At 59.4% G+C, this 57671-nt stretch carries 44 protein-coding genes, 1 tRNA gene, 9 pseudogenes and 1 riboswitch (2 of these 55 only partly in view); of the genes and pseudogenes, 26 read left to right on the top strand and 28 right to left on the bottom strand.

The genetic code is table 11. The features are described 5' to 3' along the window. From pstS to pstB, 4 genes are all read left to right on the top strand, one after another. On the top strand, nt 1-738 hold the 3' portion of the coding sequence (pstS, locus tag FFH21_RS16055) for a phosphate ABC transporter substrate-binding protein PstS (protein WP_011168924.1). Its footprint begins 282 nt before the window's first position; 738 of the gene's 1020 nt are visible here — the last part of the coding sequence; the start codon falls outside the window, past its left edge; the stop codon is at nt 736-738. Between the two features lie 81 nt (nt 739-819). Continuing rightward, nucleotides 820-1815 (top strand): phosphate ABC transporter permease subunit PstC, encoded by a 996-nt coding sequence (pstC, locus tag FFH21_RS16050; protein ID WP_003371940.1) that lies wholly within the window; start codon nt 820-822, stop codon nt 1813-1815. Further along, nucleotides 1812-2696, top strand: a complete 885-nt coding sequence (gene pstA / locus FFH21_RS16045; protein ID WP_002553919.1) for a phosphate ABC transporter permease PstA — start codon at nt 1812-1814, stop codon at nt 2694-2696. Before pstC ends, pstA begins: the two co-directional genes overlap by 4 nt. After that, nucleotides 2696-3475, top strand: coding sequence for a phosphate ABC transporter ATP-binding protein PstB (gene pstB / locus FFH21_RS16040; RefSeq protein ID WP_011168923.1), 780 nt, complete (start codon nt 2696-2698; stop codon nt 3473-3475). Before pstA ends, pstB begins: the two co-directional genes overlap by 1 nt. On the opposite strand, the gene FFH21_RS16035 is transcribed toward pstB, so the two are convergent. Then, entirely contained in the window at nt 3476-4405 is a 930-nt protein-coding gene (locus FFH21_RS16035; protein WP_011168922.1) for a LysR family transcriptional regulator, read from the bottom strand. 254 nt (nt 4406-4659) lie between these two features. On the opposite strand from FFH21_RS16035, the pseudogene FFH21_RS16030 reads away from it, so the two are divergent. Further along, a pseudogene (locus tag FFH21_RS16030) lies at nt 4660-5655 on the top strand (alpha/beta fold hydrolase). 71 nt (nt 5656-5726) lie between these two features. Here FFH21_RS16030 and nirD read toward each other — a convergent pair. Together nirD and nirB are read right to left on the bottom strand one after the other, a co-directional pair. Next, nucleotides 5727-6113: a nitrite reductase small subunit NirD gene (gene nirD / locus FFH21_RS16025; protein WP_002553915.1), complete on the bottom strand. Its 387-nt coding sequence runs from the start codon at nt 6111-6113 to the stop codon at nt 5727-5729. After that, nucleotides 6113-8672 (bottom strand): annotated as a pseudogene (nirB, locus tag FFH21_RS16020) (nitrite reductase large subunit NirB). The gene nirD and the pseudogene nirB overlap by 1 nt, the downstream one beginning before the upstream one ends. Nucleotides 8673-8878: 206 nt before the next feature. Between nirB and FFH21_RS30005 the strand changes: the two are divergent. After that, complete coding sequence (locus tag FFH21_RS30005; protein ID WP_155007600.1) at nt 8879-9043, top strand: hypothetical protein; 165 nt, start codon at nt 8879-8881, stop codon at nt 9041-9043. A 231-nt stretch (nt 9044-9274) separates the two neighbouring features. Continuing rightward, nucleotides 9275-9769 carry a GNAT family N-acetyltransferase gene (locus FFH21_RS16010; RefSeq protein ID WP_019741011.1) on the top strand — a complete coding sequence of 165 codons (495 nt, stop codon included), beginning with the start codon at nt 9275-9277 and terminating at the stop codon, nt 9767-9769. Between the two features lie 57 nt (nt 9770-9826). On the opposite strand, the gene FFH21_RS16005 is transcribed toward FFH21_RS16010, so the two are convergent. The 5 genes from FFH21_RS16005 to FFH21_RS15985 all read right to left on the bottom strand — a co-directional run bounded on the left by FFH21_RS16005 (nt 9827) and on the right by FFH21_RS15985 (nt 15825). Next, on the bottom strand, nt 9827-11833 hold the full coding sequence (locus tag FFH21_RS16005; protein ID WP_019741012.1) for a U32 family peptidase: 2007 nt from the start codon (nt 11831-11833) through the stop codon (nt 9827-9829). Between the two features lie 106 nt (nt 11834-11939). Further along, nucleotides 11940-12731: an ABC transporter ATP-binding protein gene (locus FFH21_RS16000; RefSeq protein ID WP_011168919.1), complete on the bottom strand. Its 792-nt coding sequence runs from the start codon at nt 12729-12731 to the stop codon at nt 11940-11942. After that, nucleotides 12728-13750, bottom strand: coding sequence for an iron ABC transporter permease (locus tag FFH21_RS15995; protein WP_011168918.1), 1023 nt, complete (start codon nt 13748-13750; stop codon nt 12728-12730). Before FFH21_RS15995 ends, FFH21_RS16000 begins: the two co-directional genes overlap by 4 nt. Continuing rightward, nucleotides 13747-14760, bottom strand: coding sequence for an ABC transporter substrate-binding protein (locus FFH21_RS15990; protein ID WP_041924583.1), 1014 nt, complete (start codon nt 14758-14760; stop codon nt 13747-13749). Before FFH21_RS15990 ends, FFH21_RS15995 begins: the two co-directional genes overlap by 4 nt. Nucleotides 14761-14889: 129 nt before the next feature. Then, a riboswitch (cobalamin riboswitch) is annotated at nt 14890-15090 on the bottom strand. An 18-nt stretch (nt 15091-15108) separates the two neighbouring features. Further along, nucleotides 15109-15825: a FadR/GntR family transcriptional regulator gene (locus tag FFH21_RS15985; protein WP_041924582.1), complete on the bottom strand. Its 717-nt coding sequence runs from the start codon at nt 15823-15825 to the stop codon at nt 15109-15111. A gap of 108 nt (nt 15826-15933) precedes the next feature. Between FFH21_RS15985 and FFH21_RS15980 the strand changes: the two genes are divergently transcribed. Further along, complete coding sequence (locus tag FFH21_RS15980; RefSeq protein ID WP_019741015.1) at nt 15934-16668, top strand: FadR/GntR family transcriptional regulator; 735 nt, start codon at nt 15934-15936, stop codon at nt 16666-16668. 104 nt (nt 16669-16772) lie between these two features. Here FFH21_RS15980 and FFH21_RS15975 read toward each other — a convergent pair whose 3' ends face one another. The 7 genes and pseudogenes from FFH21_RS15975 to FFH21_RS15945 form a co-directional block, all read right to left on the bottom strand. Further along, entirely contained in the window at nt 16773-17495 is a 723-nt protein-coding gene (locus FFH21_RS15975; protein ID WP_004658011.1) for an oligogalacturonate-specific porin KdgM family protein, read from the bottom strand. 135 nt (nt 17496-17630) lie between these two features. After that, on the bottom strand, nt 17631-18395 hold the full coding sequence (locus FFH21_RS15970) for an ABC transporter ATP-binding protein (protein ID WP_004665627.1): 765 nt from the start codon (nt 18393-18395) through the stop codon (nt 17631-17633). 10 nt (nt 18396-18405) lie between these two features. Continuing rightward, nucleotides 18406-19235: pseudogene (locus FFH21_RS15965) on the bottom strand (ABC transporter ATP-binding protein). A 49-nt stretch (nt 19236-19284) separates the two neighbouring features. Beyond that, nucleotides 19285-20190 (bottom strand): ABC transporter permease, encoded by a 906-nt coding sequence (locus tag FFH21_RS15960; RefSeq protein WP_041924581.1) that lies wholly within the window; start codon nt 20188-20190, stop codon nt 19285-19287. Next, a complete protein-coding gene (locus tag FFH21_RS15955; RefSeq protein WP_004667719.1) occupies nt 20190-21227 on the bottom strand; it encodes an ABC transporter permease in 1038 nt (345 codons plus the stop codon). Before FFH21_RS15955 ends, FFH21_RS15960 begins: the two co-directional genes overlap by 1 nt. Before the next feature lie 40 nt (nt 21228-21267). Continuing rightward, nucleotides 21268-22890, bottom strand: a complete 1623-nt coding sequence (locus tag FFH21_RS15950) for an ABC transporter substrate-binding protein (RefSeq protein ID WP_011168912.1) — start codon at nt 22888-22890, stop codon at nt 21268-21270. Nucleotides 22891-22976: 86 nt separating this feature from the next. Next, nucleotides 22977-24131, bottom strand: a complete 1155-nt coding sequence (locus FFH21_RS15945) for a mandelate racemase family protein (RefSeq protein ID WP_011168911.1) — start codon at nt 24129-24131, stop codon at nt 22977-22979. 520 nt (nt 24132-24651) lie between these two features. Here FFH21_RS15945 and FFH21_RS15940 point away from each other — a divergent pair. The 3 genes and pseudogenes from FFH21_RS15940 to FFH21_RS15930 all read left to right on the top strand — a co-directional run bounded on the left by FFH21_RS15940 (nt 24652) and on the right by FFH21_RS15930 (nt 26910). Beyond that, nucleotides 24652-25347, top strand: coding sequence for a histidine phosphatase family protein (locus FFH21_RS15940; RefSeq protein ID WP_004665623.1), 696 nt, complete (start codon nt 24652-24654; stop codon nt 25345-25347). Then, nucleotides 25347-26215, top strand: a pseudogene (locus FFH21_RS15935) (phosphatase PAP2 family protein). The gene FFH21_RS15940 and the pseudogene FFH21_RS15935 overlap by 1 nt, the downstream one beginning before the upstream one ends. Before the next feature lie 20 nt (nt 26216-26235). Then, on the top strand, nt 26236-26910 hold the full coding sequence (locus FFH21_RS15930; protein WP_004665622.1) for a response regulator transcription factor: 675 nt from the start codon (nt 26236-26238) through the stop codon (nt 26908-26910). 7 nt (nt 26911-26917) lie between these two features. On the opposite strand, the gene FFH21_RS15925 is transcribed toward FFH21_RS15930, so the two are convergent. Together FFH21_RS15925 and FFH21_RS15920 are read right to left on the bottom strand one after the other, a co-directional pair. Continuing rightward, nucleotides 26918-27955: an AraC family transcriptional regulator gene (locus FFH21_RS15925; RefSeq protein ID WP_011168908.1), complete on the bottom strand. Its 1038-nt coding sequence runs from the start codon at nt 27953-27955 to the stop codon at nt 26918-26920. A 9-nt stretch (nt 27956-27964) separates the two neighbouring features. Further along, nucleotides 27965-28879, bottom strand: a complete 915-nt coding sequence (locus tag FFH21_RS15920; protein WP_004665620.1) for a GGDEF domain-containing protein — start codon at nt 28877-28879, stop codon at nt 27965-27967. Between the two features lie 523 nt (nt 28880-29402). Between FFH21_RS15920 and FFH21_RS15915 the strand changes: the two genes are divergently transcribed. The 5 genes from FFH21_RS15915 to FFH21_RS15895 are packed head-to-tail and all read left to right on the top strand — an operon-like array spanning nt 29403 to nt 35946. Then, on the top strand, nt 29403-31919 hold the full coding sequence (locus FFH21_RS15915; protein ID WP_011168907.1) for a TonB-dependent receptor: 2517 nt from the start codon (nt 29403-29405) through the stop codon (nt 31917-31919). A 37-nt stretch (nt 31920-31956) separates the two neighbouring features. Then, nucleotides 31957-33885 carry a phytase gene (locus FFH21_RS15910; protein ID WP_004665618.1) on the top strand — a complete coding sequence of 643 codons (1929 nt, stop codon included), beginning with the start codon at nt 31957-31959 and terminating at the stop codon, nt 33883-33885. A 55-nt stretch (nt 33886-33940) separates the two neighbouring features. Next, nucleotides 33941-34651 carry a protein TolQ gene (gene tolQ / locus FFH21_RS15905; RefSeq protein ID WP_004658021.1) on the top strand — a complete coding sequence of 237 codons (711 nt, stop codon included), beginning with the start codon at nt 33941-33943 and terminating at the stop codon, nt 34649-34651. Between the two features lie 9 nt (nt 34652-34660). Then, nucleotides 34661-35107 (top strand): protein TolR, encoded by a 447-nt coding sequence (gene tolR / locus FFH21_RS15900; protein WP_004658022.1) that lies wholly within the window; start codon nt 34661-34663, stop codon nt 35105-35107. After that, nucleotides 35104-35946 carry an energy transducer TonB gene (locus tag FFH21_RS15895; RefSeq protein ID WP_004667717.1) on the top strand — a complete coding sequence of 281 codons (843 nt, stop codon included), beginning with the start codon at nt 35104-35106 and terminating at the stop codon, nt 35944-35946. The genes tolR and FFH21_RS15895 overlap by 4 nt, the downstream gene beginning before the upstream one ends. Before the next feature lie 41 nt (nt 35947-35987). Here the strand turns inward: FFH21_RS15895 and FFH21_RS31110 are convergent. Next, a pseudogene (locus tag FFH21_RS31110) lies at nt 35988-36509 on the bottom strand (methyl-accepting chemotaxis protein); the annotation flags it as partial. 339 nt (nt 36510-36848) lie between these two features. Then, nucleotides 36849-37718: pseudogene (locus tag FFH21_RS31105) on the bottom strand (cache and HAMP domain-containing protein); the annotation flags it as partial. Between the two features lie 650 nt (nt 37719-38368). Here FFH21_RS31105 and FFH21_RS15880 point away from each other — a divergent pair. Next, a tRNA-Asn gene (locus tag FFH21_RS15880) sits at nt 38369-38444 on the top strand. A gap of 191 nt (nt 38445-38635) precedes the next feature. Here FFH21_RS15880 and FFH21_RS31100 read toward each other — a convergent pair. The 3 genes from FFH21_RS31100 to mapR all read right to left on the bottom strand — a co-directional run bounded on the left by FFH21_RS31100 (nt 38636) and on the right by mapR (nt 40850). Next, a complete protein-coding gene (locus FFH21_RS31100; protein WP_230383647.1) occupies nt 38636-38875 on the bottom strand; it encodes an AraC family transcriptional regulator in 240 nt (79 codons plus the stop codon). Between the two features lie 311 nt (nt 38876-39186). After that, nucleotides 39187-39372, bottom strand: coding sequence for a hypothetical protein (locus tag FFH21_RS31095; protein ID WP_371217819.1), 186 nt, complete (start codon nt 39370-39372; stop codon nt 39187-39189). 68 nt (nt 39373-39440) lie between these two features. Further along, nucleotides 39441-40850, bottom strand: a complete 1410-nt coding sequence (gene mapR, locus FFH21_RS15865; RefSeq protein WP_011168904.1) for a GntR family transcriptional regulator MpaR — start codon at nt 40848-40850, stop codon at nt 39441-39443. 401 nt (nt 40851-41251) lie between these two features. On the opposite strand from mapR, the gene FFH21_RS15860 reads away from it, so the two are divergent. Beyond that, nucleotides 41252-42727, top strand: a complete 1476-nt coding sequence (locus FFH21_RS15860) for a SulP family inorganic anion transporter (protein WP_041924579.1) — start codon at nt 41252-41254, stop codon at nt 42725-42727. 23 nt (nt 42728-42750) lie between these two features. Here the strand turns inward: FFH21_RS15860 and FFH21_RS15855 are convergent. After that, nucleotides 42751-43671: pseudogene (locus FFH21_RS15855) on the bottom strand (sensor histidine kinase); the annotation flags it as partial. 54 nt (nt 43672-43725) lie between these two features. On the opposite strand from FFH21_RS15855, the gene FFH21_RS15850 reads away from it, so the two are divergent. From FFH21_RS15850 to FFH21_RS15825, 4 genes are all read left to right on the top strand, one after another. Beyond that, nucleotides 43726-44985, top strand: a complete 1260-nt coding sequence (locus FFH21_RS15850) for an IS256-like element ISPsy17 family transposase (protein ID WP_004666928.1) — start codon at nt 43726-43728, stop codon at nt 44983-44985. A 397-nt stretch (nt 44986-45382) separates the two neighbouring features. Beyond that, nucleotides 45383-46531, top strand: coding sequence for a transporter substrate-binding domain-containing protein (locus FFH21_RS15835; RefSeq protein WP_011168900.1), 1149 nt, complete (start codon nt 45383-45385; stop codon nt 46529-46531). Further along, nucleotides 46528-47160, top strand: a complete 633-nt coding sequence (locus tag FFH21_RS15830) for an ANTAR domain-containing response regulator (protein WP_005746856.1) — start codon at nt 46528-46530, stop codon at nt 47158-47160. Before FFH21_RS15835 ends, FFH21_RS15830 begins: the two co-directional genes overlap by 4 nt. Nucleotides 47161-47248: 88 nt before the next feature. Beyond that, on the top strand, nt 47249-48919 hold the full coding sequence (locus FFH21_RS15825; protein ID WP_178114225.1) for an amidase: 1671 nt from the start codon (nt 47249-47251) through the stop codon (nt 48917-48919). A gap of 60 nt (nt 48920-48979) precedes the next feature. Here the strand turns inward: FFH21_RS15825 and FFH21_RS15820 are convergent, their stop codons facing one another. From FFH21_RS15820 to FFH21_RS30000, 4 genes and pseudogenes are all read right to left on the bottom strand, one after another. Next, the gene (locus tag FFH21_RS15820) at nt 48980-49954 is read right to left on the bottom strand and encodes an aliphatic sulfonate ABC transporter substrate-binding protein (protein ID WP_011168898.1); all 975 of its coding nucleotides are present in this window, start codon (nt 49952-49954) and stop codon (nt 48980-48982) included. Between the two features lie 76 nt (nt 49955-50030). Beyond that, complete coding sequence (locus FFH21_RS15815; RefSeq protein WP_011168897.1) at nt 50031-50990, bottom strand: D-isomer specific 2-hydroxyacid dehydrogenase family protein; 960 nt, start codon at nt 50988-50990, stop codon at nt 50031-50033. Continuing rightward, a complete protein-coding gene (locus FFH21_RS15810; RefSeq protein WP_011168896.1) occupies nt 50987-52333 on the bottom strand; it encodes an LLM class flavin-dependent oxidoreductase in 1347 nt (448 codons plus the stop codon). Before FFH21_RS15810 ends, FFH21_RS15815 begins: the two co-directional genes overlap by 4 nt. A gap of 180 nt (nt 52334-52513) precedes the next feature. Next, a pseudogene (locus FFH21_RS30000) lies at nt 52514-52660 on the bottom strand (arginase family protein); the annotation flags it as partial. 798 nt (nt 52661-53458) lie between these two features. Between FFH21_RS30000 and FFH21_RS15805 the strand changes: the two are divergent. The 4 genes and pseudogenes from FFH21_RS15805 to FFH21_RS30615 all read left to right on the top strand — a co-directional run. Continuing rightward, nucleotides 53459-54988 (top strand): annotated as a pseudogene (locus tag FFH21_RS15805) (PAS domain-containing protein); the annotation flags it as partial. Next, complete coding sequence (locus FFH21_RS31090) at nt 54989-55615, top strand: methyl-accepting chemotaxis protein (RefSeq protein ID WP_371217817.1); 627 nt, start codon at nt 54989-54991, stop codon at nt 55613-55615. It begins immediately after the preceding pseudogene. Then, the gene (locus FFH21_RS15800; protein ID WP_041924577.1) at nt 55612-57093 is read left to right on the top strand and encodes a chemotaxis protein CheW; all 1482 of its coding nucleotides are present in this window, start codon (nt 55612-55614) and stop codon (nt 57091-57093) included. The genes FFH21_RS31090 and FFH21_RS15800 overlap by 4 nt, the downstream gene beginning before the upstream one ends. Nucleotides 57094-57158: 65 nt before the next feature. Then, a complete protein-coding gene (locus FFH21_RS30615) occupies nt 57159-57284 on the top strand; it encodes a hypothetical protein (protein ID WP_080164905.1) in 126 nt (41 codons plus the stop codon). Between the two features lie 87 nt (nt 57285-57371). Here the strand turns inward: FFH21_RS30615 and FFH21_RS15790 are convergent, their stop codons facing one another. After that, a protein-coding gene (locus tag FFH21_RS15790) for a hypothetical protein (RefSeq protein ID WP_011168893.1) crosses the window boundary here: on the bottom strand, nt 57372-57671 show its 3' portion. It continues 99 nt past the right edge of the window; 300 of the gene's 399 nt are visible here — the last part of the coding sequence; the start codon falls outside the window, past its right edge; it ends in the stop codon at nt 57372-57374.

The raw sequence follows: 57671 nt of genomic DNA, 5'->3' as shown, positions 1-57671 counted from the left end.
TTCCCGAGCGTCATCGGCGGTATCGTGCCGATCGTCAACGTCGAAGGCGTTGAAAGTGGCGAGCTGAAGCTGGACGGCCCAACCATCGCCAAGATCTTCATGGGCGACATCAAGAAGTGGAACGACCCGGCAATCACTGCCCTGAACTCGGGCGTGAAGCTGCCTGATACTGCGATCACCGTTGTTCACCGCTCGGACGGTTCGGGTACCACTTACAACTTCACCAACTACCTGAGCAAAGTCAGCCCGGAGTGGAACGAGAAGCTGAAGTTCGGTTCGACCGTGCAGTGGCCAGCCGGTGTGGGCGGCAAGGGTAACGAAGGTGTTTCTGCCTACGTGAAACAGATCAAGGGTTCGATCGGTTACGTTGAGTACTCCTACGCGACGACCAACAAGTTGTCTTACACCCAGTTGAAAAACGCTGCCGGCAAATTCATCAAGCCAGACGCCAAGGCTTTTGCTGCCGCTGCTGACACTGCCGACTGGGCGAGCGCCAAAGACTTCAACCTGATCATGACCAACGCGCCGGGTGAGGCTGCATGGCCGATCACCGCGACCACCTGGATCATCATGTACAAGAAAGCCAAGAACGAAGAGAAAAGCGCAGCCGCTTTCGACTTCTTCAAATGGTCGCTGGAAAACGGCCAGAAACAGGCCGAGAAACTGGAATATGTAGCATTGCCGAAATCGCTGGTTGAACGCGTGGAAAGCTACTGGAAAACGGAATTCACCAAGTAAGTGATTCAACCCGTACCACCCCTGTCATCAGCCGCGATATCGGCTCGGTGACAGGGGCTTTTCCTTGCGAGTGGCCTCAACATGACTGAAAACACCCAATACCTGTCCGCTAACGTCTCCGCTGGTGAGTCCGAGGGCGAGAAGCGCGCCAAACGGGATCATCGTCATGACCTGTGGTTCAAGCGTTCATTGCAGGCCGCAGCGATGCTGGTGCTTGCTTTGCTGGGTTGTATTGCCTTGTCGACCCTGTGGGGCGGCAGTCTGGCATTCCAGACTTTCGGGTTTGGCTTTCTGACCAGCACCGAGTGGGACGTAAACGCCGGCAAGTTCGGCGCGCTGGTTCCGATCTACGGCACCCTGGTTACCTCTTTTCTGGCTTTGCTGATCGCCGTCCCGGTGAGTTTCGGCATTGCAATCTTTCTGACCGAAGTAGCTCCGCCTTGGCTGCGCATGCCGATTGCCTCGGCCATCGAGCTGCTGGCAGGTATCCCGTCGATCATCTACGGCATGTGGGGGCTGTTTGTCTTTGGCCCGTTCATGGCTGAACACCTGTCACCCTGGATCACCGAAAACCTCGGCGCACTGCCGCTGATCGGTCCGATGTTTCAGGGCCCGCCGCTGGGTATCGGCATGCTGACCGCCGGTATCGTGCTGGCGATCATGATCACGCCGTTCATTACCTCGGTTATGCAGGAAGTCTTCCGTACCGTACCCGTAGCCCTCAAAGAGTCGGCCTACGCACTGGGCGGCACGACCTGGGAAGTGGTCTGGGACATCGTGCTGCCTTACACCCGTTCGGCAGTGGTCGGCGGTGTGTTCCTCGGCTTGGGACGCGCGCTGGGCGAAACCATGGCGGTCACCTTTGTACTGGGTAACGCTCACCAGTTCTCTGCATCGCTGATGATGCCAAGCAGTTCCATCGCCTCGGTAATCGCCAACGAGTTCAACGAGGCTTATACCGACTTGCACCGTTCGGCACTGATCGCCCTTGGCTTCCTGTTGTTTGTGGTCACCTTCATCGTGCTGGCCCTTGCACGTCTGATGCTGTCGCGCCTTTCGCGTAAGGAGGGGTTATGAGTAAGGATGTGACTGGCAGCGAGAGCCTGTATCGGGTTCGCAGCATCAAGAACAAGATTGCGATGGTGCTCAGCTGTGGTGCCACTGCCTTCGGCCTGCTGTGGCTGGTGTGGATTCTGCTGACCACCATCATCAAGGGTATCGACGCGCTCAACCTGCAGTTGTTCACCGGTATGACCCCGCCACCTGGCACCGAGGGTGGTCTGGCCAACGCGTTCTACGGCAGCGTGCTGATGTCGGGCATAGGCCTGTTGATCGGTACACCAATCGGCCTGATGGCCGGTATCTGGCTGGCCGAGTTTGCTCGCTACACCAAGCTGGGTAACGCAGTACGCTTCATCAACGACATCCTGCTGTCGGCACCTTCCATCGTGCTCGGCCTGTTCGTTTATACCGTTGTGGTACTGCCACTCAACGCAGTCACAGGCCATCAGGTGGGCTTTTCGGCGATTGCCGGTGCGCTGGCTCTGGCATTGCTGGTCATCCCGGTGGTGGTGCGTACCACTGACGAAATGATGCAACTGCAACCCTCGACCATGCGTGAAGCCGCACTGGCGCTGGGTGTGCCGCAATGGAAGCTGACTCTGCAAATCGTCCTGCGCGCTGCCAAGGCGGGTGTGGTTACCGGCGTATTGCTCGCATTGGCACGTATCACCGGCGAAACCGCGCCGCTGCTGTTCACCGCTTTCGGCAACCAGTTCTGGAGCAGTGATCTGCTCAAACCAATCGCCAGTGTTCCGGTGGTGGTTTTCCAGTACGCCATGAGCCCGTTCGATGACTGGCACTCCCTGGCATGGGCCGGTGCGCTGGTCATGACGTTGTTCGTACTGATACTGAGTCTGCTGTCTCGCTTAATTCTTCTGCGCAATAGGGCGTCCTGATGAACAACCTTTCCCTGGCCAACGAAAAGACCAAGATCCAAGTGCGCGGTTTGGAGTTTTTCTACAACAACCAGAAGTCGTTGAAGTCCATCGACATGACCATCCCCGAGAAGCGCATCACTGCGATCATCGGCCCGTCGGGTTGCGGTAAATCGACCCTGCTGCGCGTTTTCAACCGTATCTATGCGATGTACCCGAAACAGGAAGCGCGCGGCGAAGTGCTGCTCAATGGCGAAAACATCTTGGCGCCAGGCTACTCGATGAACCGCCTGCGCAGTCATGTGGGCATGGTGTTCCAGAAGCCGGTGCCGTTCCCGATGTCGATCTTCGACAACATTTCCTATGCCATCAAGCACCACGAAAAGCTTTCGCGTCGGGAAATGGAAGATCGCGTCGAGCAGGCACTGCGTGGTGCGGCGTTGTGGGATGAGGTCAAGGACAAGCTCAAGCAGAGCGCAACCGGTCTGTCCGGTGGTCAGCAGCAGCGTCTGTGCATCGCCCGCACCATCGCGCTGCGCCCTCAGGTGTTGCTGCTCGATGAGCCCACTTCGGCACTTGACCCGATTTCGACCGGGCGTATCGAACAGCTGATCACTGAACTCAAGGAGCAGTTCACCGTGATCATCGTGACCCACAACATGCAGCAGGCGGCGCGTTGCTCCGACTACACCGCCTTCATGTTCATGGGTGAACTGATCGAGCACGGCGACACCGACACCATCTTCACCAAGCCCTCCAAGACCCAGACCGAAGACTACATTACCGGTCGTTTCGGCTGATCAGCCTGCCAGGGCGGGCGCTTCCTGGCGCCCGCCCATGAATTCCTCGATCCTGCTGCGCAGCCAACGCTCGGCAGGGTCGCTGTCCATCACACTCAGCCACGTCATCGACAGGTCCAGCCCCGCCGTGGGGAAGGGCAACGGCTCGTCATACAGCAAACCCAATGCGCTCATGGCCTTGGCCGCGTAGTCGGACAGGCCCGAAATCATGTCGGTGCCAGCCATCAGTGCGAGCAATGTGGCGAACTGCGGCACTGACAACACGACCTGACGCTTGCGACCCAGTGCGGTCAGCCACTCATCGGCAAAGCTGCTGATGCTGGCCACGTGCGACACCACCACATGAGGTCGTGAACAATACTCGTCGATGCTCATCGGACTGCGCGGTTTGTCGGCGCGTACCAGCCGTGGCTGCACGTTGCGCAGCGTCTTGCGTTTGGCATTGGCCGGCAGCTCACGGGTCAGGCAGACGCCGACGGTGATGTCGCCGGACATCAGCACTTCGGAGATATTCAGGTAGTCGACGTGCTTGACCACGATCACCACGCCAGGCGCCTCCTCGCGGATGGCCTTGAGCATGGCGGGAAACAGGCCGAATTCGACGTCGTCGGTCAGGCCGATGCGAAACGTCATCTTGCTGACCGAAGGATCGAAATCGGTGGTCAGGCTCAGCGCGGTAGACATGGCATCCAGCGCTGGCGTCAGGTGCTTGAGAATCTCATGGGCGCGCGCGGTCGGCTCCATACGATGCCCGACGCGGATGAACAACGGGTCATTGAGCAGGTTGCGCAGGCGATTCAGTGCGGCGCTTATCGTGGGTTGGCCGAGAAACAGCTTTTCGGCTGCCCGGGTGACGTTACGCTCCTGCATTAATGTCTCGAAGACCACCATCAGGTTGATGTCGGCCTTGCGCAGTTCATTTCGATTCATTGCTGTTCCTTGGCATCAGACCTGGCTGACCACGACGGCCTGCAACCGACGGCTCAGTCTAGGCAAGCGTGGCAGGGGGCGTCCAGCGTTTTGCCGCCGTCGGGCTGGCATGATGAAACGTCTGCTTACGGTTCTGCAGGCAGGAAAGGGGCGAATCTGTAGTGGGAAACAAGGTCTACTTGCTGGTCTGCGGTTTAACGTGGAAGCGGCTGCAGATTTCGACCCCTATCCACAGGCTACAGGAGGTGCCCCTTATGCGGGCTGCAAAGATTGCCGGCATGTTGATGTCGTTGACGCTGTCAGGCGCAGCACTGGCTGAAACGCCCGGTTATGGCCAGCAACTGGAAGGTTTCACTTACCCCCACGCGCTGCACAAATTCAGTTTTCAGTCCCAGGGCCAGACGCTGGAAATGGGTTACATGGATGTCGCACCCACCGGCAAGGCCAATGGCCGCACCGCGGTGCTGATGCATGGCAAGAATTTCTGCGCCGCGACCTGGGAAGACACTATCGAGGGGCTGAGTGCTGCGGGCTATCGCGTTGTTGCGCCTGACCAGATCGGTTTTTGCACCTCGACCAAACCTGCGCACTATCAATACAGCTTCCAGCAGTTGTCGATGAACACCCACGCGTTGCTCGAAAAGCTGGGTATCGACAAGGCGTCGGTGGTCGGCCATTCCACCGGCGGCATGCTGGCCACGCGTTACGCGCTGATGTACCCGAAACAGACCGAGAAACTGGTGATGGTCAACCCAATAGGACTGGAAGACTGGAAGGCCCTTGGCGTTCCTTACCGCAGCGTCGATTAGTGGTATGAGCGCGAACTGAAAACCACCGCCGAAGGCATTCGCGCCTACGAGCAGAAGACCTACTACGACGGGCGCTGGAAGCCTGAATACGACAAATGGGTCGACATGCTGGCGGGCCTGAACAAGGGGCCGGGCCATAAGATCGTTGCCTGGAACTCGGCGCTGATCTACGACATGATTTTTACCCAGCCAGTGTTCTACGAGTTTCCCAGGCTGCAGGTGCCGACCGTGTTGATGATCGGCGATGCCGATACCACCGCCATCGGCAGCGACATCGCGCCGCCCGAGGTCAAGGCGAAGATCGGCAATTACAAGGTACTGGGCAAGCAGGTGGCGCAGATGATCCCTGGCGCCAGACTGGTGGAGTTCAAGGGCAAGGGGCATGCCCCGCAGATGGAAGATCCGCAGGGCTTCAATAAAGCGCTGTTGTCCGAGCTGTAATAGTCGGTCATTCATCCCACGCAACAGCCTGGTCGGCCAGCGACCAGGTTGTCTGGCCCTATTGTTATCAGCTAGACGGCAATCTCTACCTGATCTCCGTTAAGCCGTACCGGCCAGACCTCCAGACGTTGCTCCGGGTACTCGATGCAACTACCGTCGTGCAGGCGAAAATGCTGCTTGTACAACGGCGAGGCAATCACCAGCTCGCCAGCGATATGGCCAATCAGTCCGCGACCGATCACATTGGCGCCGGACTTGGGGTCGCGGTTGTCGATGGCAAAGAGCTGTTCGCCCTCAGGGGTTTCAGGCAGGTAGAACAGCGCTACCTGCGCGCCGTCCAGCCACGCTACCACGCCGGAGTTGGCGACCAGATCCTTGCGTCCGCACAGGGCATGCCAGTGCAGTTGCAGTGCAGAATGGGCGTTTTCGCCCGCCAATACGGTGTTGGACGAATTCATTACACCACCTCCTTGAACAGCGGGATAAGGGCCAGCTCTTCGGGTTTTGCCGGACGACGCTGGGCGCGCTCCTTGACGAAATGCACGTCCGGGTCGCCACGTCCGTCGTTGACGAAGGTGCGGAAGCGCTTGAGCTTCTCCGGGTCCTTGAGGGCATTGGCCCATTCGCATTCATAGCGGTCGACCACCAGCTGCATCTGCGACTCCAGCTCTGCGGCCAAGCCCAGGCTGTCGTCGATGATGACCGCCTTGAGATAGTCGAGGCCGCCTTCCAGCGATTCACGCCAGACCGAGGTACGTTGCAGCTTGTCGGCAGTGCGGATGTAGAGCATCAGGAAACGGTCGATGTAGCGAATCAGGGTTTCGTCATCCAGGTCGGTGGCGAACAGCTCTGCGTGGCGTGGACGCATGCCGCCGTTGCCGCACAGGTACAGGTTCCAGCCGTTCTCGGTGGCAATTACACCCACATCCTTGCTCTGCGCTTCGGCGCACTCGCGGGTGCAGCCGGATACGGCGAACTTGAGTTTGTGCGGTGAGCGCAGCCCCTTGTAACGGTCCTCAATGCGCAGTGCCATGGCGACGCTGTCCTGCACGCCATAGCGGCACCAGGTACTGCCGGCGCAGGACTTCACCGTCCGGGTCGATTTGCCGTAGGCATGCCCGGTCTCGAAACCCGCCTCAATCAACTCGCTCCAGATGTCCGGCAGTTCATGCAGTTGCGCGCCGAACAGGTCGATGCGCTGGCCGCCGGTGATCTTGGTGTACAAGTCGTACTTCTTGGCCACGGCACCAATCGCGATCAGCCCGTCGGGGGTGATTTCGCCGCCCGGAATACGCGGTACGACCGAGTAGGTGCCGTTTTTCTGCATGTTGGCCATGAAGGTGTCGTTGGTGTCCTGCAGTGGCACCAGCGAAGGTTCGGTGATGGGGCGGTTCCAGCACGAAGCGAGAATCGAGCCGACCGCAGGCTTGCAGATGTCGCAGCCATGCGCGCCTTTGCCATGGCGAGTCAGCAGTTCGTCAAAGGTCTCGATACCTTCGACGCGGACCATCGAGTACAACTCCTGGCGGGTGTAGGCGAAGTGCTCGCAGAGGCTTTTGTCGACCGCCACACCGCGCGCCATCAACTCATGCTCGAACACCTGCTTGAGCAGCGCAGTGCAGCCACCACAACCGGTGGCTGCCTTGGTGCCGGCCTTGACTCCGGCGAGGTCGGTGCAGCCATTGTCGATTGCCGAACAGATAGAACCCTTGCTGACGTTATGGCAGGAACAGATGGTCGCGGTGGCGGGCAGGGCATCGGCACCCAGCGTCGGCGCGCCTTCCCCACGCGGCAGGATCAGGCTGGACGGGTCGGCGGGCAGGGTGATGCCGTTCTGGGCGTATTGCAGCAGGGTGTCGTAGTAACTGTTGTCGCCGACCAGCACCGCGCCGAGCACTTGCTTGCCATCTGCCGACACCACCAGCCGGCGATAGCTGGCGGTGGCTTCGTCAATGAAACGATAACTGACAGCCCCGGCCAGCGCACCGTGCGCGTCACCAATGGAGCCGACATCCACGCCCAGCAGCTTGAGCTTGGTGGACATGTTGGCACCGAAGAACGGCTCAGTGTCCTTTTCGCACAACTGTGCAGCGACGCCACGGGCCATCTGAAAACCGGGTGCCACCAGGCCGAATACACTGCCGTTCCAGGCCGCGCACTCGCCGATTGCATAGATATCGGCGTCACTGGTGCGACAGTGCTCGTCGATTGCAATACCGCCACGCGGGCCGAGTTCCAGTTCACACTGGCGAGCCAGAGCGTCCTGCGGGCGGATACCGGCAGAGAACACGATCAGATCGGTTTCCAGAAATTCATCGTTGGCGAAGTTCATGCGATAGCGGTATTGCTTGCCGTCGCTGATCGATTGTGTAGCGCGACAGGTGTACGCCAACGCCCAGCGCTTCGATACGCGCTTTCAAGGCGGCCCCGCCGTGCTCGTCCAGTTGCACCGGCATCAAGCGCGGGGCGAACTCGACAACATGAGCTTCCAGGCCAAGCGACTTCAGTGCGTTGGCCGCTTCAAGCCCGAGCAGACCACCGCCGACTACCACGCCACGGCGAGCTTTCGAGGCGGCGTAGCGAATGGTGTCCAGGTCCTCAAGCGTGCGATAGACCAGCCGCGAGTTGCCCTGTGCGCCCTCGATCGGCGGTACGAACGGGAAGGAGCCGGTGGCCAGGATCAGCTTGTCGTAGCTGAAGCAGCCTTCGGCAGTGATGATTTCATGACGATCACGATCAATCTCCAGCACCGGTACGCCCAGGTGCAGCGTCAGGCCAGGTTGTTCGTAGACAGACATTTCACTCATGGCCAGCGACTCGGCATCGCGGCCGGTAAAGTATTCGGACAAATGCACGCGGTCGTAGGCACGCTGTGCTTCTTCGCCAAATACATGGATGCGATAACGCTCCAGTGCGCCGCCTGCGATCAACTGCTCGACGCAATGGTGCCCGACCATGCCATTACCGACGACGATCAGGGTTTTTACATCGTTCATGGGGAAGACTGTGGTGTTCATAGCAAGTCCCGGCCGAGGCCAATCAGGTTTTTTGAAGCAAAAAAAAAAGCGCCCGGAACCTTTCGGTTCCAGGCGCCTTTGCCTGTTCTCTTATTGGGTATTCGGGGATGCCATCAAGCCACGTTGCCGGATGCACCCATGTGGCCCTCAGGTCTCTGCGAGACTGGCGATCAACGTCGATCAACCGGGGCGGCCCGACCACATTCATGGTGGGGTTGTTCAAGATTATGCAGGGGCTGTGCCAGCTTGCGTCGGCAGTGCTCCAAGCCCGAATTGGCAATGCCCGCAAGGTTGCGCAGCGTTTACAACGGCGTCCGGCGCATGATTTTTCCTGCCTTGCATTGGTGCGCATCGAAGGGTTTGCGCTGTAAAGCTGTGCGCCGCATTGCCCGCTCACGATAATCGGCGTTTTTACCTCCGGGCGCCCCAGTCGCTCCAGGCACATATCGTTCCTCACGCACCGGGTGGAAATGCCTGTCGTGACGCTCCGCGTCACAATTCTGTGCCGCGCCGCCTGCTCTATAGTTAAGCCGTGCGTCCAAAAGCCCATCTCTGGCGTAACATTTGTATCACCCTGCAATTCCCCCAATAAGTCCGTGCTCATGAACATCACTATTACTGAGGTACACCCCTCCGAGATCCCGCACACCGTCGATTTCGTCATGCGTGCGCGTGCCGGAATCTTTCCCTTGCTCGACACCGTCACCGTTCCGCCCGATCTGGCCGGTTTCGAGCAGGTGTATCTGGACGGGGAGGACGGCAAGTTTCTGATCGCCCGCAGTGAAGGGCAGATCATCGCGGCTGTGGGCTACCTGCCGTTCGATCATCGTTTCCCGCAGCTCGATTATCGCGGGCGCAGAACCGTTGAGATCGTGCGCCTGTTCGTCACGCCGGAGTTTCGCGGCGACGGGCTGGCCAGCCGTTTATGTCAGGCGCTCTGGGCGCATGCCGAGGCAGGTGGAATAGAGGTGCTTTACCTGCACACCCATCCGTTTTTGCCGGGTGCAATACGCTTCTGGGAAAAACAGGGTTTTGCTGTGACCGATGTGGAAAACGACCCGGTGTGGAATACCACCCATATGGAGCGCGTTCTTTAAGATTGCTTTGTCAGAAGACGCAAGGGGCTGGCAGGGCGCCAACCCCCCTCATACCGATCAGCGAGTGGAACGCTGACGCGCAGTCTTGAGCAGGTCTTCCGGGGTAATGTGGCCGACCACTGATTTAGCCGCAGCGCTGCCGGGCAACGGCAGGTCGAGAATGTGACCTTTCATCTTGCCGATTACGTGCATTTCGCAAGGTTTGCAATCGAATTTCAGGGTCAGCACTTCATCCCCCTGCACCAATTGCATAGGCGCGACCTTGGTGCGCACGCCGGTGACACCCTTGGCCTGTTTCGGGCACAGATTGAACGAGAAACGCAGGCAGTGCTTGGTGATCATCACTGGCACTTCACCGGTTTCTTCGTGGGCCTCGTAGGCCGCGTCGATCAGTTGCACGCCGTGGCGATGGTAGAAATCGCGGGCCTTCTGGTTGTAGACGTTGGCCAGAAAGGACAAATGCGACTCCGGGTACACCGGCGGCGGGGTAGTCTCAGCCTTGCGGCCACCGCGTGGATGCGCCTCGATGCGCGCTTCGGTCAGCGCCTCGATGGCATCGCGACGCAGCGTCTTGAGCTGCGAGTTGGGCACGAAGAACGCCTGTGGCGCGTCGAGCCTGACATCCTGAGCATGGTAGATCGTGGTGCCCAGCTGAGTGAGCAGGTCACGCAGTTGATCCAGCGCCTGCTCGGGCTTGTTGGCTGCGCCGAACGGGCCGTCAAGGTTTACCGCGACGCTCACACCTTCTTCACTGATGGCTTCCAGGCGCAGGTGGTCTTCACGAAGGGTAACCTGCCACTGAATGCCGATGCGGCGCTCGGCCGAGGTCTTGAGCAGCGCTTGCTGCCAGTTGTGGTCCAGGTTGCGATTCAACGGATGGTTGGGACGCACACGGGAAAGGGCCGCAGGCATCTCGTTGGGTTCTACACGGTAGCGCCAGCGCTTCTGGCCGTCTTCTTCGAACTCGCCTTTGAGCTCGGCGATATTGGCACGGAAGCCCACCACTTCACGCTTGATCTGCACGTTAAGACCGTCACCGTTGGACAGCGGCTCATGGGTCACGGCGATCAGGTCACGCTTGCCGAGTTTTTCGACGGTGCCGACTGCCAGACCGGTAAACGTCGGCGTATCGAACGCACCGATGTCGATCTTGCGGTCACTGACGAAATAATCGGTGCTGCCGCGGTGAAAGGTCTTCTCCGGGTCGGGCACGAAGAAGTGCGCGGTACGGCCGCTGGAAGCGCGTGCCAGGTCCGGACGGTCTTCGAGAATCTCGTCCAGACGCTGGCGGTAATAGGCGGTGATATTTTTGACGTAGCCTGCGTCCTTGTAGCGACCTTCGATTTTGAACGAGCGCACGCCTGCGTCCACCAGATCGCGCAGGTTGGCGCTCTGGTTGTTGTCTTTCATCGACAACAAATGCTTTTCGAAGGCAACGACGCGGCCCTGATCATCCTTGAGCGTGTAGGGCAGGCGGCAAGCCTGCGAGCAGTCGCCGCGGTTGGCACTGCGGCCGTTTTGCGCGTGGGAAATATTGCACTGCCCGGAGAACGCCACGCACAGCGCGCCATGAATGAAAAACTCGATAGCGGCATCGGTTTCACGGGCGATGTCACGAATTTCCTGCAGGTTCAGCTCGCGGGCCAGCACCAGTTGCGAGAAACCGGCCTGATCGAGGAACTTCGCCCGGCCCAGGGTGCGGATGTCTGTCTGGGTGCTGGCATGCAGCTCGATGGGCGGAATCTCCAGCTCCATCACCCCGAGGTCCTGCACGATCAATGCGTCCACGCCTGCGTCGTAGAGCTGGTGAATCAGCTTGCGGGCTGGTTCCAGTTCGTCGTCATGCAGGATGGTGTTGATCGTGGTGAAGATCCGCGCGTGATAGCGATGAGCGAATTTGACCAGCTCGGCAATGTCGCTGACCTCGTTGCAGGCGTTGTGTCGCGCACCAAAGCTCGGCCCGCCGATGTACACCGCATCGGCACCATGCAGGATGGCTTCACGGGCGATGGTTACGTCCCGTGCAGGGCTGAGCAACTCCAGGTGGTGCTTGGGTAACGACATGGCAACGGGATCCTGCGGCGGGCAAAGCGCGCATTGTAGTGCTACAGGCCGCGCGGCGCACCTGTTGAAGCGTGCGTCAGGCGACCGGCTGACCATCGGCGAGTCTTCAGTGTGAGCGCAAACGCAGGATTTTCGCGCCGTCGAAAGGGTCGGTCAGCCAGTGCGCCACGACGCCGAAGGTGCTCAGCAGGCGTTCCGGGGGCAGCACCTCGACCGGCGCACCCAGTGCGACCAGCCGGCCTTTCTCCATGACCGCCACGCGGTCGCAATCCAGCGCCTGATTCAGATCGTGCAGGGCTATCACAGTGGTTACCGGCAAAGCCCTGACCAGACCGAGGATGGTCAGTTGGTGCTGGATATCCAGGTGATTGGTCGGTTCGTCCAGCAGAAGGATCCTGGGTCGTTGCGCCAGCGCCCTGGCGATGTGCACGCGCTGCCGCTCGCCACCGGACAAGGTGTGCCAGGCACGTTTCTGCATGTGCAGCATGTCCACATCCTGCAACGCCTGGCGAACGATTGCGTCATCGTTCGCACTCCACGGCTCGAGTGCCGACAGCCACGGCGTGCGGCCCAGCTCGACGGCATCCAGAACCGTCACGGCATCGCTGGTTTCCGCTTGTTGTTCGACCACCGCCAGCAAGCGCGCCACGTCTCTGCGGCTCATTGCCTCAAGTGGTTGCCCGCCCAGTCTGACCGTGCCGCAGACCGGTTTCTGAATACCGGCCAATAGTTTCAGCAGGGTGGATTTTCCCGAACCGTTAGGGCCGACCACGGCCAGTGTCTCGCCGGCTGCGATGCTCAAGTCGACGTCGCGCAGCAACGCAGTGCCACGCACCGAATAACCCAGCCCGGAGCAGCCCAGCACCGGTGCGTTGACCAGATGAGGAAAGGCGTTCATCGCGTGCTATTTCCCCGGATAAGAATCAAAGCGAAGACCGGTGCGCCGATCAGTGCGGTAATGACGCCAATCGGCAGCGCCTGGCCCTTGATCAGCGTGCGCGAGAGGATGTCGGCAGCGATCAGAAACAGCGCGCCGCTCAATGCACTCAACGGCACCAGCCGTGCGTGGCGCACACCGACCAGCATACGCACCGCGTGCGGGATAACCAGCCCGACAAAACCGATGGAGCCGACGATCGACACCATCACTGCGGTGACCAGGGCTGCGGTCGCGATCAGGATGATCTGCACGCGCCGCACGGCAATCCCCAGTGACGCCGCCGAGTCGCTGCCGAAGGTGAACGCGTCCAGCGCTCGCCGGTGCCAGAGGCACACCAGCAGACCGACCAGCACCGTCGGCACTGCCAGCCAGACCGAGTGCCAGCGTACGCCGCTGAGGTTGCCCAGCAGCCAGAACATGATGCCGCGTGCCTGTTCGGAGCTGGCGGATTTGGTGATCAGAAACGACGTCAGGGCATTGAACAGCTGTGAACCGGCGACTCCGGCCAGAATGATCTGCCCGGCTGCTGTGGTGCCTCGCGACGAGTGCGCCAGCAGGGCGACCAGCGAAAACGCCGCCACGGCCCCGGCAAAAGCGCCTGCCGACATCGAAATAGCCCCCGCGCCGAAGCCCATAATGGCGACCAGCACCGCGCCGGTCGAGGCCCCGGCGGAAATTCCCAGCAGATATGGGTCTGCCAGCGGGTTGCGCAACAAGGATTGCAACACCACGCCACAGATCGACAGCCCGGCCCCGCAGGCTGCCGCGACAATCGCGCGGGTCAGCCGGTAGTTCCAGACGATGCCTTCGTCGATAGGGTCGAGCACATAGCCGGCAGCCCAGAGTTTGTTGGCCAGCACCTGAAAAACCACCTTCAGGCTGATCGAGGTTTCGCCAATCGCCGCACCGACCATGATCGCCAGCACCAGCACTGCCGAGACCCAGAGCACATGGCCCAGCGCTACCTGTAATCTCATTGTGCAGCGTTGAAACGGTTGGCGGCGTCAGCCAGTTCCTCGAACCCGGTAAACAGGCGCAGGCCAGCCTGCATGCCTTCGGCGTCGATGATCACGATCCGGTCATGCTTGACTGCGTCCATGTTGCGCGTCACCGGGTCGTTCTTGAGGAATTCGATCTTCTTCAGGTAGTCGTCGGCCGGGAAGCGCCGGCGATCCATGCGCGCAATCACTAGAATGCTTGGATTGGCCTTGGCAATGGTTTCCCAGCCCACTGTCGGCCATTCTTCGTCGGACTTGACGATATTACGCATGCACAGGCTGTTGAGCATGAAGTCCGGGATGCCTTTGCGGCCTGCCACGAACGGGTCGCTGGCGAGGTCGGAACTGGAAAACCAGAACAGCGCCGAGACGTCGTTCGCCTTGTTCTGTTTGACGTTGGCAATCGCGGCGCTCAGGCGGGCCTTGAGGTCGGCGACCAGCGTGTCACCGCGGTCCTGTACATCGAAAATCTGCGCCAGTTGCTCGATGCTCTTGTAGATGGTCTCGATGCGGAATGGCTCCAGGCGTGTGCCGTCGGCACCGACCAGATTGTCTTTGCCTTCGCAATCGGACGGCAGAATGTAAGTGGGTATTTTCAGGTCATGGAACTGCTCGCGTGTGCCGACCACGCCCTGTTTGCCGACCATCCACTCCAGCTGCACCGCCACCAGTTCCGGACGTTTGCCAATCACCGCCTCAAAGCTTGGGTCGTTGTCGGCCAGACGTTCTACCTTGTCGTTCTGCGCCTTGAAGCGTGGCAAAACGTTGTTGAACCACAGCGAAGTGCCCACCAGCCGGTCGCCCAAGCCCAGTTCGTAGAGCATTTCAGTACCGGCCTGGCCAATGGTCACTGCCTTGGTCGGCGCATGTGCGAACGTCAGGGTCGAACCACAGTTTTCGAGGGTCAGCGGATACTGAGTAGGCGCGGCGAGGGTCAGGGTGGACAGCGTCAGGCTGGCGGCAAGTACGGCAAGGCGGGGCAGCGACATGAAATGCGGTCTCCGTTGGAGCAGGTGCCAAGGCGCAATGCACACCAGGAAACACATCCCCGGCAAATGACCGGGCACGACGGGAAATGCCGCCGCGTGCGGATGTCCTTCCCGGACACCCCGCCGGTTAGTGGGTTGAAGCAGGTCGGCAGGTCTCCTGACTGGCATGTCATCGCCAGGCTCCGGCCTTCCCGGAGCTTAATCCAGTGGCAGTCATGGAGCAGGCTCGATGCCTACAGTTGCGGGGGCAGTTTCGTTTTGGCCTTGTGCAGACAAAGCGTGCGAATTCCCTGTTAGTTCCTCTCGGAAACCGACGGGCGGCATGGTAAACGATAAGCGTTTTAGTGGCTAATCCTTTGCGCGCAGGCGCAGCAGACTGTTGATCAGATGCAGACGCATCGCGGCTCGGGCGGCATCCCGATCCTGATGGCCGATGGCGTCGAAGATGGTCTCCTGTTCGCGTTGCTGGATGCCTGGGTCGTCCTCTGCGTGCAACGACGTGATATTGCCGAAGCCGCTGCGGATGCGGGGCAGGATGCTGCTGCCGAGCTGGCTCATCACGTCGGTAAAGAAGCTATTGGCTGTGCACAGTGATATCTGCCGGTGAAACTCGAAATCGGCCTTCATGGTGTCGTGTCCCAGGCGCGCACAGCGATGCAGCTCATCGAGTGCCTGACGGATGGCATCCAGTTGTTCGGGCGTGCGGCGTTGAGCCGCGAGCGCGGCGGATTCCGGCTCGATGCTCAGGCGCATTTCGATGATGGATGCCGCGTCGCCGGGTGTACCGATTGGCGATTCAATCTGCTGGAAATGCCCTGGCTGCGCGGCATCGACCACGAAGGTGCCGATGCCATGCCGGGTTTCGACCAGACCTTCGGCTTGCAGGCGCGACATCGCTTCACGAACCACGGTGCGGCTGACCCCGGTTTCACGGATGATCACCTGTTCGGTAGGAAGCTTTTCACCGCTCTGGATCTCGCCTTCGCGAATTCTGCGCGAAAACTCGGCGACCAGTTGCTGAGTCAGGCTGGAGCGACGGCCTTTTGATGTGGAAGGTTGTTCCATGGCGGGTGACCGGGTCCGTGTCGGGTGGCTGAGTATAACCGTACTCAAGGCGTGTTTTGTGTGGGGATCGCAGCCTATACTCGCGTATCGGACAGAACTGAGGCTGCAATGTCGGACAACGCGCTTTCCTCGCAAAAGAACCATCGACGCCTGGCAGAAACCCTGGTCGACCGCTTCGCCCAGCGCATGCGTGACGGTGTGCTGGTGCGCGGCGAGAAACTGCCTTCCGAGATCCACATCATGGAAGCCGAGGGTGTCAGCCGCACGGTGGTGCGCGATGCGCTGTCGCGGATGCAGGCCGCCGGGCTGGTGGAAACCCGGCATGGTGTCGGCACCTTTGTTCTAGACATGCCACCGCCTGAAGGTTTTTCGGTGGGGCCTGCGACCATCGCCACCTTGTCCGATGTGCTGAACCTGCTGGAGTTTCGCTTGAGCCTGGAAGTCGAGGCAGCAGGGATGGCTGCGCAGCGACGCAGCCCTGAAGCTTTGCTTGAGCTCAAGCGGGCGTTCGATGCGCTGCTCGAAGGCCCGCAGAAATCCGGAACCACCATCAATGCCGATTTTCAATTTCACCTCAAGATCGCCAAGGCGTCAGGTAATGCGTACCTGATCGATATCATGAAACATCTGGGCACCAAGCTGATTCCCCGCACGCGGATGAACTCGGCCTATACAGGGCAGAGCGATCGCAACGCCTATCTGGCCGGAATCAACACCGAACACCGGCAAATCTACAACGCCATCGCCGAAGGCAACGTCGACGCAGCGCGCTCGGCGATGTACCTGCACCTCAACGGCAGCCGCATGCGCCTGCGTCGCACTCAGGCGCTGTACAGCGACTGAGCGATTCAGGGCCGGACGCGGAGTTTCTGCCAGACAAAGAGGACGCAGAGCGTCCAGAACTGCATGCGACGCGGAGCGTCGCACGATGGTGAGATTATCGCGCGCTACAGGAAGTTGTACTGCACGCCTACGCGCAATCTCAGCTGGCGTTTGTCATCTTCGGAATCGACCTTGATGTCGCCGACTTCAAAGAATGGCACCCAGTGCTTGTCCCATTTGTATTTGAAGGCCGCATTCTGTTCGTAGTCGGTCTTGCCGTTGTCATAGCGAATGTAGTCGGCGTCGAAGTAGGTGAACTGATACTCGTACGCCCAGGGGCCTTTGCTGGCGTAGTTGACCCAGACGTCGTAACGATTGATCGACTGATCGTCCATCTGGTTGTCAGGCATTTCGTGGTTGACCTTGTCCCTGTCCAGCTTGATCGAGTCGTAGCGATAGCGGCCTGACACGCTCAACTGATCGTTTACTTTGTAGCCCAGCTTGAGGCCCATTTTATAGGCCGTCGATTTCTCGATGCTTTCCAGTGCAAACGAAGGCGTCAGCAGCCATTTTTCGTCAAGCCGGTATTGATAGCTGACCGTCAATTCGTGGCCGTTGCCGACGGTGTTGTCGAACGCTACGTCCTGGCGGTCGCCTGCGGTCTTGTATTTGAGTTCACCTTCGAAGCCCCAGCCGCTGTACAGCCGGCTGCCGAATTTGACCCGGTCGGCATGCATACGGGTGCTTTCTGCATATTGGTGACGGTAGTTGATGTACGCGCTATCGGCATGCGCCCAGGCGCCGGGGAACAGAGCAGTCAGAGAGATCAGTGCGAGTGGTTTTTTCATTTTTTTATTCTTGTTTGATGGCTGTTTTGGGTGTGTTCAGGTAAATCGCAGGCAGCCGGATCCCTTGGCCGAGAGGGCCGGGGATCACAGTGTCGGCAGGGTTACGGGTTCAGCGCTCGTGAGCCCGGCGGCGGGTCATCCCGTCGGGCGCAGGTCCATGTCGCGGCTGGCCTGAATCAGCAGTCGCGAATACTCGTGCCGAGCCTGGTTGTTGATCAACTGGCTGCTATCGAGGGTTTCCACCACCTGGCCTTGCTGCATGACCGCAACCCGGTCACACAAGTGCGCCACTACGCCGAGATCGTGGGTCACCATGAGGTAGGTCAGGCCTTGCTGACGACGCAAGTCGGCCAGCAGGTTGAGAATTTCGGCCTGCACCGAAACGTCCAGTGCCGAGGTGGGTTCGTCGAGCAGTAGTACGCGCGGTTCGAGGATCAGCGCCCTTGCAATAGCGACGCGCTGGCGCTGGCCGCCGGACAGCTGATGCGGGTAACGGAAGCGAAAGCTCTCGTTGAGACCGACCTTGTTCAGCACTTCACAGACGCGACGGTCACGGTCACCGATCCGGTGGATGCTCAAGGGCTCCTTGAGCGCTGCGTCGATGGTATGGCGCGGATGCAGCGAGGCATAGGGGTCCTGAAAGACCATCTGCACGGTGCGGTAGTGACTGGCATCGAGCTTGCGCTGCACGGTCTGGCTGGCCACGCTCAGTGCGCCGCTCCAGTGATGATATTGTCCTGCCAGGCAGCGCAGCACGGTGGTCTTGCCCGAGCCGGATTCGCCGACCAGGCCGAACGACTGGCCTTGCTCGACCTGCAGGTTGACGTCACGCAGCACCTGATTCAGCGCTGGGCCAGTGCCGAAGCTCAGGTTCAGTGAATCGACTGTGATCATTGCCATGGGAGCATTCTCAGTGAGTGAGCCAAAGGGGATCGCGTTGCAGAACCGGCAGGCTGGCACGCGGGTGGTCCAGGCTGGGCAGGGCGGCTTAGTGTAGGGATGACGCGCCTGATCCAGCTCGCTGGCGTTCAGCGACTCCACGACCCGTCCGGCGTACATCACCAGCACCCGGTCGCAGAAGTGACGGACCATATTCAGGTCGTGGCTGATGAAGATCAGGCCCAGATCGCGCTCGCTGACCAGCTCTTCCAGCACATTGAGCACCTGACGACGCACTGATACATCCAGTGCGGAAGTCGGCTCGTCGGCAATGATCACCTGCGGGTCGGTGATCACCATCATCGCGATCATGATCCGCTGGCCCATACCGCCCGAAACTTCATGGGGATACAGTTCGTAGACCCGCGCCGGTTCGCGGATGTGCACCTTGGCGAGCATGTCCAGCGTGCGTTCGCGGGCTTCCTTTTTCGAAACCCTGTGATGCGCCAGATAGGCCTCGGCGATCTGTTCGCCTACCTTGATCACCGGGTTCAGCGAGTATTTCGGGTCCTGCATGATCATCGACATGCGCCGCCCGCGAATGCTCTGCATCTGTTTTTCGTTGCATTCAAGCAAGTCGATATCGCCGAAACGCAGGGTTTTCGCCGTGACCCTGGCCGTTGCCGGATGCAGGCGCAGCAGGCTGCGACCGACCGTGGACTTGCCCGATCCCGATTCGCCAACAATCGCCAGCTTTTCCCGGCCAAGGCTGAATGACACGTCGCGAACGGCTGCCGTGACCTTGCCCGCATGACTGAACTCGACGCGTAAATCTTCTACTGCAAGCTTTATCTGTGGCATGGCTGTGTGTGACATGGTGTTAGCCCCTTTTATTATTGTTCGATGCGTGTCATTCGCTGCGTGGGTCAAGTACATCGCGTAATCCATCGCCCAACAGGTTGAACGCCAGACTGACCAGCATGATGGTGGCGCCGGGTGCCGCCACCAGCCACCAGCTTTCCAGCATGTAACGACGGCCGCTGGAGATCATCGCACCCCATTCCGGCAACGGCGCCTGTGCGCCGAGGCCGAGAAAGCCCAGTGCAGCAGCGGTGAGAATGATGCTGGCCATGTTCATGGTCAGGCGAATGATCACCGAAGACAGGCACATCGGAATGATGTGACGGCCGATCACGCGCACTGCCGAGGCACCTTGCAGCTTCACCGCGACAACGAAGTCGGCGTTGCGCAGCGACAGGGTTTCGGCCCGCGCCAGGCGGGCGATCGGTGGCCAGGCCGTCAGGGCGATGGCGATGACTGCGTGTTCCAGGCCAGGGCCCAGGGCGGCGATGAAGGCCAGTGCCAGCACCAGGCTGGGAAACGAGATGAAGATGTCGGTGATGCGCATGAACAGGCTGTCGACCCAGCCGCCGAAATAACCGGACACAGTGCCGATCAGCAGGCCGATCGGGCCGACGATCACCGTCACCAGCATCACGATGTACAGCGTGATGCGCGAGCCGTAGACCAATCGGCTGAACACGTCGCGGCCGTATTCATCGGTGCCGAACCAGTTCTGTGCACCGGGCATGCGCAGCGCGGCCGACAGGTCCTGAGCCAGCGGGTCATGAGTTGCGATCCATGGCGCGAACAGCGCGACGATCATCAGCGTGCCGATGACGATCAGCCCCGCCAGCGTCATCGGGTTGCGCAACAGAAAACGCATCAGGCGCGCACTGCTGGCGGCCAATGCTGCGAGGCTGGAGGTTGGCGCCTGAACCATGGGCTTGGCGCTGCTTGCAATGGAAGTCGTCATCAGCGGGTTCTCGGGTCGAAGACTTTATAAAGGGTGTCACTGATCTGGTTGAGGATCACGAAGATCAACCCGATCAGCAGGACGCAGGCCATTACGGCATTCATGTCGCCCAGCAGCAGGCTGCTGGTCAGGTACTGGCCAAAACCGGGCCAGGCGAACACGGTTTCTATGAGCACCGCGCCCTCCAGCAGGCCGCCGTAGGCAAGGGCGACGATGGTCAGCAGTTGCACGCGAATGTTGCGGAACGCGTGGCCCCAGACGATGCGTCGCTGCGACAGGCCCTTGACCCGGGCGGTGATGATGTATTCCTGCGAGAGCTGTTCGAGCATGAAGCTGCGGGTCATGCGGCTGATATACGCCACCGAATTGAAACTGAGGATTACCGCAGGCAGGAGGATGTGGCGCAGTGCGCTGCGAAAGGCCTCCCAGTCGCCGGACAGCGCGGTATCGATCAGCAACAGGCCGGTGCGGGTTTCGATCAGGCCGTCATAAGCCAGACCGATGCGTCCAACCCCTCCGGCCCAGCCCAGCCAGGCGTAGAACACCAGAAAAGCCATCATGCCCAGCCAGAAGATCGGTGTGGAATAGCCAAACAGGGTAATGACCCGGGCAATATGGTCGCCGCTGCGGCCCTGATGGGTGGCGGCATATACCCCCAATGGCAAGCCTAGCAATACGCCGAACAGGATTGCCAGGGTGGCCAGCTCCAGCGTGGCCGGGAAGACCCGCGCGATGTCGTCTATCACCGGGTGGCCGGTCAGCAGGGCTTTGCCCAGATCACCGTGCAGCAGGTCACTGAGGTACATGACGAACTGGGTGGTCAGCGGCTTGTCCAGGCCCAGTTCCTGATACGCCTGAGCGTAGGCGGCCGCATCTGCGTCAGGGCCGACGATGGCCAGTACCGGGTCCAGCGGCATGACCCGGCCAATGAAGAAAGTGAGCAACAGCAGGCCGAACAGGGTCGCCGCCACTGATCCGCTGCGACGGGTACCGTGGGCAACCCGACTGCTCCAAATTGAAATTGATGCACTCGACATGGTTATTCCTGCCTTGGCTTGAGCGATTGAACGCGTGGGTTCAGCGTTGCTTGTAGACGTCACGCAGGCGCGTGGTCGCAGCGCTGTGACCCAGGTAATTCCGGACATCGGCGTGAATGACCACTTCATCGGTCATCTGCGAAATCGGCATGATCGGCCCGGCTTTCTGGTCATACAGGGTCTGGATGCGTTGGTAATCGGCCAGTTGCTTACTGGCGTCACGCTCGCGTTCAGCCTGCTCGATCAGCTGGTTGATCTCGGCGTTGTAGAACGAGGTACGCCAGCCCTGAAAGTTGCTCAACCTGGCTTCTTCGCGGTTGTCCGAGTTGTAAATGAGCGCTCGCAGGCTGGAGTGCGGATGGCGCTCGGCACCGCCACCGCCACGCCCGACCAGAATGTCGAAGCGCCGGTCGCGCATTGCGCCGTAGATCTGATTGCCGGTGCCGGTAATGATCGACGCCTGAATACCTGCCTGGGCGAGGGTCGATTGCAGGCTGGTGGCGATGTTGATGAAGGGCGAATCGGTCAGCGAACGAATGGTGATCTTGAAGCCATTCGGGTGCCCGGCTTCGGCGAGCAGGCGCTTGGCCTCGGCGACGTTGAGTGCATAGCCCGGATCATCCAGTCTGGCCGCCAGCCCCAGTTGCAGCGGGCGCTGGTTGATCAGCCCGTAATGCGGCATAACCACGGAGTTGATGCCTTGATAGTCGATCAGCGCACGAATCGCCTTGCGCACCCGGATATCCTGAAACAGTGGCTGCTCCATGCTCTGTGCGATGTAGTACAGAGTGCCGCGCGGGATGGTCTGCACATTGACGTCTTTCGAGCGGGTCAGTGCCTTTATATCTGTGGCCGCCATACCGCGCGCCACGTCCAGGTCTCCGCGCTCCACCATCAGGCGCAGCGCCTGGGATTCGGTCATGTTGCGCATGATCACCCGGCGCAGTCTGGCCGGGCCGCGCCAGTATTGCTCGAAGCGGCTCATCAGAATCACGTCGTTGGCACGCCAGATGTCCAGCTTGAATGCGCCGGAGCCCGCTGTGTTGGTGGTCAGCCAGGCGGCGCCTAGATCATCACCCTTGGCATGTTGCAACGCGGTCAGCCGATCAATGACGAAGGCGCTGGGCGAGGTTGCCAGCGTGTTGAGCACCAGCATGGGGTCGGTGGCTTTGGGCAGGTCAAGCACGAAGGTCGATGGTCCTTCGGCGCGCATCAGTTTGCTGACGTTGTCAGCGGTGTAACCGTAGGCTTTCCAGGTGGAAGCCAGGGCCTTGTTGAGTGTGACCACACGTTGCAGCGACCAGGCAACGTCCTGGGCAGTAAGCGGGTTGCCGGAGTGAAATGTCACGCCCGGGCGTAGGTGGAATGTAAGGCGCATGCGGTCGGGGCTGATTTCCCAGCGCTCGGCCAGTGCCGGAATCAGCTGGTCGGGGCGGGCAGCGTCCTGTTCCAGCAGCATGTCATAGACATTGGCGTTGACCTCGGACACCTCAAGGCCGGTGGCACCTGCCGGGTCCAGGGACAGCAGGTTGATCATGCTCATGCCGACCACAAGTTGATCGACCGGTGTTTCACCGCGCGCCAGAGCGGGCGGGGTGTGCACGAGTGTCGCCGTCAGGGCGAGGCATAGCAGCCAGGGCAGGCGCTTGAGCCAGAGCTTCATGGGGGCAGTCCTTTTTTATATTTATAAGACGCTGTGTCGGGATGTCGAGCGAAGGGCGCTCGGCGTGCCCTTCGCGATGCTGCCAGTCAGTAACGCTGTTCGGTGTGTGTCTCGATATAGCTGAAGTTGATGTCTTCGCCCAGTCCCGGTTGCCCGGAAAGGTGCACGAAACCGTCGCTGTCCATTGGGTCGACCAGCGTATTGAGGTAGGCCGGTACATCGTCGTATTCAAGAAACGGGTGCAGCAGGCCGCGTTCGTACCAGCGGCAGTTGCTGATAGCGCCGACCACGGCGAGGTTGGCAGCGCCGTTGCCATGCACTTCGCAGTCCATGCCGAACGACTCGGCCAGATGCGCGACTTTCAGGCACGGCCCGATGCCGCCGACGCCAGCCACGCCAGCACGGAGGATGTCGCAGGCCTTGTTGGCCACCCAGCTGGCGCGGCTGTGGTACTTGCCGGCAATGCTTTCCGGGCCAAGCACCGGAATGTCCAGGTTGGCCGCCAGCCAGGCGTAGGATTCGGCAGAGTCTTCCATCATCGGCTCTTCGAACCAGGCAAAGTCGAGCTTTTGCAGTTCATGCCCGATGTATAGCGCGTCGGTGCGGCTATACCAGTGATACCCGTCGAGCATCAGGGCAACGTCCGGGCCGACCGCTTCACGAACCGCAGCGCAGGCTTGTACATCCATACGCGGGTCAGGCGCGAACGAGATCGGCGGCATCCAGGTGTGCAGTTTGATGCCTTTGTAACCGCGCTTTACCAGCTTTTCGGCAAACTGGCCGTATTCGTCCGGAGTGGACAGGCCGCCGGGCAAGTCGTCACCGCACATGGTCGAGCCGTAGGCCAGTACCTTGTCGCGATAGCCGCCCAACAGTTTGTGCACGGGCAGTTTCAAGGCGCGTCCGGCAAGGTCCCACAGCGCCTGCTCTACCAGTGCCAGCGCACGGTCGGTGAACTGGCTGGCGCTGCCGCGTTGCCAGTGGGCCAGTTCCTGCCAGATTTTTTCACGATTCATCGGGTTCTGGCCGATAAGCACCTTTTTCACGAACGACTCGATGATGTGCGGGCGGATCAGTTCGGGCGAGCCAAAGGAAAATCCTTCGCTGCCCTCGTCACAGGCGATACGCAGCATGGCCATTTTGACCGGTTTTTCTTCGCCTGGATGGGCATGACCTGCGCTGTCCACAGCGCGGCGTGAAGGGAAGGAAAAAACGTCGACACTGACCGAAGTGATTTTCATGAGGGCCTTCATGGATATTGTTGTTATCAGGTTATTAGTATGTCGTCATACAACGTTGGGGTGATTATTTGCAGCCTTGTAGGACGATGTCAATAGTCGTATGACGACTATTTCCTGTATTGACGGGCGTTATAGGCAGGTATGAGCGAGTAGCGGTGGCTGCTGTGGGATGTTTGAGCGGCATGACCGCGCTTAAGTCGTTATACCTTTAGCCCCTTAATAGCATTGAGGCCTGCACGGAACCTGTCGTCGCGCCAGGAATGCCGCGTGCAGGGCAGGGCGACGCGCTGAATTTTTCGCAAAACGCTTAAATTATCTTCATGTTCAAATCAGAAAAGCTGCAAACACCCGTTTTCAGGGCACTTGCAGAAAAACATGGCGCTGGGCCACAACACGTTTTTCACATCTTCTTCACTGCGTCAGCACGATGCTGAACCTATCTTGCCTGCACGGGAGCGGTGAAGACATCGGGCACCTCCCGAGTCAACACCACACATAGGTTCATGGCAGGAGTGGTCACTTGGCTGACACGACAATAAACAAGAATGTGCTTGCCGATTCGGGCATTCAGCAGCGCCACAAAGTGCATCAGCACATCGTCTCGATAACGGTGACTGTCGTATTACTGGCGATCTGCGCCTGGTTTTATACGGCGTTCTCAAGCGTGCATGTAGTGGATCTGGGCGTTGGCAGCAACCTGAAGGTTTCCGGTCTTCGCGAGCATTGGCGGCAAGGTGATGTGGTGGTGATGGTTCGGCACGCCGAACGCTGCGACCGCTCGACCAACCCTTGCATGGGTGATGCTGACGGCATTACTTCCAACGGGCGGGATGCGGCGCTGGCAGTGGGCGCCGGTTTGCAAAAAATGGGCATGGACCATGTGCGCATGATCGCCAGCACCAAGACCCGTACTCAACAGACTGCACAACTTCTGGCAGGCCATTCCGTGGCCGCTCAGGACTGGATCAACGACTGCGACGGCGGTTTCATGAAGGTCGTGGAAGACCACAAGGTCAGTGGCGAGAACCTGGTGCTGGTAACGCACAGTGGCTGTATCGACCAGTTTGAACGCAAGGTCGGCGTGATCGGCGGCGAGCGTTCAAGTGAATACGCTCAGGCATTTTTCGTGCAGATGGATGGTACCCACCGGCCTAAAATTCTCGGCTCCCTGACCTCCGGGCAATGGGCCAACCTCAGCAGCGAGCAATTCAATTGATGACATCCTCCAGCCCCAGGCTGCGGTTTTACGCCGTCAATCTGGGTGTACCCGTTTTTTCGCTCTACTGGTCTTCGTGACATTCGACCTGACCAGTATTGACCTACAGTTGAGTAACCTGTTTTTTGATTCGGCAGCCGGTGTATTTCCCATCGGGCAGATGCATCTGTTCGAGACCATCACGCACAAGTGGGCGCGAATCATCCCGGACTTGACCGGCGAGTTGGCGATCATTGGTGCAATGCTGTCGTTTGTCTGGCCTTTACTGGAAAAAAAGGCCGGTTCGCGCTTCGTGAGGCTCCTGTCGGGGTCCTGGACAGAGGCGCTTCTGCGCTTTACGCGCAGGCATCGGCTGGACTTCTTTTTCGTGATCGTTGCCTTTGCGTTAAGCACCGGCATGATCCATTACCTGAAAAGCCACACCAGTGTGTACTGCCCCGTTGAAACCACCTTGTATGGTGGCAGCGAGGCGCACATCGAGTGGTTCCGAAACTTCAATTTTCTGCATGAGGCCGGTGCCGGGCGTTGCTGGCCGGGTGGTCATGCGTCAAGCGCATTCAGTCTGCTGGCCTTGTACTTCGTGGCTCGGCGCTACTGCTGGAAACATTCCAACGCCCTGCTGGCGGGCATTCTTGTGCTCGGCATGATCTACGGCACTACGCGGGTGCTGCAAGGCTGGCACTTTATGTCGCACACGTTCTGGGCGGGTATCGTGGTGTGGCTGAGCACGCTGCTGGTCGCACTGTGCTTCTATGGACGATCCAGGTTGCAACAGCCAATTCGTAACGCAGCGGTTTCCGGTCGGCGTGATGAATTTTTTACTCAACCTGCCGATTCAATGGCAACAGGGTCCCGCTCGGCCGGGTAGAAAAACAAGAAGGCGCTGCAATGAACATTCTGGTTATTGAAGATCACCGTGACATTCACGATAACCTGCTGGAATTCTTCGAACTCAGGGGGCACGCGGTCGAAGGTGCGCTGGACGGCCTGAGCGGGCTGCACCTGGCCGCCTCGAAGCGCTTCGATGCAATCATCCTTGACATCATGCTGCCGGGCATCGACGGCAACCAGATCTGCCGCAGTCTGCGCCAGTATTCGAAGTCGGAAGTCGCCATTGTGATGCTCAGTGCGCGGGATGAGCTGGATGACCGTCTCACCGGCTTCAAGGTGGGTGCCGATGATTACATCACCAAGCCGTTTGCAATGTCCGAGGTGCTCGCCCGGGTCGAAGCGGTGGTGGGCCGACGCCAGCGCAAGGATAACCGGGTGATGGTGGTCGCTGACCTGCACTTCGATCTGGATACCCTTGAGATAACCCGCAACGGTGTGCCTTTGAAGCTCAACCCGACTAACATGAAGCTGTTGGAATTGTTGATGCGCAAAAGTCCCCATATCGTGAAGCGATCCGAGCTGGAAGAAGTGCTTTGGGGGCGTGATGCCCCGAACAGCAGTAGCCTGCGCAGCAACATTCATATCCTTAGGCGGGTGCTGGACGGCGACCACGAGACGCCGTTGCTGCATACCGCTCATGGCCTGGGTTACAAGTTGTGTGTCCAGCGCTGAAGCCTGCTCAGTCGAAATTGAACAGGCGCTGGATCAAGGTCGGTGTACTGCCGGTCCAGCGTTTGAACGAGCGGCGGAAGTTGGCCGGATCGTTGAAGTTCAGGTAGTCCGCCACAGCCTCGTTGCTCAGCCCCTTGATTTGATACAGGTACAGCGCGATATGCTTGCGCGCCAGGTCGTGCTGGGCCTGAAAGCTGGTGCCGTGTTTGTGTAACTTGCGTTTCAGCGTAGCCGGGCTCATGGCGAAGGCATTTGCAACCTGTTCCAGGCTGGTAGCCTGGCGCACGTTATCACGCAGGTGCTGGTGCAACCGGTCCAGCAGGCTGAATGGCATACCCAGCGCAGCGAGTTGCCCGGCGGCTTCCTGTTGTGCGACCTGCACTGCGATGGGTGATGCGCCTGGCCACGCGCGGGTGAGGTAATTCCGGGGCAGGCGCATCATGTCCAGCGGGCGGCCAAATGCCGTGTTCTCGCCCAGATGCACCCAGTATTGTTCGATGTAGCGCGGTTCCTCGTGACAGAAACTGCATTCCCACGGCAGCCGTTCCCCGCTGAGCAACTGACTCATCGCGACCAGTGCAGTCATACCGGCCTCCAGCAGGAAGCGTTGCTGTTCGCCAGCGCCGCAACTGTCCAGCCAGTAAAGGTAGGCAAAATGCTCATCCAGCTCCAGACGCGGCGTCAGCAGCGGGCTGAGCAGCGCATGCTGGTGGATCAGGATTTCCAGCGCCTGATGCAGGTTTTGCGCATGACGCAGCGCATGGCTTGCGGCGCCGTAATGGCCGGGAAACAGTCGCTGGCCGAACAGGAAACTGGTGTCGTCGGCTTCCATCTGGCGTTGCGCGTTACCGATCAGAACGAAGAATTGCTGCGCACTGAGCCGCGTCTTGCCCGCAACGATGTCTTCGTAGAACAGGCCTGTGCCTTTGAGCAGGCGATGGCTGTCGATCCCGCGCGACAAGGCCAGATCAATCAGCGTAGCCGGCTGGTAATGGCCGGGGATGAAGCGGCTGTCGGCTTCGTACCAGTCACTTTTGAGAGTCACGGCAGTCGCTCAGGCAGTACGGGTCAGGGGACGTCGGGCGCGGGCCAGCGACAGGTTGAGGCGACGCAGCAGGTTGTCCGGCGTTTCATTGAGGGCCATGACCACCGCCACGCTGGCCGACAGTTGAATGCGTTCACCTTGTTGCCGAGTCTTGTGCGCCAGGCTGGCAACCGCCTGTTGCAGCTCCAGCGCCAGCAGTTTCGCCTGACTCTCTCCGGTATTGGGCAACAACACCACAAACCGGTCGCCCGCCAGACGGCAGAGCAGGTCCTGGCGGCGCAAATTGAGTACCAGCAGATGGCTGAGCGCCGATAGAACCTCATCGCCCTCGGCATGACCGAATGCGTTATTGATCGCGCTGAAGTCATCCACATCCAGTACCAGCAGCGACAACGGTTGCTGCTGGCAGAGGCTTTCTTCAAGGCTGACGACCAGTTGGCGTTTCAGATAGTCGGCGCTGCCCAGCGGTGTGAGCTTGTCGTAAAGCCGATGCTCACGAAAGCCACGCTCGCGCTTTTCCATCTGCGCGCTGATCGCCAGTTGCTCGCGATGCCAGTGATAGATACCGAGGGTCAGCAGGATAAGGCCGATTGGCATAGGTCCGGATTCCAGCCAGTGACCCCACTGGATGTGGCTGGGCAGGCGAATGAACTCGTCCAGCGCGTCGATCCACCAGGAAAAGAACACACAGCTGAGGCCTGTCGACAGGTAATTGGTGACTCGACCGGCTGGTCGGCTCTTGAACACCAGAAACAGCCAGACCAGCGACAGCAGCGCGGAGCCGCCTTCGCCGACGATGTCCAGCCATTGCCATTCGCTGACCTGTTTGACGTTGCCAAATGCCAGAAAGGCCAGCAGGCCCAGGTTGGAAGCGACCATCAGCGCAGCGAGTTTCCAGTGATGGGGTTGGATGATCCTGAACATGAAAAGACGGCTCCCGAGCTGCTGGTTATCGGCCAGCAGAACAGATGTACATGACACTTCGGTGACGGGTAACGCGGACCGCGAAAGGTCGAATCAGCTCACGTGTGTTGCAGGTTTTTTCTACGCGCCTGACCGCCACCCGGCTGGTTCGCCTGCCAAACGCATGCGGTTCGTGACGCTTTGCGTCACAAGTCTCTGGAGCAGCACAATGTCATGATGCGTCTGCAGGAGGTCGCCATACGTGCTTCTCGATCACGGCGGCACTGGCGACGCGGAGCGTCACGAACTGCATTCCAACGCAGAGCGTTGGAAAGAGAGTCATACGCACATCGGCTTTTGATTCCGGCCAGCCCCGCCTGAAAGTCAAATCAGCTCATTTGCCTGCCAAATCACCCTCAAACCCGCTGTTTCCAGCCCCTGCGCCCGTTACCTGTCACAGAACCGTCACTGCACGACTCTAGCTTGCGCCTCCAGTTGCCGGGTCATTTGCCTGGCCTGTCGGGATTATGGGGGAGGACTTAACATGCACAGGCGTCGCAGCAGGGCTCAACTGGTCGGCTTCACACTCAGCGCGCTGGCATTTGCCATTGCCAGCGAACGCTTACAGGCGGCCGAAGCCGATACCACCGAGCACGTGCAAGTGGTCGGGCAGGCGGCGAGTATCGACAACGCGCTCAAGGAGCAACGCAGCTCCGACAGCATCAAGAGCGTCGTGCATGCCGACGGTGTTGCGCAGCTACCGGACCAGAACGTCGCCGAAGCAGTGCAACGCATGCCGGGCGTCAGCGTCGAGCGCGATCAGGGCGAGGGGCGCTTTGTCACCGTCAGGGGACTGGCGCCTGACCTCAACAGCGTGACCATCAACGGCACGCTGGTGCCTGCCCCGGAAAGTGGCCGACGCGCCGTGGCGCTGGATGTGCTGCCTGCCGAACTGGTGCAGTCACTGTCAGTGATCAAAACCCTGACCCCGGACATGGACGCCAACTCGCTGGGCGGTACAGTCGATGTCGAAAGCCTCTCTGCCTTCGACCACAAAGGGCTGTTCTATACCGGCAGCAGCGAAGCCAGCTACGACAAGAACACCCATCAGACCAGCCCCAAGTTTTCCGGCGCGGCGAGCAATCGTTTCAGCCTTGGCGACGGCATCGACAACTTCGGTGTGGCGGCAGCACTGAGCTGGCAGAAGCGTGATTTCGGCTCCGACAACGTCGAGACCGGCGGAGACTGGGACGGCTCGCGACTGCAATCGTTTGAACAACGCGACTACGACATCAGCCGCGAGCGCACCGGGGGTGGTCTTAACTTCGATTACAAACCCGATGACCTCAGCAAATACTACCTGCGCACCCTGTACAGCCGTTTCAAGGATGATGAGGTGCGCACCACCAACGGTTTCGAATTTGCCAATGCCCAGAGCGCAGGGCAGACCGGCGATGCCGAGGGCACGCGCAAGCTCAAGGCGCGCACCGAAACTCAGGAAATCCAGTCCTACGTGTTCGGTGGCGAACGTATGGTCGGCCTGTGGACGCTCAGCGGCCAGGCCGGTTACAGCGAGTCCAGTGAAGACAGCCCTAGCCATATTGCCGGAGCCACATTCGTGGGTAACGATGATTTTGCCGACACCGGTTTCTACGACCGCGACAAGCCAAGGCCCATCGTCGATCCCTCGTTCTACGACAATTCGAACTTTACTCTGGACAAGGTCGACCGGGAAAAGCAGTACACCAAAGACACCGAGAAGAACGTGCGCCTCGACCTGGCCCGCGATTACGACTTCAAGGGCTATGCCTCGCAGTTCAAGTTTGGCGGCAAGGTCAGCCGACGCGACAAAAGCAACGATCTGGAAGTCTGGAAATACGACGATTTCGATGACCAGGGTTTCAGCGATCAGCAACTCAACCTGACACAGTTCCAGAAAGGCACCATCGACTATCGACTGGGCAATTTCGGCAGCGGTATCAGTCCCACTGCGGTCAAGGGCCTGATCGGCGGCCTGAACGCCGCCGACGCCTACGACGCGTCGGAAAGCCGGGCCAATGACTTCAAGATCAACGAAGACATCAATGCCGGTTACTTCATGAATACGCTGGATGTCGATAAATGGCGCTTCATCGCCGGTTTGCGTTACGAGGGCACGGAGATGAACGCCAAAGGAACTGGCGTGCGCGATGGGGCATTCGAGTCCAGTACCACCAACCGCCGCTATCACCACTGGTTACCAGGTCTGCATGCCCGTTATCAGATCGACAAGAGCACCCAGTTGCGTGCCGCCTGGACCAAAACCGTGGTGCGCCCGACGTTCGGGCAACTGGCGCCGGGCTTTGTGATCGACGATGACGAAGCCTCTTTCGGTAACCCGAATCTGAAGCCGCTGGAGTCGAGCAACCTTGACCTGGGCATCGAACACTTCATGGGCCGGGCGGGGACGGTGTCGGCGTTCGTGTTCTACAAGGACATCCAGAATTTCGTCTACAACACCGACCTGGCGGGCACCGGGCAGTGGGCGAACTTCTCCGAAGCCAACACCTACGCCAACGGCGACAAGGCCAAGCTCTATGGCCTGGAACTGGCCTATTCGCAAAAGCTCGACTGGCTGCCATCGCCATGGAACGGTCTGCTGCTGGGCGCCAACGCCACGTTGAGCCGTTCCGACGCGAGCATCAACGGTTTCGACCAGAGCACCGGCACCAACCGCAAGCGCGACATCGACCTGCCCAGCCAGTCGAAAACCGTCGGTAACGTCATGCTCGGCTGGGAGAACGACAAGCTGAGTCTGCGTCTGTCCGCCAACTACAAATCGGCCTATCTCTACGAGTTGGCGTCGATCGGCGACAAGGACCACGACCAGTACGTGAATGCGCAGACTTTCGTCGATTTCAGCGCCCGCTATTCACTGACCAAGAACCTCAAGGTCAGCTTCGAGGCGCAGAACCTCACCGATCAGCCGTATTTCGTCTACAGCGGTCATCGCGCCTACAACGGCCAGTACGAAGAATACGGCCCGACCTACAAAGTCGGCCTGACCTTCACTCACTTCTGATCGACCTGACGCGCTCATTCAAAGGATTCAACCGTTCATGATCATTTCGTTATCACCCAAGCCAGCGTGCCTGGCGCTACTGCTTTGTCTTGCGGCCGGGGCTGCGCACGCTTCGCCGCCGATGGACCTGAACCTGACACGCTGGGCTGAAAATGCTTCGTTCAAGGCTCAATCGGCGAGCTTTCTGCCGGGCAGTGACGGCACCCGCCGCCTGGCCGCGAGCGTCAAGGCCGGTCTGTTGCTGCTGGATGAGCAGGGCCGCGAGCTGGCGAAAATGCCGGGGTCGTTCCAAGGGCTCGACAGCCGTACTACAGGCTCAAGTGTGCTCATTGCAACGCTGGATAATGCCCGCCAGCAGGCCATGCTGACCCAGCTCGATCCGACCGGAGCACACTGGTCAAAGCCGGTTTATCTGCCCGCACGCGATTATTCAGTGGCCGGTCTGTGCCTGTACCGCGATGACGCCAGCAACCTGTTTGTGTTTCTGGTGGGCGAGGAGGGCAAGGGCGAACAATGGCTGATTGGCGCAGATAATCGACTGAACGACGCGCCACGCCTGGTGCGCAACCTGCCGCTACCACCCAAAGCCGAGTTTTGTCAGGTCGATGACGCTGCGCACAGGTTGTTCGTCAATGAACAAAACATCGGTTGGTGGGCTTATTCGGCGCACCCCGAGGCTGAGGTCGCGCGTCAGCCTGTGGCTCTGCGCGAACCGTTTGGCGATTTGAAACAGGCGGCGGGGGCAATGGCCATTGTTCCGGGCGGTTTGCTGGCACTGGACCCGAAAGGCAAGGCGTTGCATCTCTATCAGCAGCAGGATTCGCTGGAGAGCTGGACGCCGGTGGCCGATCTGTCGCTGATGAGCCTGAAAAAGCCGGAAGGGCTTTCTGTTCGTGAGAGCAAGAACAGCTTGCAGGTGTTGGTTAACGACAATGACGGCGAGCGCCTGTATCAGGGGGAACTGAGTTGGTCGCCCAAACCGGTGAATAACGCCAAGCCGTTGCCGACTGTCATGGCGGCGAGTCAGAGCCAGCCGGTCGGGCGTCAGGGTGACGCCGCCGACGACCCGGCCATTTGGGTCCACCCGAAAAATCCGGCGCTCAGTCGCGTGTTGGGCACCAACAAAAAGCAGGGCCTGCTGGCTTATGACCTGACTGGCAAGCAGTTGCAGGAATTACCGGTAGGCCGCCTGAACAACGTCGATCTACGCCCAGGCTTCATGCTCGGCAAGAAGACTGTCGATCTGGCGGTAGCCAGTAACCGGGATCACAACAGCCTGAGCCTGTTCAGCATCGACCGGGTCAGCGGCGTCATTCGTGAAGCGGGAGAGATCCCCACACCATTGGCGGAAATCTATGGCGTCTGCCTGTTCAAACCTGCCAGTGGCGAGCTATACGCCTTCGCCAACGGTAAAGACGGCAGCTTTCTCCAGTATCGGCTCAGCGCGTCCGATGGTAAGGCAAAAGGCGAGCTGGTACGCCGCTTCAAGGTCGACACCCAGCCGGAAGGCTGCGTGGCCGATGACCAGCGTCAACGCCTGTTTCTCGGTGAAGAGGACGTTGGCGTCTGGGAAGTCGATGCGCGGGCGGATCAGCCTGCGACGCTTTCCAGTGTGATCAAGGTGGGCGAGGCGGTGCATGCCGATGTCGAGGGGCTGGCGCTGTATCAGAGTGACAAGCACGACTATCTGGTGATCTCCAGTCAGGGCAACGACAGCTACGTGGTGGTCGATGCCGAGCCGCCTTACGCACTGCGCGGCGCTTTTCGGGTCGGTCTCAACGCGAACGCGGGGATTGACGGTACCTCGGAAACCGACGGCATCGAAGTGACCTCCATGAACCTCGGCGGCCCTTGGAGCAAAGGCATGCTGGTGGTGCAGGACGGGCGCAAACGCATGCCCGAGCAGGCGCAGAACTTCAAGTTCGTGCCGTGGGCCGAGGTGATGAAAACCTTGAAGCTGCCGTAAGTCGTTTGTCATCAAGCGGTGCTAATCATTCGTTCCATTACAGAGGACTACCACGATGCACGCCACCCTCGAACACATGACTATCTGGGGCCTGATCAGCGATGCCAGCCTGCTGGTCAAGGCCGTGATGCTGATTCTGTTACTCGCTTCGCTGGTCAGCTGGTACCTGATCATCCAGCGCAGTCTTGCGCTGGGCCATTACGAGCGGACGCTGGATGCATTTCAGCAGCGCTTTCGCGCTGAAGCCGAGCTGGCACCGCTGTACGCCGAAAGCCGTTCGGCTCAGGAGGGCGCTGACGGTATCGAGCGCGTCTTCAACGCCGGTTATGCCGAGTACGTGCAACTCAAGCCACGTCCCGGCATCGAGCCTGACGTAGTGCTGTCAGGCGTCGAACGCGCATTGCAAGTCGCGATCAGCGAGCAGGAGCTGCAACTGGAAAAAGGCCTGCAGTTTCTCGCCACGGTCGGCTCGGTCAGCCCCTACATCGGCCTGTTCGGCACGGTCTGGGGGATCATGAATTCCTTCATCGGCCTGTCTCAAGTGCAGCAGGCCACACTGTCGACGGTCGCGCCGGGTATTGCCGAAGCCTTGATTGCCACGGCCATCGGCCTGTTCGCCGCCATTCCTGCCGTTATCGCCTACAACCGTTTTGCCGCGCGTGGCCAGACGCTCACGGCCCGTTACTACAGCTTCGGCAATGAACTGCAGGTGCGCCTGAACCGCACCCTGCAAGGCCTGACCCGCAACATGGCCGCTGCGGCCTGAGGACTTGTCATGCTGGTCAAACCACAACGCAAACATGGCCCGAAAGCCGAAATGAATGTCGTGCCCTATATCGACGTGATGCTGGTGCTGCTGGTGATTTTCATGGTCACGGCTCCGATGCTGACCCAAGGCGTGAAAATCGAGTTACCCAAAGTCGCCAGCGAAGCACTCGCCACCGATACCCGGCAGCGCATCGTGACCCTGTCCGTCAAGGCGCAGGGCGGCTACTACTGGAACCTGGGCGACACGGTCGATACTCAAACGCAGACCAATCAGGCCGCGAGCCTTGAAGACATGCAGGAGCGCATCGCCCGACTGGTTGCCGAGCGCAAGGACACGCAAGTGTTCATCCGCGCCGATGACAAGGCTGATTATGGCCGGGTAGTCGCCGCCATGGCGGCGCTGCAACGCAGTGGCGTAACGCAATTGGGCTTGGTGACCGAGGCCCCGCAATGAACACCCTGGCCCTCGATTACCACCCGCCGCGCCGCGAATGGGTAAATGGGCCCTGGCTGCGCAGCAATGGACTGGCCGTTGCCGTCGCACTGGCATTGCATGGCGTGCTGCTGGGCGGTCTTATGTTCGGCTGGAGCCCACACGAAGCACCGCCCGCACAGAACAGAACCCTGACCACGCAATTAGTGATTTTGCCGCCAGCGCCTGAGCCGGTTCCAGTCACCGCTGCGTCGGTTGTCGAGCCTGTTCAGCTGCCGCCACCTGCACCGGCCTCGCTGCCGATCACCCAGCCGGTAGAAGCTGCAAAACCGCAGGCAGAGCCGCAGCGCCAGGTCGAACAGGCGGCGTTGGCACGCAAGCGCGTTGACGAGCAAAAGCGCGAGCGCGAACAGCAACAGAGCGTTCAGCGCCTGCACGAAACCGAGCAGCAAAAGCGCCAGGAACAGCAGCGGCTGGCCGAGCAGCAACGTCAGCAGGTTGAGCAACAACGTCAGGCCGAACAGGCGCGTCAGTCTGCCGAGCGCGCCCGCCAGGCGCAGCAATCAGCACAACAGCAGGCCGCCGCTGACAGCAGCCAGTATCAGCCACTCAGCAAGGAGGCTCCGGACTATCCCGAACGGGCTCTGGACAAAGGCATCGAGGGTGATTGCACGGTGGTCTACGACGTATCGCCGCAAGGCACGGTGGTCAACCCGCAAGTGCAGGGTGCGTGCCATCCATTGTTCATCCGTCCGTCACTGGCCGCAGCACAAACCTTTCGTTATCAGCCACGGGTTGTCGAGGGCAGGGCGGTGAGCGTGTCCGGGGTGAAGAATACTTTCCACTACCGGATCAAATAGACAGCGGGCCTGACGCAAGCTGCGGCAGGCCCGCACAGGTTTTAACTGACCTTGAAGCGCCGTACCAGCGCAATCAGGCGAGTGTTGGACTCGGAAAGGGCAACGGTGCTGCGTTCGTTACTGGAGCCGCCTTCGACCAGCTCTTCGACGATGTGCCGAACGGCAATGATGTTACGGCTGATTTCCTCGGACACCGCGCTTTGCTCCTCGGCCGCTGTGGCGATTTGTGTGCTCAGGTCGTTGATCTGCAGAACCGAGCGAGTCATGTCGTCCAGGCCGCTTGTTACTGCGGTGGTTTTGCCTGCCGTGGTCTGGCAGCTCTGGCGGGTTTTTTCCATTGCGGCTACTGCGGCGCTGACGCCTTGTTGCAGGCTGCCGAGCATTTCGTTGATCTCCGACGTGCTAGCCTGGGTGCGAGCGGCGAGGGCGCGCACCTCATCGGCCACGACCGCAAAGCCACGACCCTGTTCGCCGGCGCGCGCGGCTTCAATGGCGGCGTTAAGCGCGAGCAGGTTGGTCTGCCCGGCGATTTCGCCAATCACCGCCAGCACCGCGTTGATGCGCTTGGCGTCCTGCTCCATCGACTGCACTTTGCTGGTGGCCGAATCGACCTCGCCGATCAGTGCATTCACGCTGTCAGAAGCGTCTGCAACCACGGTTTTCGATACCTGCGCGTTCTCATTGGCCGACTGCGTGAAGCTTGCGGTCTGCGCCGCGCTGCGGGCCACTTCGTCCGCGGTGGAGGACATCTCGGTAATCGCGGTAACGGCCTGATCGGTTTCGTTGGCGTGGCGGATCAGAATGGCATTGGTAGCGCCCGCCTGACTGCGCAGTTGTTCGATGCCGCTGGCGATTTCGCGAGTGGAGCTGCTGACGTCGAGCATCATGCGTTGCAGGTAGGCAATAAAGTTGTTGACCGACTCCCCCACTTGATTCACTTCATCGTGCCCTTTGACGGCAATGCGCCGGGTGAGATCGGCATCACCGGCCGACAGCGTGTCGATGTTGGTTTTGAGCACGCCCAGACGGTTCATCAGCGTGCGCAACGCAACAATCATCAGCACCAACAGCACCAGAACCATCGGGATCTGCAGCCAGGCCAGGGTCTTGAGGACGGCTTCGCTCTGGCTTTTCAGCAGGTCGGTGTTTTGCGAAACGGCCAACAGCCATGGCGTGCCCGCAACCGGCATCAGAAACAGCGTTGATTCTTCGCCATCACTGTTCTGGTAAGTCAGACGCGAGGTGCCAGTACCTTTGACGGCGAGTGCCGACTTGACGCCATTGATGAACGGCGATTGCGCCGCCAGTTCGGAGACATTGCGCAGCACGATCTTGTCGCTGCTGCCCGGCACGTTGGACAGAATCTTGCCATCGGCCTCGATGATCATGATCCGGCCATGGACTTCCTGCTCTTTGGCTTCAACCAGCTTGTTGAAGAAACCCAGCGTCACGTCGATGGTCGAAACGCCCCACGGCTGGCCGTCCTTGGTGATGGCCATGGCGCAGTTGGTGCGCGGTTCCGGGCTGGCGGCGTCCTGATAGGCGGGCGCCCAGGCGCATTGGCCAGCAGGCGAGTTCAAGCCGCCTTTGTGCCAGCCCTGTTCGAAATAGTTGAGCGACTCAGGCGAGTTCCAATGGGTGTTGACGATCAACTTGCCCGACGCATCGCGGTGGTAAAAGGTGCTGTGCTTGGCCCGACCGGGCGTGCGCACGTTCGGCAAAGGCCAGATCCCGCCGCCGAATACCTTGGCTTCGCCGTACTGGTTGACCATGAACGGCAGCAGGCGGTCGATATCGTCACTGGACAGTTGCGGCACCAGTTCGGTAATGACCCGCGCCTGCGCCTGTACGCGGGCCAGTTCGGTCTTGATCTCGTTACTGATATCTGCTGCCTTGGCGGTCAGCATGTTTTCATCGTTGGCGGTGAGCCTGGGGGAGACGAACTGACCGATTCCATAAACCGTCAGAACGATGACCAAGGCCATGAACCCCACGAAGGTTGCGGTGTAGCGAGCTTGCACTGTCTTGAGCGAGGCCATTTTTTTGTTATACCTGAGCCGTGGGAAAGGGACTACCTGACCGAGGTGTCGGCTGATGCAGATGTTTCTTGATGTGACATAAACGCCAATTTCAGTACGTTCAAATGGGCTGGGCGATGCCCGCTTGTCCGCGATCTGCCGGGAACCGGCAGCATAAACGGTGCACGTGGTACGTCTGGTACAACCGTAGCCCATTTTGGAACCGCTTCGCAGCCCATCGTAGCCGTCGTAACCTCCTGAAACTCCTACGCCCTTCGGGCAGACGCTCGTTCTATGGCCACCTTGCGACGTGTTCGTAACGCTGGGCGCGCGCAAGCCGCAGCGCCGAAATTTTTTCAGCCCTCGCTTGACTTCCTTTTCCTAATCAGTAACATAGCGCTCATTCCGCGATAGCTCAGTTGGTAGAGCAAGTGACTGTTAATCACTGGGTCCCTGGTTCGAGTCCAGGTCGTGGAGCCAGACAAGGTTTCAGAGAAGACTAAAAAAATCTTTGAAACACCGAAAACCCGCCTTCTGGCGGGTTTTTTAGTTTTGGCGCCGAGCACTGGCAGCGCGACAATTCATGGACTTGGCAGAGAAAACACCTTGAGTAGTTTTTAAATCGCCTCCAGTACCAGAAATGAATCTTACGTCTGCACCGAACGCGTCGTTTATCCGCTCGCATCGGAGGACTGCGCTTTAGACCTGCGCTTGTAATCCGCAGGCGTCATCCCGGTAAGTTGCATGAAAGCCCGTCGGAACGAGGTATCCTCGTTGTAGCCGCACTTGAGTGCCACTTGTTTAATACTGGCTCCCGGTGTCTGGAGGAGGACGCAAGCCGTTTCTATCCTCACTCGGGTAATGAGCTCTTTAGGCGACTCATTGGGTAATTTCTTGAATCGTCGATGCATTGTCCGCTCGCTCAGATTCAACATTTTGGCGAGCTCTTCAGCCGTCAGCCCGGGTCTGGCATGGCGAATGATTTGCTCGGTTTCCAGAAGCAGCGGATCAGCACTATTTATAAAACCGCGGGGTGCATAAACCAGTTGAGGCAGTGGCAAGACTAGACGGGTAAATCGGCGAGGGTATACGAAGAAAACTAATTAATCGGCTGCTGAACGAGTCTGGAGCAGACTTTCGCGCCAATGCGCAGCATGGGCGCGATAGTCATCAGGACGTGTGTACAAACGTGAGCGATGAGCACGACGGCGGTAATCAATGCTCAATACGGCGAAATAGTCCCCAGCAAACCCACCGCTATCGCCAGCAACAAAAAACCTATCAATGAAAGTCCGAGCTTGCCCATGAGCGTCTCCTGCTGATCGATCTGTCTGTAACGAGTTGCAGGCTCCGGCTTCTGACGGTTTCCTGCGCGTTTTAATGCGTGGCCATTATCCTGCGCAGGCAGATTCTGGTACAGATTCAGAAACAGCTTAAAAATACGGATCAGTTGTACGTGGGCCGAACGTAAACACTTCAGAACGACGCGATGATTCGTCCAAGCATCGCCATGGCCTGCTCGCTGCGTTCATCCCAGGGCGTGCCGTAGTTCAGGCGTGCGCAGTTCTTGAAGCGCTGCGAGGCCGAGAAGATCGGGCCGGGTGCCAGGCTGATACCTTGGGCCAGGGCCATCTGGAACACCTGCAGCGAGTCCACTTGCTCGGGGAATTCGAACCACAGAAAGTACCCGCCTGCGGGGCGGGTGACGCGTGTCGCTGCCGGGAAATAACGAGCGGCAGCAGCCAGCATCGCGCCTTGTTGCAGTTCGAGGGTGTTGCGCAATTTGCGCAGGTGGCGGTCGTAGCCGCCATGTTTGAGGTAGTCGGCAATCGCTGCCTGGGCGGGGACAGAGGGTGAAATGGTGGTCATCAGTTTCAGCCGATTGATCTGTTCGGTATAACGTCCGCCTGCCACCCAGCCGACACGGTAGCCGGGAGCCAGGGTCTTGGAAAACGAGCTGCAGTGCATCACCAGCCCGCTGCGATCCAGGCTTTTGACCGGATGGGGGGCATTGGCGCCGTAATACAGCTCGGCGTACACATCGTCCTCGATCAGCGGGATCTGCTGCCGTTCCAGCAGGTTGTATAGCCTGAGTTTTTTCGCCTGGGTCATGCTCGCGCCCAGTGGGTTCTGGAAGCTGCTCATGAACCAGCAGGCTTTGATCGGCAGGCGTGTCAGGCTGTCCTGCAAAGAGTCCAGATCCACGCCGTCACGCGGATGCACGGGGATTTCGACGGCTTTCAGCTTGAGCCGCTCCAGTACCTGAAGGCAGGCATAGAAAGCAGGTGCTTCGATGGCGACCAGGTCGCCGGGCTCGGTGACGCATTGCAGACACAGGTTCAGGGCCTCCATCGCGCCGTTAGTGATCACCAGTTCGTCGGCGGGCAGGCGCACGCCACTGATCATGTAGCGCAGAGCAACCTGGCGGCGCAGTTCGGAGTTCCCGGTGGTCATGTCGCTGACAATGCCCGCTGGCGTCATCGCCCGCACCGCTGAAGACATCGACTTGGCCAGGCGCGGCAATGGGTAAAGGTGCGGGCTGGGAAATGCCGAGCCGAACGGGACGGTGTCCGGGTTCTTGAGCGAGCCAAGCACGGAAAAAATCAGGTCGCTGACGCCCAGTTCGGTGCCTTCGCTGGTGTGCCTGACCAGTTCAGGCTCGGTCAGCGCATTGGCAGCATGCTCGCGCACGTAATACCCGGAGCGTGCACGGGCCTGAATCAGGCCTTTGTCTTCCAGCAGGTAATACGCCTTGAAGACGGTGGCGGGGCTCACCGAATAGGTGCGACTGGCAACCCTGACGGAGGGCACTTTCTCACCGGCTGGCAACACGCCGCTGCGAATCATTTCCGAAATGTCGGCGGCGAATTTTTCGTAGCGTTTCATAGAAGGCATCGGGGCAAATGATGCCTGCATCATGAGTGAAAACCGCCTTTGCAAACAGGGGCAAGTTATCCTGGAAAAAGCATATCAGCTGCGCGGTGTTGCTGTCGCGCAGGCATCTGCGTCTTGAACCCCTCAAACGGATGGGTCTATGATGCTCACGTCATGCGACCCATCGAAGGAATCACTTTTGTCCCGTTCCAGCTGGCTGCCTACGCCACCTTAGCGCTTCGCCCCCTCGCCACACCCTGACTGCCACTGACTGCGGTCGCCTGTCGCTGTGTCCGTTTTACGGTCGCCGCCACCTCCATCACTACTCATTCGAAAACCGATGCACACGTACGTCCGGCATTCGCTGCTGCGCGTCCCGCTGTGTTCGACACAGGTATTTCCATGCTCGAAAAATTAAAGCTACGTGGTTTTCCAGCGTCCGGGCCGATGTTCTGGCCGGGCTTGTCGTTGCACTGGCCCTGATTCCAGAGGCCATTGCGTTCTCCATCATCACGGGGGTAGACCCGAAAGTCGGGCTTTACGCCTCGTTCTGTATCTGTGTGGTCATTGCTTTCGTGGGCGGCCGCCCGGCGATGATTTCCGCCGCCACAGGTGCGATGGCACTGCTGATGGTGAACCTGGTGAAAGAGCACGGTCTTCAGTATTTGCTGGCGGCCACTTTGTTGTGCGGCGTGTTGCAGATCATCGCCGGGTACTTGCGCCTCGGAGAGCTGATGCGCTTTGTTTCACGATCGGTGGTGACCGGCTTTGTGAACGCGCTGGCGATTCTGATTTTCATGGCCCAACTGCCAGAACTGACCCATGCGACCTGGCCGGTCTATGCCATGACGGCGGCGGGCCTGGCAATTATCTATCTGTTCCCGCGCGTGCCGTTGCTGGGCAAGCTGCTGCCGTCGCCGCTGGTGTGCATTCTGCTGCTCACGGCAATGTCCATTTACATGGGCCTTGATGTACGAACAGTTGGTGATATGGGCGCGATGCCTGACAGTCTGCCGGTGTTCATGTGGCCGGACGTTGCGCTGAATCTCGACACGCTGTTGATCATCCTGCCGTACTCCGCGGCTTTGGCGGTGGTGGGCCTGCTTGAGTCGATGATGACCGCAACCATTGTCGACGATTTGACCGATACCACCAGCGACAGGAATCGTGAGTGCAGAGGGCAGGGCATTGCCAATATTGCCAGTGGCCTGATCGGTGGCATGGCCGGTTGCGCGATGATCGGCCAATCAATGATCAACGTGAAGTCGGGGGGCAGAACGCGACTCTCGACCCTCAGCGCGGGCTTGCTGCTGTTGATCATGATGCTGTTTCTGGGCGACTGGCTGGCGCGTATTCCGATGGCGGCGCTGGTGGCGGTGATGATCATGGTGTCGATCAGCACGTTCAGCTGGGAGTCGATCCGCAACCTTAAACAGTACCCGCTCTCGACCAATATCGTGATGGTCGTGACGGTGATCATGGTGGTAGCCACCCATAACCTCGCCTATGGCGTGCTGGTGGGGTCCCTGCTGGCCGCGATGTTCTTTGCCAGCAAGATCGCCCGTTATCTCGACGTCACTTCGCAACGTGACCCCGAGCACAGCCACCGCACTTATTACGTGACCGGTCAGGTGTTTTTTGCTTCTGCCGAGCGCTTCATGGCGTCCTTCGACCTGCGCGAAAACGTCGAAACACTCGCCATTGATCTGCGCGAGGCGCATTTCTGGGACATCACTGCGGTTGCCGCGCTGGACAAGGTGGTGCTCAAGCTGAGGAGGGCGGGTATCAGTGTGGACGTTGTAGGTATGAACCGGGCGACGGCCACGCTGGTGGATCGGTTTGGCGTGCACGACAAACCGGACGCTATCGATTCGTTGATGGGGCATTGATCCGCAGGTTCGGGTTAGCAGGGTCAGGCTGGGATTTCCAGGCGGATCACCGACCCGCCGCCAGGCCTGTTGCGCACCCCGATAGTGCCGTCATGCTCGAGGCAAATAGCCCGGGCGATGGACAGGCCAAGGCCGCTGCCTCCCGAATAGCGCGCCCGCGAACGTTCGGCGCGCCAGAAACGGTCGAACACCTGCTCGAGGTTTTCCGAGCCGAAGCCGGGCCCGCGGTCGGAGACGGTCAGTTCCATGCTCCGTGCGCGGGCCCTGCCGACAATCAGCAGTTCACCGCCCATCGCCGAGTAGCGCAGCGCATTATCGACGAGAATATTGACCACCTGGCCGATCCGGTCACGGTCGGCGGTGACGGTCAGTCGTTGGGGGATGTCGATCGTCACGACAACGCCCGCTTCATCGAGCTGTGCGGCAAACCAGCTCAGGCGTTCGGCCACCAGTTTCTCAAGGGAAAATACCGTCTTGTCCAGGGTCAGCTGGCCAGCGCTGGCCAGTGAGAGAAGGTGCAGATCGCTCACCAGTTTGTTCAACTGGTTAAGTTGGCGGTGGACCATTTCCAGTTGTGCCAGATTGCGCGGGAACACTTCATCGATCATGCCCTGAATGCGCCCCATGGCCGCGTTCAGTGGCGTGCGCAGTTCATGGGCGATCATCGCGCTGGACTCGCTGACCTCCAGTTCGTAACGGCCCAGTTGAGTGGTCATGGTGTTGAAGTCGCTGACCAGCGCCTGTAGCTCGTCCGGGTCTTTGTCGCTCATGGGCAGGCGCGTCTTGAAGTCGCCCTGGGCGACCTGACGCGCGCCCTTGGCAATCGAAGAGAACTGGCTGGAAAGCGGGCGGGAGAACAGAAAGCCGAAAAAGATGATGATCGGGATGGCCATCATCACCAGCGCTGCCAATACCCACCACTCCTTGTTGGCGATGCCCGGCAGCGAGACTGTCAGAAATTTTGTGTTCGGGCATAACATGTAGCTAGAGGTGCATGTATGCCGACCAAAAAGAAGTCCGCCAATGCAACAGCGAGGGAGTTGCCCTCGATTCCCCAAGAGCTGATCGAGCAGTTTGTTAAAGGCCCGATGAGCGCCGAAGCCATTCAAGACGCGTCCATGGCGTTCAAGAAGGCTCTGATCGAGCGTGCGCTAGGCGCCGAGCTGGGTCACCACCTTGGTTATCCTCAGGGCGCGGAGCGCCCTGAGGAGTCGACCAATCAGCGCAATGGCAAAAGCAGCAAGACGGTTCTGACCGACGACGGGCCGCTTCGCCTGGATATCCCCAGAGACCGCGATGGTAGCTTCGCCCCGATCCTGATTCCCAAGCACGAACGCCGTTTTACAGGCTTCGACGACAAGATAATTGCCATGTACGCCCGGGGCATGACGGTGCGTGAGATCCGCGCTTTTCTATCTGAGCAGTATGGAACTGACGTGTCCCATGACTTCATCAGCTCAGTCACCGATGCGGTCATGGAAGAGGTGGGCGCTTGGCAGCAACGACCCTTGGAACCGATGTATCCGGTGATCTTCTTCGATGCGTTACGGGTCAAAATCCGGGACGAGGGGTTAGTGTGCAACAAGGCTATTTATCTGGCGCTGGGGGTATTACCTGATGGCACGCGCGACATTCTGGGTATATGGATCGAGAGCACCGAGGGTGCCAAGTTTTGGATGAAGGTGTTCAACGACCTCAAGACTCGTGGCGTTGAAGATGTTCTGATCGCCGTCACGGATGGCCTCAAAGGAATACCGGAGGCGTTGGGGGCGGTTTTTCCTGCCACGACGCTGCAAACCTGCATCGTGCATCTGATCCGCAACAGCTTGGACTATGCCGCTTGGGATAAACGTCGGGCACTGGCCAAAGCACTCAAGCCGATCTACCAGGCGATCAATGCCGATGTGGCTGAGCAAGAGCTTAACGCCTTTGAAGCGGGCCCCTGGGGCAAGCAGTATCCGACTGTAGTTGCTGCATGGCGTCGCGCCTGGGATCGGGTTATACCGTTTTTTGTTTTTCCGGCGGGCATTCGCAAAGTGGTTTACACGACCAATGCCATCGAGAGCATCAATGCCCAGTTACGCAAGATCATCAAGACTCGAGGGCACTTCCCGACCGATGAGGCTGCGACGAAACTGATATGGCTTGGGTTGCGCAACATCACCGCCAACTGGGGTCATGCGGCACACGACTGGAAAGTGGCAATGAATCAATTTGCGATCCTGTACGGAGACCGATTTACCAGACCGAGCTGGTAAAACAAGGGCCTGCCTGACGGCAGGCCCTAACCAGCCCGAACACAAAAAAACTGATACTCCCCCCCAGCGAATGTACGACCACCCTTGCAAACAAATGCCTGCTACCAAGGGAACGCCCCAGCCAGCAGACACACGAATCATCAACACCCATACACGACGCATGGCCCGCTATCTGCATGACTGCCAGCAGATACCCTCGCAGGGTCCCTTGCCATACGCCCACTCTCGGCAGGTGTGGAAGGTCCCTCGCACGACTGGTCCTGACACTGCCGTCACGCCAGCCCCAGGCACAACCGCCTGAGAGCCACCGTTGAATCCACGGTTATTCGCTCAGTCTTCTTTCAGGCTCCCGGCCAGGTTCGGGCGTCTCACCTCACGTTGAACAAGGTTCATAGACATGGTTGACCCGTCGATCCGCATAGGAGGTCTGTTTTCCAATACCGGCGTTACTGCTGCCGGTGAGTGTTCAACAATGCGCGGCGCACAGTTTGCAATCCATCAGATCAACGCGGCAGGAGGCGTGAATGGCCGTCCTCTGGAACTGATTACCCGTAACCCGGATTCAACGCCTGCGTTGTTTGCCATGCACGTTGAATCGCTGATTCGTGAAGAGAATCTGCGGTTTTTCTTCGGTTGCTACACCTCGGCGGCGCGCAAGGCAGTATTGCCCGTCGTCGAACGGTACAACGCGTTGCTGCTCTATCCGGTTTACTACGAGGGCTTCGAGTATTCGCGCAACATCATTTACACCGGTGCCACGCCGAACCATAACGCCGTGCCATTGGGCAGTTACATGTTCGACCACTTTGGCAGTCGCGTGCTGATGATCGGCTCCGAGTACGTCTACCCGTACGAAACCAATCGGCTGATGAGCGACCTGCTCTACGAGCGCGGTGGCAGCAAGCTGGGCGAGTACTACTTGCCATTGAAAAACGCCAGGCCAGAGGACTTCGCCAGGCTCATGGTCAAGGCCCGGGAGCTGAAACCGTCGTTCATCTTTTCCACGGTGGTCGGTGACACCATGGCGCACCTGTACCAAGCGTACGCCGATGCCGGTTTCGACCCTGCGGTCATGCCGATTGCCAGTGTGACCACCAGTGAAACCGATATTCAGCAGATGGGCGTTCATCTGGGCACCGGGCACATTTCGGCAGCCACTTACTTCCAATCGATCGATACGCCGCTCAATCGCCAGTGCATCGCGCAATACCGGGAGATGTTTGGCCAGCATCAGGTGACCGATCGCTGCTGGGAAGCCGCTTATTTTCAGGTCCATCTGCTGGCCAAGGCGATAGCCCGGGCGGGCAGCACGGAGGTGGAGGACGTCTTGCAGACCATGCGCGGTCTGGAATACGACGCGCCTCAGGGACGGGTCCGCATCGATGAGCACAATCACCATACCTACCTGTACTCGCGGATCGGCCGGGCCAATGGCGACGGGCAGTTCGACATCCTTTACCAAAGTCAGAAAGCGCTGAAGCCTGATCCTTATGCCGTTGCGCCTGACTTCAACGGCTGGTCCAGCCTGACCGGGAGGCGTCCATGACCCTGCGTGCCGCCAAGAAACGTTTGCGTAACGACAGCGCAGGCGGCATCAAGGACCTGCGCGACATCAGCGTGCTGGTGATGCACCCCGATGATGAAGACGGTCGCAACCTGATCGCCCAGTTGCAGCGTATTGGTTGCCAGGTACGCGTGCAGTGGCCGATCCCCGAACGGTTGCAGAGTGAGGCTGACGTGATCGTGCTGGCGGTGTCGCCGGAAAGCCTGTCGACCAATACGCCCTGGCTGCTGCACAGCTCGACGCCGCCGATCATTCCGGTGATCGCCTATGAAAACCCGATCATTGTCGAGGCGCTGGTGCAGCTCAATGCCTGTTCGGTGATTCCCTCGCCGGTCAGGTCTTTCGGCCTGCTGACTGCGCTGGCCATCACTCTTAGCCAGGCACGCAAAACACGGGAACGGGAAAAACACGTCAAGCGCCTGGAAGGGCGCATGGCGGTGATGCGTACCGTGCAGCAGGCAAAAATCATCCTGATGGAAACCAAGGGTATGTCTGAAATAGACGCTTACAACGCGCTGCGGGATCAGGCGATGGCCAAGCGTGAGCCCGTGGAGAAAATCGCCGAGGCGCTGGTCAAGGCCCATGAACTGTTTCAACAAGCCTGTTCCTGACAGGCTGCAGACTCGCTTCGAGTGTCGGGCCTCATCGGTCTGATCCTCTTCTGCGCGGACGCTTGCCATACGCCCTGAACCGGCAGGTATGGAACACCGCGTGGCGACCGGCATGGACAACGGCGTCCTCCGGATCGAGCCCATGCCTGCGCATCCTGCGCAGGCGGCTCCAGTCAGTGCCTGCCCGATCCCGGGCGGCCCTTACCGTTATCTGGAGAACACCATGTCCGTAAAACGCCCCGACAAAGCCGACTTTCTGATTGCCGCCCAGGATCACGGGTACGACCTGTCAGACAGCCAGATGGCATCGTTCCTGAGTCTTGCTGACGAAACCCTGGGCTCCTACGAAGCCATTGATGAGCTGTACGCCGCTCACGTTGCGCAGCCCACGCCGTTGCGCGAGCACAGCAAACCGACAGAGGCCGAAAACCTGCATGGCGCCTGGTACGTGAAGACGCACATAGCCGGTGCGGCGAGCGGCCCGTTGGCGGGTAGAACGGTGGTCATCAAGGACAACGTATCAGTGGCCGGCGTACCGATGGCCAACGGCTCGCTGAGCCTTGATGGTTACGTGCCGTCCGAAGATGCCACGGTGGTCAAACGCTTGTTGGCCGCAGGCGCGACGGTGGTCGGCAAATCAGTCTGTGAAGACTTGTGTTTCTCCGGAGCCAGTTTTACCTCGGCTACCGGTGCGGTAAAAAACCCGTGGGACCTGACTCGCAACGCAGGCGGCTCCTCCAGCGGCAGCGCCGTGCTGGTCGCCTTGCAGGAAGTGGACATGGCCATCGGCGGCGACCAGGGCGGGTCGATCCGCATGCCGTCGGCCTGGAGCGGCATCGTCGGGCACAAGCCGACCTATAGCCTTGTGCCTTATACCGGGGCTTTTCCGATCGAGCGGACCATCGACCATGTCGGTCCGATGGCCAATAACGTGCGCGACTGCGCGGTGATGCTCGACGTAATCGCCGGGGCTAACGGGCTTGATTCAAGGCAGAAAAACCCGCCGGCGGTCAGTTGTGTCGCGACCCTCGATCAGGGCGTTGCCGGCTTGAAAATCGGCCTGCTGCGCGAAGGTTTTGCGATTCCCGGCATGTCCGAACCGCAAGTAGACGCCCTGGTTCGCGCCGCAGTGGCACAGCTGGAAAGCCTTGGTGCGACGGTCGGAGAGGCAAGCGCTCCGTGGCACCGCGGTGTGGCGCTGGACATGTGGAATGTCATCGCCACCGATGGTGCGGCGTATCAGATGCTGCAAGGCAACGGCTATGGCATGAATGTCGACGGCTATTACGACCCCGACATCATGAGCTACTTCGGTGCCAGGCGTCGTGAGCATGCCAACGCATTGTCCAGCAGCGTGCGTGCCGTGGCACTTACCGGGCATTACAGCCTGAAAAACCTGCACGGTGCCTACTACGCCAAGGCGCGGATGCTGGTGCCGGAACTCACCCGTCAATACGACGAAGCATTCAAGAATTTTGATGTGCTGGTGTTGCCGACCATGCCGTTTGTAGCCACCACGCTGACCGCCGCCGATGCGCCGATTGAAGAGTACGTGCACAGCGCCCTGAACATGCTCGCCAATACCGCGCCGTTCGACCTGACCGGCCACCCGGCCACGTCAATCCCGGCAGGCCTGGCCGAGGGCCTGCCGGTCGCCATGATGATTGTCGCGCCGCGCTTCAAGGATGCTTTGGCGTTGCGTGTCGCGCAGGCTTATGAAACCGCCCGCGGAGCGTTTCCCAGGCCGCCGGGTGTTTGAGTTCAGAGACTGATCGAGTGGCATACTCGCTCCATGCGAGCGGGTGTGCCCCTTCATTCCTCAAGGTTTCCATACCTCCACATCCTGCGCATCCACCGCCTTGGGCAGCAGGCCCGCTGCCAAGAAGGCATCGGCGATATGCTGCTGCTCGTCCAGTTGCTCATGCGTGACCGGCTGTATCTGATAGGTGCGGTGGCTGTTGGCGATTTCGACCGTTTGAATATCCAGATTGCCCCATAAAGGGCTCAGTACCTGCGCGGCTTCGCGCGGGTTGGCCTTTAGCCAGATACCGGCGCTGTGCAACTGCTCGTAAACCACGCTGAGCACTTGCGGATGGTCCTTGGCGTAGTTGGTGCCGGTCAGGTAATAGCGCTTGTAGCTGGACAGCTCCTTGCCGTCAGCCAGGGTGCGGGTCGGCAATTGCCGTTGGGCGCTGGTCAGGAAGGGTTCCCAGGTGACCCAGGCGTCCACCTTGTTGTTTTCGAAGGCCGCTCGGCCGTCGGCGGGCGACAGGTAGGCGGGCTGGATATCCGAAAATGCCAGACCGGCCTTTTTCAACGCAGCAATCAGCAGGTAGTGGGAACCCGCCGCCTTGGTAACAGCGACCTTTTTGCCTTTCAGGTCTGACAACTTCTGCACGGGCGAGCCTTTATGCACGATGATTGCCTGCGCGGAAGGCGAGGCCGCTTCCTGGGCAAAGTAGGTCAGCCTGGCCTGCGCTGCCTGAGCGAAGATCGGTACGGTGTCCGCCACATCCGCGCTGATATCGACGTTGCCGACGTTCAACGCCTCCAGCAGCGGCAGGCCACTCGGAAACTCATGCCAGGTGACGGTGACGTCCTGTGGCGCAAGGGCTTTTTCCAGCGTGCCGCGTGTTTTCAGCAGGGTGATCAGCGTGGAAGACTTCTGGTAACCGATCCGCAACGTTTGCTGTGCCTCGACGGGGAGAGCGATGCATAACGCCAACGCCGCGAGCAGACCTGCCAGCAGCGGACGGCGGTAGCCAGGTTGTGTGTGTTTTATCGGTTTGGGCATGGCACGCTCGGTATTTGAGGGTGACGCTGAGTGTCAGGAGTTGTATTTCCACGCAGCGTAATGGGTGTGATCTGTGTCAGTAGCCGCGCTGGCGATCAGCCTGATTCTGCAAGGCCTGCCCGTTGAGAAAACGCTCAAGGTTGGCCAGAAAGCTGTCGGCTATTTCGTTACGGCTGTTGCTGGAGATCGCCGAGGTGTGCGGTGACAGGCGCACGCGAGGGTTTGAGTACAGTGGATGCCCGTCCGGCAGGGGCTCGGGTTCGGTGACGTCCAGCGAGGCCAGGCCGATGTTTCCATTATCCAGCGCATTGAGCAGCGCTTCATGGTCAAGCAGGCCGCCACGGGCGATGTTGATCAAGTGCAGGCCGGGTTTGGCACTGTTCAGCACCTCGGCGTTAACGATGTGCCGCGTCGCCGGTGTCAACGGCGCGGCCAGTACCAGATGGTCTGCGCGCGCGAACAGGTCATGAATGTCGCGTGCAGCCTCGACACCGTCAACCTCGAACGGAGCCGAACTTTGCCGCAATGCGATCACGTTGATACCCAGCGCCTGGGCCTTGCTGGCCAGACTGCGGCCGATGGCACCAAAGCCTAGAATCCCGAGCGTGGTGCCCTTGAGCGGCGTCAGGGCGGTGAAGTTCCATTGCGAGTCATGCACCCAGATATCCGGCAGATGCTTGGCTGCGGCAAAAATGGCGGCCAGCGAGAACTCGGCGATGTTTTCTGCCGCGCTGCCCCGCGAGGTGCTCACCGGCGGCCCGTTGAACAGCCATCCTGGGTAGAAGTCGATACCCGAAGACACCACCTGAATCCATTTCAGGCCATAGGGCCAGCCCGGAGGCGGCAAGGCCGGGGCTTCATAACCACGCACGTTGATAGGGCGCGCCAGCAGAATGCTGACCTCGCCGGGCAAATCGCTCGGCACCCCGACCTGTACGCCGATGAGCCTGGCTTCAGGGTGGGTCACTGCAAGCCGCTCGCGAATCACCTGATTGAAATTATCATCCATCTGGCTGGCAATCACGAGTCGAGTCATGCCACCGCCTCGTCAGATTGATGGGCGACAGCCTTCGCATGACGATTGACCGGCACCTCAAGGCCGAGGTTTTCACGTAGCGTATTGCCGCTGTATTCGGTGCGAAACAGTCCGCGTCGTTGCAGCACCGGCACCACCCATTCGGTGAAGTACTGCAGGCCGTCCGGCAGGACGCTATTGATGATGAAACCGTCGGCTGCGCCTGCTTCGAACCACGTTTGTATCGCGTCGGCGACCTGTTGCGGTGTGCCGACAAAGTCACGGCGGGGCAGGGAGAAGCGCAGGGCGACTTCACGCAGGCTCAGGTCTTCGTCTTTGGCCAGTTGCTTGACCCGGTCCGAACCGCCTTTCTGGCTGTTGGAGCCCAGATCGCCCAGTTCCGGGAAGGGTTCGTCCAGTGGATACTGGCTGAAATCGTGATCATTGAAGGGGCGGCCAAGGGCGACGATTGCGTCTTCGATCGTCACCAACTCCACGGCCTGGCGATAGCGGCTCTCCACCTCAGCCTCATCGCGCCCGACAATCGGGCGAATGCCCGGCAGAATCGACAGTGCGTGAGGGTCGCGACCAAAGCCGTCAGCCCTTTGTTTCAGGTCCTGATAATAGGCGCGCGCTTCATCGAAACTCTCGGCGTGGACGAAGATCGCGTCGGAGTTTTGAGCGGCGAAGTTACGCCCGGCCTCGGAGGTGCCTGCCTGAAAAATCACAGGCTGACCCTGCTTCGACCGGGCGATGTTGAGCGGGCCTTTCACCGAGAAGAATTCGCCCTTGTGGTTCAGCGCGTGCAGTTTGCCAGGCGTGAAAAATTCGCCTTTCTGCTTGTCGTAGGCGAAGGCGTCGTCTTCCCAGGAATCCCACAGACCTTTGACCACCTCGATATGCTCTTTGGCGATACGGTAGCGTACGGCGTGCGGTGGGTGTTCGCCCTTACTGAAGTTGTCAGCGGTGCCACTGAGCCAGGAAGTCACCACATTCCAGCCAGCCCGACCGCCACTGATGTGGTCCAGCGAAGCAAACTGGCGAGCTACCTGAAAGGGTTCGGTGTAGCTGACCGTCACCGTTGCCACCAGACCGATATGCCGGGTGGTGGCTGCGAGTGCGGAGAGAATGGTCAACGGTTCGAAACGATTCAGGTAATGCGGACTGGATTTTTCGTGAATGTGCAGGCTGTCGGCGATGAACACAAAATCGAAGCGCGCCGCTTCGGCCAACTGGGTCTGCTGCTGATAAAAGCCGAAATTCACACTGGCGTTGGCCAGTGCGTGCGGATGGCGCCATTCGCCCCAGCCATGGCCGACCCCGTGGACCATTGCGCCAAGTTTAAGGTGTCGTTGTCTGCTCATGGTTTTGCTCCGGACGGTTCAGAAAGGTGGATGCACCTCCGCCTGGAGAAAGGGGTCGGTATAGGATGACGATATGCCTATAAAAAACCGCAGTGAAATTCTATTTTGTTATATGTTAATTATTAAATTAAATAATTATTCAGTATTTAAATATGCATAAATTGAATTTTGCTCGCTGTTTCAGGAGTCAGCCCCGAGGGTTGGCAGCCAATCGCCAAGCAACGGTAGTTTCGTCAGCATGTTCTTCAGCGCCAGAGCATCCCATGGCAAATGCTCGGCAATGCCAAGGCCGACCACGTCCACTGCGCTGGCTACGTCTGTCAGCAAGCTCCGATCGTCACCTTAGGAGTAACTGCATGCATAAGGGTGTGCGCTATGGTAAAGGACGATATCGCCAGCGCCTTGCCGAGACTCCCTGTCTTGCTGAAATCGCCGGTGATATAGAGGAAGACTGGATGCGGGTGAAGGTAACGCTACTCTGATCCCTGACATTCAGTCTGCCGTCAAACGGCGCTTCGTTCAAAGACTGGCTGGTGACCAGGCCATACGTCGGTTATCAGACGTTGATCCAGAGCAAGACCCCTGTTCCGGCAGTGTTTCAAGGTGGTGAAAATAGTTTATATACCTGTGATCCAGCCGTTATATCCCTACGTATGCAGCGCTCTGCTTACCCAAGCCTTCTAGAACAGGAGTTCCATGGACCCGCGCCTTGCTGGGCTTTCTTTCTTACTCACCTTGGGATGGACGGGGGCCGTGATTCTCGTCATCTGGTTTTATGCTTGATGACGCAACGGTTTTCAGTAGGGGAAGGAAGTTGTGTACGAAGCGGTCTTTGCCGGTGATCGGGAGGGCCTGACCGTGTGTGTTTTGATAGTGGCTAGATAATAGCTAGCTGACAGCGCTAAAGCTAATCTGACTGAAGCCGATGTTTATGTAACGGCTCATTGCCGAGTGACTTCGATAGTTCCACCTGGCTCTGACGGCCTTGAAGTTTGCGCTATGGAAGGCATTGAGAAAGACGATTAACCGGCTTGATCAGCAGGCACCATAGTCAGTCCGCGCCTCATGTTTGAAGCGTTTGACCGGGCCCGCACAGACCGGCGCTTTATAACAATACTTCCATAGATGCTGACTCGCAGAGTATTTTACATGTCGACCACAATTGAAAGCACTCCCAGGGACCGGGCCGAGCTAGAGATGGACCTGCACTCGCTGATGGCGGCCATTGACCGTTCGCAGGCGATGATCGAGTTTGATCTTGAAGGCAATATCCTGCGGGCCAATACCAACTTTCTGGATTGCGTCGGGTATCGCCTGGACGAAGTCCAGGGTCGGCATCACCGCATGTTCTGCACCCCGGAACACGCTTCCAGCGTTGAGTATGCGACGTTTTGGGAAAAACTGGGCAAAGGTGCCTTTGACGAAGGGCAGTACAAGCGCCTGGGCAAGAACGGTCGCGAGATCTGGTTGCAGGCAACCTACAACCCGGTTTTCGACGACCAGGGCAACCCGTTCAAGGTCGTAAAATTCGCCACCGACGTCACGCAGCAACGCAAGACCAACGCCGAGTACGAAGGTAAGGTCGCAGCGATCGATCGTTCGCAGAGCATCATCGAGTTCGACCTGAACGGCCGCGTGCTCAACGCCAACGAAAACTTCCTCAAGGTGCTGGGCTATCGTCTGGATGAGATACAGGGCCAGCATCACCGCATGTTCTGTGAAGACGACTACCTGAACAGCCCGGCCTATCGTGCTTTCTGGGCCAAGCTCGAGCGTGGCGAGTATGACTCCGGCGAGTACAAACGAATCGGCAAGAACGGTCGAGAGCTATGGATCAGCGCCACTTACAACCCGATTTTTGACCCTGATGGTCGTCCTTACAAAGTGGTGAAGTTCGCCAACGACGTCACCGAGAGCCGCGTCCGTCAGGCCGAGTCCGCCGGCAAGGTGACGGCGATCGAGCGTTCTCAGGCGGTTATCGAATTCGATCTGACCGGCAAGGTGCTGAATGCCAACCGCAACTTCCTTGCGGTATTCGGCTACGACCTTGAGGAAATTGTCGGCGAACACCACCGGATGTTCTGCTCTGAGGAGTTTGTCAGCAGTCTGGAGTATCGCGAGCTCTGGGAAAAACTGGGGCGTGGCGAATACGACGCCAATGAGTACAAACGCAAGCGTAAGGATGGCAAGGAAATCTGGATTCAGGCGACCTACAACCCGATCTTCGACGCGCAGGGCAAACCCTACAAGATCGTCAAGTTCGCGCTCGACGTGACAGTTGCCAAGGAAACCAGCGTCGAGCACCACGGCAAGGTGAATGCAATCGACCGCGCCCAGGCCGTCATCGAGTTTGACATGGCCGGCAACATTATTACGGCCAACGCCAACTTCCTCAAAGCGCTGGGCTATGGCCTGCTGGAGATCAAGGGCCAGCATCACCGTATTTTCTGTGATGAGGAATATGTGCGTGGCACTGAATACCGGGAGTTCTGGCACGGGCTGGGGCAGGGCGAGTTCTATTCCGGACGCTTCATGCGCGTCAGCAAGTACGGGCAGAAAATCTGGATTCAGGCGACGTACAGCCCGATTTTAGACCATGACGGGCTGCCGTTCAAAGTGGTGAAATTCGCCACTGACATTACCCGTCAGGTCGAGATGGAGCAGGCGATAGAAGCCAAGACCCGCGCCATGGGCGAGTCGGTTAAAGCATTGATGAACGCCATTTCCTACGTGGCACAAAGCACCCAGACGGCCACCGATCTGGCCAGAATGACGCGTGAGCAGGCCAGTACCGGTTCGCAGACTCTGGTCAAGGCGTCCGATGCGATGGGCATGATCGCCAAGTCGGCCGAGGGCATTCAGGACATCATCCAGGTGATCAGCGAGATCGCCAGTCAGACCAACATGCTGGCCTTCAACGCCGCTATCGAGGCGGCCAGGGCTGGCGAGCACGGCCTGGGCTTCTCGGTGGTGGCCGATGAAGTGCGCAAGCTGGCCGAGAAGTCCTCGCGTGCGACCAAGGAAATCAACAAGCTGATCCTCGAAACAGTCAGCCGGATCGAGTCGGGCTACGAGATTTCGCGCAGTGCCGGCGAAGCCTTCGAACACATCGTGGAAGGCGTGATGCAGACCACTCAGGCAATCGACGGGATCAACACGGCGACAGAGAAGCAACGTCTGTCGGCGCAGGAAGTCGAGACACTGATCGTCGAGCTGCATAAAGCCAACCTGACCGGCTACACCCAGACTCTGGACAAGGTATCCATCGGACAACCTGCATGAGCAGCCTGAATGCCTATGGCGTCGTGCAGATCAATGGCGTTTATCTGGCGGTGATTGCCGAAGCGCTGATGGAGGCCGTGCACTGGCCTGCCGACCTGTACCCCCATCCGCTGACTCGCGGTGCGTTGCGCGGGGTGTTTACCTTGCGCGGCAAACCGGTGCCTTTGGTGGACCTGCGGGGCCAGTTGGCGGAGGGCGGCGATACATCGTTGCCCACGCCGCTGGTCGCTATTCTCAAGTACGGCGGTGGCTACCTGGGGCTGGCGATTGATGCGGTATGCGACATTCTCAAGGCCCGCGACTCTCAATTCAGCCCGCTGGGCCCTGGCGGCACCAGCGTCGGGTTGCTGCCATCACTGCTGCTGGGCGCAGAAGAATCGCGGATGATCTACAAGCTCGACCTGGGTTTTCTGAGTAGCTTGCCAGGCGTACTGTTTGCTGCTGATCCGAGCGCGCAGGTGCTCAAGGAAGAAGCGCTCGCGGCCAAGAATCGTTTGCTGCATTACCTGGTGTTCGAGTGTGACGGTCGCAACTTCTGTATCGATGCGAGCGTCGTGACCGAACTGGTGGATAATCCTGAAATTTCGGCGTCGGACTTTGCCAGTGACTGCTGCTTTGGCGTTACGTCGGTGCGTGGCACCAAGGTCCCGGCGCTCAATCTGTCCGAAGTCCTTGGTCTGGACCATAAACGCCAGACCTCCAAGCCGCAGTTGTTGCTATTGACGGCTCCGGACGGTCGGGTATGCGGGTTTGGTTACGACCGCATGGTCGCCATCCAGCGTCAGGACCCGGGCAGCCTTCTGGCGGCACCGGGTTACGGCCTGCCGCATCCTGAACTGCTGGCCGGGGTCATGAACCTGGAGGAGGGGCAACAGGCATTGTTGCTGGATCATCCAATGCTGTTGCAGCGCCCGGAAGTCAAAAGCTACACCCAGGTTTACCAGCACGACGTCAAACCTGCACAAGCCTCGCACGATGTGACCAAGGCGATGTTGCGCCATGCCTGTCTGCTGTTTGACGCACCGACCCGCTTCGTCGCGCCGTTGAGTCAGATCGTCGAGATCATGAGCGTGCCGCAACAGCTGATCGGTTTGTCGCAACCGGCAACGCACCTGCTAGGGCAGTTCAATCTGCGTGGCGAGCAAGTGCCGCTGATCTGCCTGAGCAGCCTGCTGGGCGAGGGGGCGCAAACCCCGGGTGAAGCGTCCCGTGTCCTGATCGTGCGTGGCGAGCGCCTGTGCTTTGGTTTTGCCGTGAGCCGGGTCGATGCGATCGACGCGTTCAATCAGTTCGACCCGGCCATGCTCGAGCAGGGCTGGCAGGCCAATACCGGCAAGGGGATCTCGGTCAATGACCGAGTGCGCTCGCTGGTCAGCGTCGGCAGTCAGGAACGCAGTTGGCGCGCAACCCTGCTCGATTTGCAGGGGCTGGCCAGGCAACTGGAGTGCAATGTCGCCGAACGAGTGGCAGCGCGCTAATCAATCGGAACCGAATGCTTCGCGCGTGGCCTTATTTTGAGTGTCCACGAGCGGAGAGAATGACCATGACTGACCAGAAAGACGAGAAAAAGCCGGAACCGGCAAACGATGTGCCTGCGCACTCGACGCCAGAAGAAAAGGAACGCCTGAAGGACTTCAACAAGGGTGGTATTCCGCCGGGGGCCTGTTGATCAGTCAACAGGACAATGCACATGACGCCCGGTCTGTTTTAGATCGGGCGTTATGGTTTCAAAGGCCTGTTCGGGCTCTGTATTGACTCACGCGTCGCGCAGCAGGTCGTTGGCGTTGAGTAGTTCATAGGCGATCTGCGGGCGTGCCTCAAGTACACTGCGGATTGCGCTTGCAACCGACTTGCGCGTCTTGCGGCACAGGCCGGTCTTTTTCTGCACGACAATGCTGATGCCGCGCATGGTGCGTACTTCGTTGAAGCCCGGTGCGATTTCGACGCGCACACCCAGTTGCTCGAAAATCTTGCGCTGCATGTGCTCCAGATCCTTCAGGCTTTCGACACGGCTCAGGCGCTCAAGCAGCGTGTTTTCCGCATCACGGGTCAGCTT

The organism is Pseudomonas sp. KBS0707, assembly GCF_005937945.2.
GTDB lineage: Bacteria > Pseudomonadota > Gammaproteobacteria > Pseudomonadales > Pseudomonadaceae > Aquipseudomonas > Aquipseudomonas amygdali.
Note: the sequence above shows the minus strand (reverse complement) of the source record. Positions and strands in the feature narration are given on the sequence as shown.

Coding starts and splice junctions, on each gene's coding strand:
- FFH21_RS15970 (WP_004665627.1), bottom strand. CDS start 18,395: ATGGCAATGATCACAGTCGATTCACTGAACCTGAGCTTCGGCACTGGC.
- pstC (WP_003371940.1), top strand. CDS start 820: ATGACTGAAAACACCCAATACCTGTCCGCTAACGTCTCCGCTGGTGAG.
- FFH21_RS15945 (WP_011168911.1), bottom strand. CDS start 24,131: ATGAAAATCACTTCGGTCAGTGTCGACGTTTTTTCCTTCCCTTCACGC.
- FFH21_RS15910 (WP_004665618.1), top strand. CDS start 31,957: ATGATCATTTCGTTATCACCCAAGCCAGCGTGCCTGGCGCTACTGCTT.
- FFH21_RS15990 (WP_041924583.1), bottom strand. CDS start 14,760: ATGTCGCTGCCCCGCCTTGCCGTACTTGCCGCCAGCCTGACGCTGTCC.
- FFH21_RS15995 (WP_011168918.1), bottom strand. CDS start 13,750: ATGAGATTACAGGTAGCGCTGGGCCATGTGCTCTGGGTCTCGGCAGTG.
- tolQ (WP_004658021.1), top strand. CDS start 33,941: ATGCACGCCACCCTCGAACACATGACTATCTGGGGCCTGATCAGCGAT.
- FFH21_RS15800 (WP_041924577.1), top strand. CDS start 55,612: ATGAGCAGCCTGAATGCCTATGGCGTCGTGCAGATCAATGGCGTTTAT.
- FFH21_RS16005 (WP_019741012.1), bottom strand. CDS start 11,833: ATGTCGTTACCCAAGCACCACCTGGAGTTGCTCAGCCCTGCACGGGAC.
- FFH21_RS15825 (WP_178114225.1), top strand. CDS start 47,249: ATGGAACACCGCGTGGCGACCGGCATGGACAACGGCGTCCTCCGGATC.
- FFH21_RS15850 (WP_004666928.1), top strand. CDS start 43,726: ATGCCGACCAAAAAGAAGTCCGCCAATGCAACAGCGAGGGAGTTGCCC.
- FFH21_RS15895 (WP_004667717.1), top strand. CDS start 35,104: ATGAACACCCTGGCCCTCGATTACCACCCGCCGCGCCGCGAATGGGTA.
- FFH21_RS15810 (WP_011168896.1), bottom strand. CDS start 52,333: ATGAGCAGACAACGACACCTTAAACTTGGCGCAATGGTCCACGGGGTC.
- FFH21_RS15955 (WP_004667719.1), bottom strand. CDS start 21,227: ATGTCGAGTGCATCAATTTCAATTTGGAGCAGTCGGGTTGCCCACGGT.
- FFH21_RS31100 (WP_230383647.1), bottom strand. CDS start 38,875: ATGCATCGACGATTCAAGAAATTACCCAATGAGTCGCCTAAAGAGCTC.
- FFH21_RS31090 (WP_371217817.1), top strand. CDS start 54,989: ATGGAGCAGGCGATAGAAGCCAAGACCCGCGCCATGGGCGAGTCGGTT.
- FFH21_RS16010 (WP_019741011.1), top strand. CDS start 9,275: ATGAACATCACTATTACTGAGGTACACCCCTCCGAGATCCCGCACACC.
- tolR (WP_004658022.1), top strand. CDS start 34,661: ATGCTGGTCAAACCACAACGCAAACATGGCCCGAAAGCCGAAATGAAT.
- FFH21_RS15930 (WP_004665622.1), top strand. CDS start 26,236: ATGAACATTCTGGTTATTGAAGATCACCGTGACATTCACGATAACCTG.
- FFH21_RS15985 (WP_041924582.1), bottom strand. CDS start 15,825: ATGGAACAACCTTCCACATCAAAAGGCCGTCGCTCCAGCCTGACTCAG.
- FFH21_RS15820 (WP_011168898.1), bottom strand. CDS start 49,954: ATGCCCAAACCGATAAAACACACACAACCTGGCTACCGCCGTCCGCTG.
- FFH21_RS15960 (WP_041924581.1), bottom strand. CDS start 20,190: ATGACGACTTCCATTGCAAGCAGCGCCAAGCCCATGGTTCAGGCGCCA.
- FFH21_RS15830 (WP_005746856.1), top strand. CDS start 46,528: ATGACCCTGCGTGCCGCCAAGAAACGTTTGCGTAACGACAGCGCAGGC.
- FFH21_RS16035 (WP_011168922.1), bottom strand. CDS start 4,405: ATGAATCGAAATGAACTGCGCAAGGCCGACATCAACCTGATGGTGGTC.
- FFH21_RS15920 (WP_004665620.1), bottom strand. CDS start 28,879: ATGTTCAGGATCATCCAACCCCATCACTGGAAACTCGCTGCGCTGATG.
- pstB (WP_011168923.1), top strand. CDS start 2,696: ATGAACAACCTTTCCCTGGCCAACGAAAAGACCAAGATCCAAGTGCGC.
- FFH21_RS15975 (WP_004658011.1), bottom strand. CDS start 17,495: ATGAAAAAACCACTCGCACTGATCTCTCTGACTGCTCTGTTCCCCGGC.
- FFH21_RS30005 (WP_155007600.1), top strand. CDS start 8,879: ATGGTGGGGTTGTTCAAGATTATGCAGGGGCTGTGCCAGCTTGCGTCG.
- pstA (WP_002553919.1), top strand. CDS start 1,812: ATGAGTAAGGATGTGACTGGCAGCGAGAGCCTGTATCGGGTTCGCAGC.
- FFH21_RS15835 (WP_011168900.1), top strand. CDS start 45,383: ATGGTTGACCCGTCGATCCGCATAGGAGGTCTGTTTTCCAATACCGGC.
- FFH21_RS15980 (WP_019741015.1), top strand. CDS start 15,934: ATGTCGGACAACGCGCTTTCCTCGCAAAAGAACCATCGACGCCTGGCA.
- mapR (WP_011168904.1), bottom strand. CDS start 40,850: ATGAAACGCTACGAAAAATTCGCCGCCGACATTTCGGAAATGATTCGC.
- FFH21_RS30615 (WP_080164905.1), top strand. CDS start 57,159: ATGACTGACCAGAAAGACGAGAAAAAGCCGGAACCGGCAAACGATGTG.
- FFH21_RS15950 (WP_011168912.1), bottom strand. CDS start 22,890: ATGAAGCTCTGGCTCAAGCGCCTGCCCTGGCTGCTATGCCTCGCCCTG.
- nirD (WP_002553915.1), bottom strand. CDS start 6,113: ATGAATTCGTCCAACACCGTATTGGCGGGCGAAAACGCCCATTCTGCA.
- FFH21_RS15915 (WP_011168907.1), top strand. CDS start 29,403: ATGCACAGGCGTCGCAGCAGGGCTCAACTGGTCGGCTTCACACTCAGC.
- FFH21_RS15815 (WP_011168897.1), bottom strand. CDS start 50,990: ATGACTCGACTCGTGATTGCCAGCCAGATGGATGATAATTTCAATCAG.
- FFH21_RS16000 (WP_011168919.1), bottom strand. CDS start 12,731: ATGAACGCCTTTCCTCATCTGGTCAACGCACCGGTGCTGGGCTGCTCC.